The following is a 54,976-nucleotide window of genomic DNA, read 5'->3' on the forward strand; positions in this document are numbered from 1 at the left end:
CGTAATTCGCGCGCTTCCTCCTGCGCGATGACGATCGCGTATTTGGCCGCCCTGTCGAATCTTTCGAACATCAGCGGATACCGCCCTTCCGGTTGTACTTCTGGTGGACCGCCTGCCTGCTGACCTCGAGCGAGTCGGCGATGGCCTGCCAGGACCAGCCCTGTTTGCGGGCATTGGTGACCTGGATGGCTTCGAGTCGCTCGAGCAGCCGGCGCAGGGCGAGGACCGCGCGGAGTCCGACCTGCGGGTCGGGGCTACCGGCGGCGGCCGCCAGAGTCGTTGCTTCACTCATGACGTCAATTTACGTTGACACCGCGAGCGTGTCAACGAAAATTGACACGACCGGAAACCGGGACGACCCGGCGCGACTTCAGATTTGTTGTTGTTTCAAACTGGGGCGAAAACGGGATACCACCCCACCTAGTAAGGTCACCCTAAATAATGAATGGAGTACCAACGTTCGGCGAGTACATTCGCCAGCGCCGGACAACCGCGAACCTCACCCGCCCGCAACTGGCCTGGCTCGCCAACCTGTCGGTGCCCTATTTGACCAAGATCGAGGGCGGCGCCAACCCCTCCCGCCGGGTGGTCGAATCCCTCGGCGCCGCACTGGAACTGCGGGCCGTCGAATTCGAATACGCGCTCACCCTGGCCGAGGGGCCGTTCCCGCGCGGCGAACCGGATCACCCGAGCGCCACCGATCTGGAGTATCTCCACCTGCTCAACCCCAAGATCGCGGCGTACATCTCCGGGGCCATGGACATCCTCGCGGTCAATGCCGCGCACGCGCAGGCCTTCCCGCAGCTCGATCCGGGTCACAACTATGTGGAGTGGATGGTGCTGAATCCGGTGGCTCGGACAGTACTGGTCGATTGGGAGGGTGAGGCGCGGCAGACCCTCGGCATGTTCCGGATGCTGCTCGCCCGGCATGGCCCCGATCAGCACACCGCGCGAATCATCGAGAACTGCATGGCCAGTCCGGAGTTCGAGTCCATGTGGCGCGATGACGGCCTATCCAGCGAACGACGCGATCGCACCAAGGTGGTGCGCGATCCGAAAACGCTCGTCATCACCGAGTTGCGAATGAACATCTGGCGCACCTCCTCGACGCTGCAATCCTGGATGCTCGTGGTCGGCGCGGGGGTCGATCAACCCATGGCGGTCACTCGTCCAGTGCTGCGCGAAATGCCAAAAGCGTCAAGGCCTATTAACACCGATGGGACGCGAGAGTTGGCCCGAAACCGACCGAACATGAATGCTTCACTTCGCGAGCCAGCACCAACTCAACCATTGCAGCAAATTTCCAGCAATCGATTGGAGGGGTGAGCAAGCCTTCTCAGCCGACCCCTGTGCGGTGCGAAAACTAGCCGGACCAAGTACCGCCGGCGATGAATCGATCGATGATCGCGGTCGGTTCGTCCAGGCTCAGCCCTTGACCGGCAACCCACGCGTCATTGAAATAGGTTCCGGCATAACGGTCCCCGCCATCACAGAGCAGGGTGACCACACTGCCGGTGCGACCGGCCGCGATCATGTCGGCAATCAGGGCAAACGCACCCCACAGATTGGTGCCGGTGGACCCGCCGACCCGGCGGCCGAGCACCCGGCTCGCATGCCGCGCCGCCGCGATCGAACCCGCGTCCGGCACCTCGAGCATGCAATCGACGACCTGGCCGACGAAGGACGGCTCCACCCGCGGGCGGCCGATCCCCTCGATCCGGGAACCCATCCCGGTCTGATAGCCCGCGTCGGAGAGCTCATAACCGCCGTAGAAGGCGGAATTCTCCGGATCGACCACGGCCAGTTTGGTGGCGTGGCGGCGATACCGGATATAGCGGCCGATGGTCGCGCTGGTGCCGCCGGTGCCCGCGCCGACCACGATCCACTCCGGCACCGGATGCGTCTCCAGCGCCAGCTGCTGGAAGATCGATTCGGCGATGTTGTTATTGCCGCGCCAGTCCGTCGCCCGCTCGGCGTGCGTGAACTGGTCCATGTAGTGGCCGTCGCACTCGCGCGCCAAACGCGCTGCCTCGGTATAGATTTCGGGGCCTTTTTCGACCAGGTGACTGCGGCCGCCCTGCGCCTCGATGAGCGCGATCTTCTCCGGCGAGGTGGTGGCGGGCATGACCGCAACGAAATCCAGGCCGAGCAGTTTCGCGAAGTACGCCTCGCTGATGGCGGTCGAACCGGACGAGGCCTCCACCACGGTGGTGCCCTCGGTGATCCAGCCATTGCAAATGGCATAGAGGAACAGCGATCTCGCCAGCCGATGCTTGAGACTGCCGGTGATATGGGTGGATTCGTCCTTGAGGTACAGCTGCACGCCCCAGTCGGCGGGCAGCGGATAGCGCAGCAGATGGGTGTCGGCGCTGCGCTGGGCGTCCGCGTCGATCAGCCGGACCGCGTTGTCGACCCAGTCGCGGGGCGCCGAGCGATCACAGCGCTTCACTGGTCTTCGCCTCGTAGTCGCGTCATGAGTTGTTCGCGATCGCTGCGCCGCTTGGCGTCCACCTCGGCGATGTCCTTGTTCACCTGCGTCCGCAGCTTCTTGAACAGCAGCAGGGACAGCGGCATGGCGATCAGCAGCGCGAAGAGCGCGGCAACGATGAGCGGGATGTCGACCTTCACGATGGCGGCCACGCCCAGGATGATCGCGGCGATGACGACGACCAGGCCGAGCCGGGCGACGGTATAGAGGGCCAGATGTTTGGCCAGCCGGCGGCCCGCGCTCTCCGTGGGGGTTGCGTCACTCACGCTGACAGCCTAGGTGACGAGGATTCGGGCATATGCGGTGCCCTCTGCCCGAATGTCGCTGGATATTCGCTACTCCCGGGTAGACCGTGACCGCGAACACAGTACGGATATCCGTTTTGTCTATTACTTCCCCTTTACCAAATCGAGACTGTTCGAACACTCGGGGGGTGCAGTGCAACGATGTCGCTACTGATGAGGGATCTGACAAAACGGAAAGGTTTGCGAATGACTGCGTTCACCGCGGCGAGCCGCGTAATGGGTTCCGTCAACAGCCAGGACACCCTGCTCACCCCCGGCCAGGTAGCAGCAATGTTCCATGTCGATCCGAAGACCGTTACCCGGTGGGCTCATGCGGGACGGCTCGGCTCATTGCGGACTCCGGGCGGTCACCGCCGGTTCCGCGAAAGCGAAGTTCTGCAGCTTCTCCGGTCTCTCACCACCGAGGCGACCCGCGTCTAACCCCTATTTACCGTTCCCCGGTGCCGCGGGTACGGACACGGATTACCCTCGTTGGCAGGAGGTGAGCGACGTGACGTACCTGTTGGCACTGATCGCGGTAGTGGCCGTCGCGATGTTGTGCTGGAAAGCTTTCGGCCCCCAGCGACCGGCCCGCACCGGCACAGCATCGGCACCACGCAACCGCATCATCGGTCCCGATGACGATCCCGATTTTCTCTGGCGGCTCTCGCGCCAGCACCGGGACGGCGAACCCGGTTCTCCCGATCATTGACGTTACCGAGGTCCGGTCGGCATTCTCCTAGCAAACCGACCGGCCTCTTTTTCCGAGCGCATACTGGTGTCACCAACGCGACCGGAAGGTGCCCGATGGATAAGGACGAAAACCTCTCGCAGGACGCCCGCCGCAAGCAGGGCGACACCCACGCCGCCGAACGCCGCCAGCAGCGCCGCGATATCGACGACGCCCGCCTGGCCTCCGGCACCGGTCCCCCGCCCGACCCCCTGCTCGAACCGATGCAGGCCAAGGTCGCGGAGAACAATCACACCGACAACCACAAATGGGACCGCGCCCGCGCCAAGGAAGCCACCGCCGACGCGGTGAAACTGGCCAACGCCGACCTCGGCGACACCGCCCCCTGACTCCCCCGCATCCCCGCCGCCGCTACCGCCCGGCGGGGATATTCATGTGCGCATCGCCCCCGCCCTCACCAGAATCGGCGAAATGCCCGCATCCACCCTCACCACCCCACGCCTGACCCTCACCCCGGCCACCCCCGCCGACCACCCCACCCTGCTCGCCCACTGGACCACCCCCGCAGTCCGCGAATACCTCTTCGACGGCAAAACCCTCACCCCCGAAGAGATTTCACACATCATCACCACCAGCGACCACACCTTCGCCACCGTCGGCCACGGCCTCTGGCTCATCACCACCTCCGACACATTCATCGGCACCGCGGGCCTACGCCCCCTCGACGACCTCGGCCAGGAGATCTACTACAGCCTCATCCCCGGCGCGTGGGGCAACGGCTATGCCACCGAGGCGGCAATGGCGGTAATCGACTACGCCTTCGAAACCCTCTGCCTTCCAGAACTTTTCGGCGAAGTGGACGAGGCTAACACCGCCTCCGCCGGGCTCTTGGAACGCCTCGGCATGTCCTACTTCGCAACCGTTCCGGGCGAGCTCGGCCCGCTACTGCGCTACCGCCGCGTCAGTCGCGGTGAGCGGCGATGTTGAGCACGTTGCCGTCGGGGTCGCGAACGAAGAATCGGCGGATACCCCACTCCTCGGTGGTCAGCGGATGCACGATTTCGTAGCCGAGTTTCTGGGCTTCGGCGTAGGCGGCGTCGACATCGTCGGTCATTACCGAGATCACCGAATCGATGCGGGCGGTGGCGTCGCCGCTGACGAGTTGCAGGTTCGCGCCGGTGGCGGGTGAGGTGTAGCGGGCTACCCAGCCGAGATTGAACTCCTCGACGCTCAAACCGAGGAAATCGGTGTAGAAGGCCTTCGCGGCCTCGATATCTGCCACCGGCAGATTGGGGACAATGCGCTTGGCGTGCATTCACTACTCCTGGCTCGTGACGGGTTATTCGATCGTAAATCGGGGGCACGAATTCTGGGGGCAGCGGGGGTTGGGGCAAGGGTTTTGCCGGATTCTCCGGAGGCTGGGGGCGCAATAACCTTCTGACCTGCAAAGGAATTGGCCGTCGGGGCCGTGGGAGGGATTGACGTGGTTGCGCAGTTGACGGCCGAGGTGGCTGGGGCGGACACCGAGCGGGATATGGGAGTGCGGTGGCATCCGTTGGTGCGCATCGCTTTTCGGTTCGGATTCGTCTTCATCGGACTCGGGATGGCGGGGGTGTGGCTGGTTACGGCGCTGTATCGGTCGTTGGGGGTGGCGCAGGAGTCGGTGGATGGGGTGGCGAAGTGGGCGGCGTTGCATCCGCTGACCGATTGGGTGGGGGTGCACGTTTTCGGTACGCGTGTGGATTACACGCCTACCGGGAGTAGTGATACTGCGGCGCAGTGGGTTTCGATGTTCACCTGGCTGTTGGTCGCGGTGGTCGCGAGTGCGGTGTGGTCGGTGCTGGATCGGCGGCGGGCGGAGTATGCGCGGTTGTACGCGTGGTTCCGGGTGGGGTTGCGGGCGGCGCTGGTGAGTGCGCTGCTGCTGTACGGGATGGTGAAATTGCTGCCGTCGCAGATGTCGGTGATTTTGCAGCGGCTGGTGGAGCCGTTCGGGGATATGAGTCCGATGTCGGTGCTGTGGGCGCAGACTTCGCTGTCGGAGCCGTATGAGATCGCTTTGGGCGCAGCGGAAATCACGGCCGCGCTGCTGCTGGTACTGCCGGTGACGGCGGGCATGGGGGCGGTGCTGGCGTTCATCGTGACATTGCAGATCGCGCTGTTGAATCTGACTTTCGATGTGCCGGTGAAGATCTTCTCGCTACAACTGCTGGCCTTCGCGGCGGTGCTGGCCGCGCCGGAGATACTGCGCACGGTGCGCGCGCTGATCGGGCGAGCGGTGCCCGCGCGGGCACCGGAATTGCGCTTCGGAACCCGGCGCGGGAGCCGGATATTCATTGCGGCACAACTGATTTTCGGCGGCTGGCTGCTGTTCACCGCCGTGAGCGAGGGCTATGACGGGTGGCAGACCTACGGCAGCGCGCGACCGCACTCCCCGCTCTACGGGATATGGAATGTCACCGAGTACACCGTCGCCGGACAGCAGGTTCCCGCACTGGTCGACTTCCGCGAAACGACCAATCCGGGCCTGCCGAACGCCTCGGATCGATTGCGGCGGTTGATATTCGACATTCCCACCGCCATCACGGCGCAGCGCATGGATGATTCGCTACTGCCCTTCCCGGCCTCGATCGACACCGAGCGGCACACCATCACCATCCCGCAGGATGCGGTGCGAACCTTCGCCAGCCTGAATTACCAACAGCCGCAACCGAATCAGCTGGTGCTGGACGGCACGCTAGCGGGCCGCCCGATCCATATGCGCCTCGAACTGGTCCCCCTGGACCACTTCCCCGCGGTCTCCCGCGGTTTCCACTGGGTGCAGGCGACGCCCTATATGCGCTAGCCCACGCGGCTGATGGCTGAGGGTATAGGCGGCGCGCTGTTCGCGCCCCCGATAGTCGAGGTCGGTGCCGCCGCCGAGGTGCGAGGCCACACGCAGGGTGAGCCAGATGCCGACCGGCAGAACAGCAGTCGCGGGGTCGATCACGTCTTCTCCCAAGGGTTTCCGATACGGAGTGTCACAGACATATGGAATCTACAAGCGGCCCCGACCCCGACCTAGACCACCGAGACGTGATGTCCCACTCATTCCATCGGCTGCGCCCGGAATTGCTATCGATCACAAGGATTCGTTAACGAGATCACCATGGCGCCCCTGCGAGGATCCGCCGGTGCGGATCTACTCGAAAACCCCGGCAGCGGCGCTGCTGGCCGCGGGACTACTGCTCGGCGTCGCCGGTTGCGCCCCTACCCCGGCCACCCGAATCGCCACGGCGGGTGTGCAATTGGATGTCCCCGCCGCCGCAGCCCTCACGCTGCCGCGCCACGATGCCATCGGAACCACCGCCTACGGCGTGTATCTTTTGGCCAACGGCGAGTTGCGTGGCATCGATCCCCACGGCGGGTCCACGAAATGGACTGTGCGGAAGTCGGATTCGGTACCGGAAGCCGGTGGCATCACATCGATCGACGCCCGGCGCACCCTGCTGGTGAAGTGGCGGAATCAGCCGGGCATGGTCGCCTACTCCGCCGAGACGGGCACGGAACTGTGGTCAACCACAGCGGACACCTGGTCCGAAACCACACTGCGGGACGGACGTTTCGTCCGCAACGATCCGGGCACCGGAGCCGAACGGTGGACGATCGAGCTCACCGCACTCGGCTGCGCGGATCCGGCACTCGACCCACCGACCACCATCGACCCGGAGCTACTGCACCATATGGCCGCTCCGGCCGCATATGCCGAGACGGCCGTTACCACCTATCGCTGCCGTACCGCGCCCTACTCGAGCGAATGGATGGTCGGCGCACTGGATTCCGCCACCGGCGCGAAACTGTGGGATGAGCGGGTTCGCGGAAGCATGCATCTGTTCGGGCACCAACCCGGGAATCTGCTCCGCTACGGCGCTTCCGGCGCGATGAAAACCGTTGACGCGCTTACCGGCCGAGCCCTGCTGACCGACTCGTTCACCGACGACCTACAGCGGGACCTGCTGCCCGACGGTTCGGTGCTCGCGGCGAATACCTACAGGTCGACCGTCGAGAAGTTTCTGCGCGTAGAGGACGCCGACGGCGGTATCCGGTGGACCGTGCCGCTCACCGACGAGAACGAGAAAATCACGGTGTGGGACGGCCACGGAATCGGCAATACCGTGCTCGCCATGATGACCGAACTCCACGGCACCGCCGGTTGGCTATTGGCCTTCGATATGCGGACCGGCGCGCGGACGGTTGTCGCCGGACCCGGGCCGACCGCCCGGGGTGAACACCCGCTGCTGGAATTGGGCGTGCTGGATACATCGAGCCCGTCCGTTACCGCACCCTGGGGCGTTCTCATCAGCGGCGCATATGGCGATCTCATGACCATCCCCGTGAAATGACCGTTGCCGGTAGCCGAATCGAATTCGGCTACCGGCAACGAAAGTCGTTTATCCCCGAGGGATCAGGGCAGGACCTGCGGGATGACGTCGGGGGCGATGGCGCCGACGATCAGGCCGACGAGCGCGCCCTGGAAGGCCGGGCCGAGGGCGCACAGCGGGATGAGCAAGATGCCGACGATGGTGGCGGCACAGACGACCGCGCCGACCACGGCGCCGACAATCGCGCCGGCGGCGGCGCCGTTGCCCAGCGGATCATGGTTGGCCGCATTGGGATTGGTGGCGATCTCCTGCGCGGCCGCGACCGGCTGCACCTCATCCTGCACGGCGGGCTGTTCGACGACGGCCGCGGCCTCGGCGACCGGGGCGGCCTGCTGCACCGCGACCGGGGCCTGTTCGGCCGAGATCACCTGAGTCACGGCGGCGGGCTGGAGGATTCCGACCGGGGCGTCGGCGGAGGCGGTTCCCGAGCCTACGACGGCAATGCCGACGGCGAGCGGCAATGCCGCGATAAGAGCTTTACGACCGAAATTACGCATGGTGCGACGCATGATTTTCCTGATTCTCCCGACCCCGTGCGCGCTCGAATGAGATGGCGCGCAGAACGTTTCACGTTGCGAAAGGCAACGGAACAAGTTCTATCCGATCGCAGTCGGCAAATCAAGCCCGAGTACCGTTATGCGCACTCGGGCCAATTGTGTTCGGCGACACTGCGATCGGCCATCGGGGCCGAAAGGTATTAGTTCAAGCCCGCATACGAATGCAGACCGCTCACCACGATATTGATGATGAAGAGGTTGAAAAGCATTGCCACGAAACCGGCGATATTGATCCAGGCGGCTTTGGTGTCACGCCAGCCGGAAGTGGCCCGGGCGTGCAGATATGCGGCGTAGAGGACCCAGGCGATGAAGGAACAGGTTTCCTTCGGGTCCCAGCCCCAGAAGCGGCCCCAGGCGGCTTCGGCCCAAATGGCGCCGAGGATTACGCCGGTGCCGAAGATGGGGAAGCCGATGATGGTGGTGCGGTAGGCGAGGCGGTCCAGCAGCTGGGCGTCGGGCAGACGGCGCGCGAGCTGGCCCCAGAGATTGTCGGATTCGAGGCCCGCGGGCTGCCACATGCGGTACAGGAACAGCAGACTCGCCACACCCGACACCAGGAAGACACCACTGCCGATGGAGACGACGGTGACGTGGATCGGGAGCCAGTAGGACTTCAGGGCCGGAACCACGGGGGCCGCGTCCACATGCAGTTTGGTGCCCGCCAGGAACAGCAGGACCAGCACCGGCACCAGCAGGAACGCCCACATGGCGCGGTAGCGCTGATCCCGCAGCAGCACCAGACCCAGCAGCACCGCCGCGGCACAGGCCATGCTGATGAACTCGAACATATTGCCGAGCGGGAAACGGTGAGTCGCGAAGCCGCGCAACACGATCGAGACCACGTGCGCGCCGAAGCCGACGAACAGCACCGCGAAGGCCATATTGCCCAGGCGTTCCGGGAACGGGCGCTTGGCACGCTCGGTGGGCACCACGCGGCCGGGCACGTCCGGGGCCGCGGGAGCCTTGTCCGAACCGCCGCCCGCGGTGACGAGTTCCCGCGCGGTGGTGGGCACGGTGCGGGTGATGGCGAACTGCCACACCAGCATGATCCAGACCAGCGCGTAGATCACGATGGCCGATTTGAAGGCGAGATCGCTGTAGGAGGCGATGTTCTCGTCGATCGGCATTACTTGTCTCCCGTGTTCTCGGTCAGCAGCCGCTCACGCAGTCGGTCGAATTCGCCGCCCCAACCGGCCTGGTCGGTGCGGGCCAATCCACCCATTTCTACTACGGTACGTCGTACACCGTCGGTCTCGGCGCCGGGGTACACCCGCAACCAGATGCGCCGCCGCTTCACCAGCAGCGACACCAGCAGACCTGCCATCATGGTGATCGCGCTGATCAGCACCCACTGCTGCGCCGGATCATGCGATACCTGCAGGTTCACGAATTCCTTCGCGCCATCGAAGGTCACCTTGGTGCCGTCGGACAGCGTGGAGGTGTCACCGGGCTTCAAATTCACCCGCTGCTCCTTGACCAGCCGCCCCTGCTTGATCATCTCCGGATCCAGCGAGAACAGCGACTGCGCGCGACCGGTATCCAAACCCGTATCGCCCTGATAGATATCCACCGCGACCATCGGATCCCGCATCGCCGGATACATCGAGGTCAGCAGCGAACCGTGTAGCAGCGCGGTCGGCGCGAACAAACCCTGGATCGCGACCTGATGTTTACGCCGCTCATCCTCGCTCGGATACATACCGCCCGGCGGATCGATGCGCAGCACACCCGAGGACAGGAATGTGGTCGCGTCATCCGGCTTCCACTGAATGGTCTCGGTGCGGGTCTTGCCATTCGGGAACGTCACCGTGAAAGTCGGCGCGAAACCGTGGCCCTGCAAATAGACCCGGTCCCCCGCCACCCGCAACGGATGATTCACCTGAATGCTGGTGTCCCGCCAGGTCCCCGACTCCAGATCCGCACCCGACTGGTACTGGATATTCGAGGAGAACATGGCGGCCTGACCGTTCGGCAGATAGTCCGCCTTGAAGTCCTTGACCCGCACACACATCGGCGACAAACCGGTGCCGTCGTTGACATTGCCCGCGCGGAACGAATCGAATACCGCCGGGGACGTGGTGCAGAAACCCGGGCCGTCATCGGCGATGACCACCACATTGCCCTCGTACCCGAACAATTTGCCGATCGCGATCGCCGCCAGCAGACACACCAGCGCCAAATGGAAAACCAGATTGCCTGCCTCGCGGATGTAGCCCTTCTCCGCCGAGAGCGTGATCTCACCCTCGCGCGTCCCCGGCTGCACCACGGTGCGCCAGCCGCGCAATTCCTTACGCGCGCGCTCGATCACCGCGTCCGGGGTGGCGTCGTCCGAACCGTCGAAGTGATGCGGCAACCGCGACAGATTGCGCGGGGCCTTCACCGGCGGGGTACGCAACGCCCGATAGTGATCGAGTACGCGCGGCAGAATGCAGCCCACCAGCGAAACGAAAAGCAGCACATAGACGGCCGTGAACCACGCGCTGGAGAACACGTCGAACAATTGCAGGCGATCCATCCACGGACCCAGCGTCGCCCGGTCCGCGATGTACTGATCGACCTTCTGCTTGTTCAGACTGCGCTGCGGCAGCAGCGCGCCCGGAATCGCGGCCAGCGCCAGCAGGAACAGCAGCATCAGCGCGGTGCGCATACTGGTCAAACCGCGCCAGGTATTGCGCAGCACGGCGAATACCTTGCGCGGCAACGACTGTCGCGGCGGACGGGCAGGGGCGGGAGTATCGACGGTGGCAGTCATCAGATCGGCAGGGTCACATTCGAGACGAAGGCGTCGCGGATCCAGGAGATGAACTGGTCCCACGCCCCGGTCACCAGGGCGATGCCGACGGCAACCAGCAGGATGCCGCCGATCACCTGAATGGTGCGGGAATTACGGCGCAACCAGCCGACACCGCGCAACGCGGTCGCCGAACCGAACGCCAGGATTACGAAGGGCAGGCCCAAGCCGAGGCAGTAGGCCACGATGAGGGCGACACCGCGCGCGGCGGTGGTGCCCTCGGTGCCCGCGGACACCGCCATCACGCCCGACAGCGTGGGGCCCAGGCACGGCGTCCAGCCGAGCGCGAATACCGCGCCCAGCAGCGGTGCGCCGATCAGGCCGCTCAGGCGGCGCGGTTCCATCCGTGTATCGCGCTGTAGCGCCGGAATCAGGCCGATGAACGCCAGGCCCATCAGAATCGTGACACCGCCGCCGATGCGCTGCAGCAGTTCACGATTGACGTTCAAGGCTTGAATGGTGCCGAAGACGGTGGCCGAGGCCAGCACGAAAACGACGGTGAAGCCGAGTACGAACAATCCGGCCGCGCCCGCGACTCGCATACGACCGCGATTGCGTTCGGCGACCGCGGTGCGCTGTGCGGATTCCACCGTCACCGGTGGGGCCTCCGCGCCGACGACACCCGCGAGATAGGACAGATAACCCGGCACCAGCGGCACCACGCACGGCGACGCGAACGACACCAGACCCGCCAGCACGCACGCACCCAGCGCGAGCAGCAGCGGGCCGGTGGCGGCGGTCTGCTGGAACGAATCACCCACGCTGGCAAGGACTGTCACGCTCACTGCTGACCTTCCTTGGCCAGCTTGTCCACCGTCGGCTGCAGATCAGAGGCGAGCAGCGACCGCAGGAACACCGCTGCGACACGGTGATCGCGGTCCAGCACGATGGTGGTCGGGATGACGCTGGTCGGGAACTTGCCGCCCAGCGCGAGCAGGCTCCGCATCGACGGGTCATAGATCGACGGGTAGCCGACCTTGTTGTCGGTGACGAAATCCTGCGCCTTGTCCTGCTGGTTATCGCGCACGTTGATACCCAGGAAAGCGACTCCCTTGTCCCGGGTGGCCTCGTAAACCTGTTCCAGCGCAGGCGCTTCCGCGCGACACGGGCCACACCACTGACCCCACAGATTGATGACGACGACCTTGCCGGGGAAATCGTCCACCGAGGTGGTCTTCCCCGCCGTCATCAGATCCGGGCCGGACAGCTTGCCGATGGTGCCGCGCGATTCCGGCGGATCGTAGAAGATATCGGTCTTACCGCCGGGCGAGACGAAATCGAAGGTCCCGCCCTGCGCCACCGCGTCCTTGCCCGCGGTCGAGCAACCGGCGAGCACCGCCACCAGGGACAGGCTCGCCAGCAGGATCGACGCGATACGACCGGGCCGGGACGCGGACCGGCTCATGCCCCCGTCACCTTGGGATCCGAGGCGCCCGCGGGTTCGCTGTAGACGATATCGATCAACGTATCGCCCTGGTACACAAGCGAAGTCATGGATGCGAGCGAGCACTGCCGGTTACGCGGGTCATGCCAGAGCCGCTGACCCTGCAGGAAACGGCGCAGCGTCCACACCGGTAGCTGATGCGACACCAGCACGGCCTCGCGGCCCGCCGCCTCGACCCGGGCCTTGTTCACCGCGGCCAGCATGCGGTGCGCGATCTGCAGATACGGCTCACCCCAGGACGGGGTGAACGGATCGCGCATCTTCCACCAGTGCCGGGGCTTGCGCAGCGCGCCGTCACTCATCGAGACCCGCAGGCCCTCGAAGGTATTGCCCGCCTCGATCAGATTGTCATCGGTGCGAATGATCAAACCGTGATGTGCCGCAATGGGTTCGGCGGTCTCCTGCGCGCGCTGCAACGGCGACGCCACCACCAGCGCGATATCGTGATCGGCCAGCGAGCGCGCCACGGCCTGCGCCTGCGCCCGCCCCGTCACCGACAACTGGAAGCCGGGCAGCCGCCCGTACAGAATCCCCTTGGGATTGTGCACCTCACCGTGCCGCATCACGTGCACGATGGTCTCGACATCATCGGCCACATCACCGGGCAGCACGAAACCGCTTGCGGCAAGCGCGCTTTCGCCGGAATCGACCGCAGTCGACGGCTCGGTAACCGCATCATCCACATCGGCGGCGGACGGTTCATCCGCCGCGACCTCGACGACAGCGGCGAAATCGGTTGCGGCCGTATCGAGCGAGGCCGAAACCGCCTCGGCGCTCGGCTCACCGATCGACACCGCGGCGGCGAAGAAATCCACCGCGGCGGCACCGGCGTCCGCACGATCGGCGTCCTCCACGGCGGCGGCCACAGCGGCCGCCGACCGGCTGGCATCGGCGGCCGACGCGGCATTCCACTCGGCCACGATCGCCGCGAGATCAGCGGGCGACGCCTCCTGCTCCGCGCCAACACCGAACCCCGCGACCGCTGAGTCACCACGCCCGATATCGCCTGCGACAGCAGAGTTTTCGTCGATCACCTGCGCGTCCACGGCGGTCACGGTCCCGGCTGCACCCGCAGTTTCAGCAGCGCCCAGCGCCACGGTGTCGTCGACAGCGGCAATCTCGGTGTCGCCAACGGGTGCGATTTCGGCCTCGGTGGCGGCGACCACGACGGCTGGTGCTTCGGCAGTAACCGGCACCGGCTCGGTGGCCGGCTCAGGCGTGGCCGCCTTCTTCTTGCGAGGCGGCTTCTTCGATTTGGCGGCGGCCGGGCCGCCCGCGCGAGTGGCGCTCGAATCACCCTTGGCGGGAGCCGCGTTCGCGGCGACATCCACCGTGGCGGCCGCACCCTCGGACGACACGACGGGCGCGGCAGGCGCAGCGGAATCGGCTGCGAGCGTCCCGGTTTCGAGGTCCGGCGTGCCGGATTCGGCTGCGGGCGTTGCGGATTCGGCGGCCGGCGCGACAGAGATGTTCTCGCCTGTTTCGGCGAGTTCGTCTTCGGCCTGACGGATGGAGTCCAGTAGGCGGGAGGCCTCGGCGGGGGTGAGGGGGACGGGGGCCGGGGCGGGTAGACCGGTCTCGGGCTGGGAGGTCACGCGGCGGATCCTTCGGGGGTGGCGGCGGCCGCGGCACGCGCGGCGGCGGGGAGGGCGGCGGCGATGCGATCGAATGCGTCCTCGTCGAGTGCCGCGGAGACGAACCAGGCCTCGAAGGCGCTCGGGGGCGCGTACACGCCCGCCGCGAGCAGGGCATGGAAGAAGGCGGGGAAACGCCAGGTCTCGGCCGCCTTGGCGGCGGCATAGTCGGTGACCGGGGTGTCGGCGAAGAACACGCTCACCATATTGCCTGCGAATTGCACCTGATGCCGGACGCCTTCGGCCGCGAGCGCGTCACCGAGCAGCGTGCCCAGCCGCTTGGAATTGCGATCCAGCGCGGCATAAACCTCGGCATCGGCGGCGCGCAGCGTGGCCAGACCCGCCGCCACCGCGACCGGATTACCGGACAGCGTGCCCGCCTGATACACCGGGCCGAGCGGGGCCAGATGATTCATGATCTCGGCGCGACCACCGAAAGCCGCAGCGGGCAGCCCGCCGCTCATCACCTTGCCGAAGGTGTAGAGGTCGCCCGCCACACCCTCGAGCCCGTACCAACCGGCGGCGCTCACCCGGAAGCCGGTCATCACCTCATCCATGATGAGCAGCGCGCCATTGTCTTCGGTGAGCTTGCGCAGGCCCGCGTTGAAACCGGGCAGCGGCGCGACCGCGCCCATATTGCCCGCCGCGGCCTCGGTGATCACACAGGCGATCTGCCCCGGATTGGCGGCGAATGCCGCCGCCACGGCCTCGAGATCGTTGTACGGCAGCACGATGGTGTCCGCCGCCTGCGCACCGGTGACACCCGGCGAGGTCGGCAGACCCAGCGTCGCGACACCCGATCCGGCGTCGGCGAGCAGCGCGTCCACATGCCCGTGATAGCAACCGCTGAACTTGACGATCTTGGAGCGCCCGGTGAACCCGCGCGCCAGCCGGACCGCGCTCATGGTGGCCTCGGTCCCGGAGTTCACCAGCCGCACTCGCTCGACGGGTTCCACCCGCGCCGCGATGGCCTCGGCCAGCAGGATCTCCGCCTCGGTCGGCGCACCGAACGACAACCCGCCCACGGCGGCGCGTTGCACGGCCTCGACCACCTCGGGGTGCGCGTGCCCGAGAATCATCGGACCCCACGAACACACCAGGTCGATGTAGTCGTTGCCGTCGGCATCGGTCAGCGTGTAACCGCTCGCGGACTTGATGAACCGCGGCGTCCCGCCCACCGAATTGAAGGCCCGCACCGGCGAATTCACACCGCCCGGAATGACCGCCGCGGCGCGTTCGAAAAGCTGGGCTGAGACCGGCACCGACGCCTGGCTCACACGCGGAGAAGAACTCACGCCACCCAGTCTCTCAGCCGTCGCATCCCCGTCGACGACAGGGTGTAGGAGAGTGCGCTGCCCCACAGCCCAACCCGACATCCTCGCATCCCGCGCGGCCCTCCGCATCCGCAAGAAGCTCAGCTCACCCCCGTGCCACTTCCAACTGGGTGGCGGTGGGCAACACGCCGGACTGGTTCGGGGACAACATCGATCGCTGAAGAGTTGCTGATGCGTAATCTCACGATCCAGGTATCAGGCATCGAGAGAGGGCTGAACTGTATGCGGGTGGCGCGTGTCGGTGCGGGAGTACTGGTGGCAGCGGGAGTTTCGGCGGGGGTGCTGACGTGCGCCGGAACGGCGGCCGCCGGGACGCCGATCGTGCAGCCGGACCAAGGACGGGTCGGGTTCGCGCTGTCGCATGACGAGACCGCCGGGCTGGCCGGTGGACCGGTGCCCGCGGTGGTGAGCATGTTCGTACCGCTGAGCCGCATGGGTGCGGGGCTCAAGCCGGACACCAATATCTACAAGGACGAGACCGGCGGCGTGCACGCGTCGCTGCGACAGGTGGTGATGGAGGCCGCCGACCATCCCGACGGGTCGGTCGTCATCTATCTGAACGCCCCCGGATCACGTGGCGGGCGAGTGCTGGATGTTTACCAGAACTGGGGCTGAACACTTTTCGGCTCGGCCGCCAGGTGCGGCCGAGCCGAGCTGTCGCCACCGGCGGCGCGTATCAGCGCCGCTACGACAGCGGAACGCCCAGGCAGAAGGCGGCAAAGCCTGTGCTGAGCAGGCAGTTCAATTGCACCGGTAGTAGGTCTTGCCAGGAGAACGCGGGCGTAGGCATCAGCGTCATGGGTTCCATTCTCCCAGCGCAGCACACCGGAACACCGGCAATCAGTGCTCTTCGCGCACCTGCACGCGGCGTGTCGGAACCAGCGCCCGCGCCACCAGATCGATGCCGATGAGTCCGGCGATGATCACCAGCGCCGCCGATCCGGCCAGCCACGGCCCCGAATACCGGGTCGCCGAGAAGCCCGGCACATCCCCCGACGGTTTGAACCACGTGGTGTGAATCCCATTGCGCCAGCACCACACCGCCGCGGCGGCGATCAGCGCGGCGACCACGAGTTCGGCGAGCACGGCGAGCCACCGCATCACCGCGCCTCCTTCTCCTCGTCACCCTCGGCGGGTCCGGCCTCGGCGACCGCGCCTTCGGACTCGACCGCGGGTGCGGTGACTCCGTTCAGCGCCGCCACCGCCGCGGTCAATTCCGCCCGCAGCGTGTGGTGATCCCGCGCCCACGCCTGCACCAGGCTGCCGTCGCGCAGTTTCAGTCCGATGCCCTTGCGCCGCCGCGGTACCCCGGTGAGTTCGCCGAGGGCGCGCGCCGACTCCCAGTCCTCATCATCCCAGGACTCCTCGTCGATCTCCGGCAACACTTCGGCAATGTTGCGCAGCGGCAGCGTTTCGGTGCCTTCGCGCAGCGTGTCGGGTGTGAGTTCGACACTGATATGCCGTTTTCCGGCGATCACCTGCAACCAGACGAAGCCGGCCAGCAGCAGTCCGCAGAAGATCAGCCCGAACCAGTGCGCCTCGCCGCCGCGAATAACCTCCAGCGCCAGCACGATTCCACACAGCACGGGACCGTAGGCAATGGTGCGATAGCGCGCACCGGGCTCGGAGTACAGCACGTTCGCGGCGGGGTCACTCATAGGTAGAACCTAGCCGGACCGCACGAAACGGACGAACGGCGCACAGCGTGCGGGGCGCTCAGGCCAGCAGGCTGGGAATCAGCAGCACGGCGAGGGTGAGCAATCCGAACAGGAAAAGCAGACTCAACCCCAGCACGTCGCGCCGAAGGCTGTGTGGTTGCTGAATAACCACTCGCATCGTTGCCTCCGCCTCTCCGGAGCCGAACGCACCATGGCACAACGCATGACGAGCGACTTCCGGTTCCCGAACTCTCTGTGACAGCCCTCACCATACCCGGTAGTACGCCGGTAACAAACTCCGCAGTACTCACCGCGGTCCGGGCCGGAAGTACGGCTCCGATTCGATTCGGTAGCAAAGGAATACGGCCCCGCCCGCCAGCACCGCCTGCACGATCGACGCACCCCCGGCAACCACGCCCGCGATCCCGGACTGCGTGTTCACGCCGAACATCACCAGCACCGCGCCCAGGATGAGGAACAACCCGTATCCGGTGAGAATCGCTCGCGCCCAGTTCTTTCCGCGCCACAGCTGGAAAACCACGGCCGTTCCGGCACCGGTCAGCGCCAGCCACAGCAGCGTGATCAGCACCAGACCCACCAGCACCTGCACCTGCGCGGCCGCCAGCGTCACCGGCTGGCGCGAACCCTGCTCCTGCTCGAACAGCTTCTGCGCCAACTCACCTCGCTGCCCCAGCTGCGCGAGCAGAACAGCGATCGCCTGCACCACGCCGACCGCGAGCGCGGCACACCAGAGCTGAGCGGAGGTGCGCACGTCCTCGGGCACCGGGCGCGCGCCGGTCGGGGGGATCATCGGATTCACCGTGCGCAGAGCCTGTTCAGACAAGCCAGTGCGCGGCTTCGGTGGCCCAGTAGGTGAGCACCATATCCGCTCCCGCGCGCCGAATACCCAACAGCGACTCCAGAATCGCGGCCCGCCGATCGATCCAGCCGTTCTGCGCGGCCGCGGTGATCATCGCGTACTCACCGGAGATCTGATACGCCGCCACCGGCACCGTGGAACGGTCCGCCACATCGCGCAGGATATCCAGATACGACATGGCGGGCTTGACCATGACGATGTCCGCGCCCTCCATGAGATCGAGCTCCAGCTCGCGGATCGCCTCGCGCCGGTTCGCCGGATCCTGCTGATAGGTGCGGCGATCACCCTCCAGCGAGGAACCCACCGCCTCCCGGAACGGACCGTAGAACGCGGAGGCGTACTTGGCGGCATAGGCCAGGATCGCGGTATCGGTATGCCCGGCGGCGTCCAGACCCGCACGGATCGCGCCGACCTGACCGTCCATCATGCCGCTGGTGCCGAGCAGATCCGCACCGGTCTCGGCCTGCGCCACGGCCATATCCACGTAGCGGCGCAGCGTCGCGTCATTGTCGACGCCGCCGTCCTTGCCGATGACGCCGCAGTGCCCGTGATCGGTGAATTCGTCCAGACAGGTGTCGGCCATGACGACCGTGGAGCCGCCGACCTCGTGCACCAGCGCGCGCAGGCCGCGATTGAGAATGCCCTCGGGATCGCTGGCCTGCGATCCGTCCGCGTCCTTGTCCTCGGGGCGCGGCACCCCGAACAGCATGAGCCCGCCCACCCCGGCGGCGACGGCCTCGACCGCGGCCTTGCGCAGCGAATCCATCGAATGCTGGTAAACCCCCGGCATGGAGGAGATCTCGCGCGGTTCGTCCAGCCCGTCGGCGACGAACATGGGGAGCACCAATTGCCGTGGCTGCAGGGTGGTTTCGGCCACGAGGCGACGTAGAGCTGGGGTACGGCGCAACCGCCGTGGGCGGTCCATTCCGGTCATACGGCGATGATATGCCCGTCCCGTATGCCCGTCGCGAGTGGCCCGCACCGCGTCGCGAACGCCCCGGAAACCATTGTGAGCAGCAGACTTTGTCGGTGGTCGCGAGTAGAATCGAAGATGTGTTCGAAGAGATCGCGGCGGGAGATTTCGCCGGGAGCTCTGATCGCGACGGGAGGATTGGTCGTGCTTGCAGCCGTACCCAACATGTCCAGCAAGACAAACATGTCCGATGAGGCAGCGGTACCCAAGAAGGGGGACGTGATCGATCACACCTGGCGGCCGCTGTTCAAACAGCCGCTGCCCGCGGGCCGGCCGCGCTCGTGGTACATCCAGCACAATCGGCGGCTCAAGGCCATGCGCCTGGCCATCGCGCTATTGGATTCCGGCGCCTTCAGCGCCGATATAGCCACCAACGACAAGATCCGCGAAACCGCGGAAACCGTTGGCGTGCACCGGCCTTCGGATGCGACCTGCCGCATGGTGCGCCGCATGATGCAGGCTCAGCGCTGATCGAGGGGTAAGAACCGAACAGCCCCTCTCGTCGCGATGACGAGAGGGGCCGTCGGACCCGGATCACCGGAACCGGGCAGCGGTTCGCGATCCGGGGCCGTCCGCGGCTGCGAAAACCGCGCTACCCGCGTCAGACGCAGATGGCCGGGAAGCCCATCGGATCGCCGCCGTGCGCCACCGAAGATCCATTGGTGAGGCATTTGAGCAGCAGGGCCGAACCGGAGGCGGAACCGCTGCCGAAGAACGGGGAGAGCGGACCGTCGGCGACCTGTGCGGGCTCGAGCGGCAGGCCGGACGGCGCGGCCAGGGCGGCGCTCGTTCCGGCGAGCAGCAGGCCGCTCGAAAGCGCAACCGCGGCAACCGTATTCACAATCATTCGCTTCACGAAAATGCATCCTTTTTGTCTGTTTCGAACCCGATGCTGAACGTTAGCGGGAGGACGCGAATGTGAGATGCCGATACTTTCTTGGGCAGTGGATTCCACGGCCCCCGAACAGACCCGTGAACACGCCGCGCGGAAATGACCGAGCCCCGCATCGGTGGATGCGGGGCTCGGTTCACGGACCGCGAACGCTTCGGCTACTGCCGAATTCGCTAGCGGCTGCGGCGGCTCTTCTTACGCGGCGGCGGCAGCAGACCCTCGGCGCGCAGGTGCGCGGCATGCTCGGCGAGCGCCTCGACCAGCGGACCGACCTGGGCGATCTCCGGCTGCACATCCACGCGCAGGCCGAATTCGATTGCCGTCTCGGCGGTCTTGGGGCCGATGCACGCCACGATGGTGCGCGCGTGCGGCTTACCGGCGATACCGACCAGATTGCGGACGGTGGAGGACGAGGTGAATAGCACCGCGTCGAAACCACCGGTCTTGATCATCTCGCGGGTCTCCGCGGGCGGCGGAGACGCGCGCACGGTGCGGTACGCGGTGACATCGTCGATCTCCCAGCCGCGGTCGCGCAGACCCTCGGCGAGCGTCTCGGTGGCGATATCCGCGCGCGGCAGCAGCACCCGGTTCACCGGGTCGAAAACATCGTCGTAGGGCGGGAAATCGGCCAGCAGGCCCTCGGAGGACTGCTCCCCGCTGGGGATCAGCTCCGGGTTGATGCCGAACGAGCGCACCTTCTCCGCGGTGGCCTCGCCCACGCAGGCGATCTTCACACCGGAGAAAGCCCGTGCGTCCAAACCGAATTCGCCGAACTTCTCCCACACCGCGCGCACCGCGTTGGTGGAGGTGAAGACCACCCACTGGTAGCGGCCGTCGACCAGGCCCTTGACCGCGCGCTCCATCTGCGCCGGACTGCGCGGCGGCTCGACGGCGATGGTCGGCACCTCCATCGGGATCGCGCCGTGCATGACGAGCTTCTCGCTCATCTCGCCCGCCTGCTCCTTGGTGCGCGGCACGAGCACGGTCCAGCCGTACAGCGCCCGCGACTCCCACCAGGAGGTCTTGGCGCGCTTCTCGACCTCTTTGCCGACGGTGACCACGAGCGGGCCGACCATTTCCGAGGCCGCGTTGTTCAGCGTGGCCAGGGTGGCGTCGATGGTGCGCTGCTGCCGGGTGGTGCCGCGCACGGTCACCGCCACCGGGGTCTGCGGGGCCATACCGTGTTCCACCAGCGCACTGGCGGTCTCGGCCAGATGTCCGGAGGTGGCGTGCAGCACCAGCGGGCCGGGTGCGGCCGCGACGGCCGCCCAGTCCACCTCACCGCGCACATCGACCTCGGTGTGGCTGGAGCCCAATTCGATGCCCGCGTACGCGGGCACCGTGGTTCCGGCCGACAGGCCCGGCAGCACCTCGAACATCAGGTGCGAACGGGTGACGGCGTTGACCTCCTGGATCACCGAATCGGTGGTCAGCGGATCGCCGGACACCAGGCGCACCACGTCGAAACCATTGCGGGCCTCGGCGATCAGCGTCTTGGCGACCTCGGCGGCATCACCGAGCGCCGGGCGTACATCGACGGGCAGCTGCCCGTCCGGGCCCGGCTCGCCCGCGATACCGATCAGGGCGAGCACGCCCTTGTCGACATCGGGATCGGTGAATGCAAGCTCGGCCCGGGCGAGCACCTCGCGGGCACGCACGGTGAGCAGCGCAGGATCACCGGGCCCGGATCCAACGAAAAGGATCCGACCCGGGTGCTTCTTCGTCGCTCGGCTCATCGAATGTTCTCCATTGGGCTGGGATTGCTGCTGCTGTCGTCGGATTGCTCGGCCACCGGTGTGCTGTCCCCGGGGTCACTGAGCAGGTCGCGCGCCCCCAGCTCCAAGAGCTCACGCGCCAGTGCACGGCCCAGTTCCGCGGCGTCCGCGAGCGAGCCGACCACAGAGGCCCGGATGGTGTCCGAGCCATCGATCGCCGCCACACATCCGCGCAGCGACAGTTCATCCACCACCCGGCCGTCATCGTCGAGGGATTCGACGACCTCGGCCAGCGCGCCGATCGGGGCGGTGCAACCCGCCTCCAGTTCGGCCAGCAGCGCCCGCTCCGCGGTGATGGCGGCACGGGTGCCGGCATCGTCGAGGGCGGACAGGATGGTCACGAGTTCGGTGTCCTCGCTGCGGCATTCGACAGCGAGCGCGCCCTGCGCGGGAGCGGGCAGCATCTGCACCGGCTCCAGCGATTCGGTCACGACATCGAGCCGGTTGATGCGGGCCAGCCCGGCCCGGGCCACCACGACGGCATCGAGTTCACCATTGAAGACTTTGGAGATTCTGGTGTCGAGATTGCCGCGCAGCGGCACGATCTCGACACCGAGGCCCAGTGCCAGCAGCTGCGAGGCGCGGCGCGGGGCGGAGGTGCCGATCTTCGAACCGGCGGGCAACTCCCCCAGCACCAGACCGTCGCGCGCCACCAGGGCGTCGCGCGGATCCTGGCGCGGCGGAATGGCCGCGATATCGAAGCGCGGATCCTGCGCGGTCGGCAGATCCTTGTACGAGTGCACCGCGATATCGACTGTGCCCAAGGCCAATTCGTCACGCAGCGCGGCGGTGAAGACACCGACGCCGATGGTCTGCACCGGCGCGGAGGACTGATCCCCGGCGGTCTTGACGATCACCAGTTCGGCCTGCTGCCCGGCCGCGACCAGCGCGTCGCGCACATGCCCGGCCTGGGTCAGGGCCAGCAGCGAGCCCCGGGTACCGATGCGCCACGGCGCGTCCACGGTTCCACGCAATGTGTCCGGCACGGCTTCCCGCCCTGTCTGTGTGTCCTGCACCATCGCTCCGGTCATGCGGTCAGCCCCTGTTCGTCCCCCGAGTGGGCGGCGGTGAAATCATCGGCCAGCGCCCCGGCGGGGGTGGCGATCTCCATCGGAGCCGCAACCGCCTGCGCCGCACCGGGTTTGAGTTCGAACAGCTCCCGCAGCGCCTCGGCGTAGCTGTCGCCGCCGGGTGTGGAAGCCAGCTGCTTGACCCGCACCGTCGGCGCGTGCAGCAGTTTGTCGACAACGCGGCGCACCGTGCGCGCCACTTCCTCGCGATGTGCGGCGTCGAGCCCGGGTAGTCGCGAATCCAGGCGCAATAGCTCGCCCTCGACCACATCGGCGGCCATCTGCCGCAGCGCGGCCACGGTCGGGGTGACCTCGGCCATGCGCTGTCCGGCAAGGTATTTGGTGAGTTCGGCGGCGACGATCGCGCGCGCGGCGGCGGTGTCGTCGGCGGCCGCGCCTGCGGACGGATCGCGCTGCAGCGTCTCGATATCGATGACGGTCACACCGGGCAATCCGGCGACCGCGTGGTCCACATCGCGCGGCAGGCCCAGATCGCAGATGACCAGCTGCTCGCTCGCGCCCGGGGCCGAAAGCGCCAGGTGCACATCGGCGATGGTCATCACGGTGCCCACCGCGCCGGTACAGGTGACCACCACTTCGGCGGCCGCCATCGCCTCGACGAGCCGGTCCATATCCATTGCCTCGGCGGCGACGCCGTGCATGGTGGTGGCCGTATTGGCAAGGCGCTCAGCACGTTCCAGCGTCCGGTTCACCACGATGATGCGCGCGACCCCGGCCCGGGCCAGCTGCGCGACGGCGAGCCCGCCCATCGCGCCCGCGCCCAGCACCAGTGCCGTGCGACCCTCCAGCGGGCCCAGCACCAGGCGCGCCCGATCCAGCGCCACCGAGACCACCGACGCGCCCGCGCGATCGATCCCGGTCTCCGAATGCACCCGCTTGCCGACCCGCAGCGAATGCTGCGCCAGCTCGTGCAGGGTGCGCCCGGCGGCCTGCTGCGAATCCGAGGCCGCGTACGCCGCGCGGATCTGGCTGAGCACCTGCTGCTCGCCCACGACCATCGAATCCAGTCCGGAGGCCACCGCGAACAGGTGTTCGGCGGCGGCCTCGGCGTAGCGGACGTAGGCGTGCTTGGTGAGTTCGGGCAATGGCAACCCGGAATGCTTGGTGAGCAATTCGCTGATCTCGCCGAGCGCGGGGTGGAAGGCATCGACCACGGCGTAGATCTCGACGCGATTGCAGGTGGAGACGATCATGGCTTCGGAGACGTGGCTGGAGGCCAGCATCAACTCGGTCAGCTTGGGTCGATCGTGCTCGGTGATCGCGATCTTCTCGAGCACCGCCACCGGCGCGCTGCGATGTGAGATCCCGACGAGAAGCACACTCATGGCTGGACCACCGCTCCCTTGCTGGTTGCCTCCGGCGTGTAGATCACGCCCACCGAATCGCCCACCGCGGCTATCGGCTCCCGCTCGGCCTCCGCATTGCGGGCCAGCTCGAAGGAGAGCAGCTGCATCTCCACCGCGAGATCAACCCGCCGCACCTCTACGTGCGGCGGCGCGTCCAATGCGACGGGCGAAAAGCTCAGAATGCATAACACCCCGGCGGCGACCAGCAGGTCGCATACGCCCTGCGCGGCCGCGTCCGGGGTGGTGATGACCGCGATGGTCGGCTCCAGTTCGGCCATCGCACCGGTCAATTCGGCCACATCGCGCACCGGTAATCCGCACACCTGGGTGCCGATCACCGCGGGATCGTTGTCGAACAGTCCGACCATGGCGAAACCGCGCCGCCGGAAACCGCCGTAACCGACCAGCGCCCGGCCCAGATGACCCGCGCCGACCAGCACCACCCGATGGCCCTCGGAGAGCCCGAGCACGTCTTCGATGCGGTCGCGCAGCTTGATCACGTCGTACCCGACACCGCGCACGCCGTTGGGTCCGAGGAAGGAAAGATCCTTGCGCAATTTGGCGGAACCGACACCCGCCGCGACAGCCAGTTCCTCACTCGATACGATGGCAACAGCATCGTCGGCGAGTACGGCGAGCACCCGCAGATAAGTGGCGAGACGCGCCACTGTGGCCTGCGGGATGTCCTTCTGCAGAGCCCTGCCGGAGACACCACTCGGTGGCGTCTCATGCTGCTCTGTCACGTCGCTTGCGCTCCTCGTCCGGCCGGGGGTGAGTGTCCGGGTTCTTTTGTCGACCCGACGCCGGTGACCGTCAACGGGGCGGTCATAACAGACGAGGTCGAGTCAGGGGTTCGGGGTCGCTTCCGCTGAAGGCGGGGTTGCGTGCCACCACCGTAACCGCTTGTGAAGCCCTGCACAAAGTCGGTGAATTCAGTCACTTTGCGGGGGGCCTCCTGCCCCGGGATCATTCAACCCCGCGAAACGGGAACCCGCCATGCAACGCGCCGGGAATCGAACACTCGAACACCCGGTTACGGGGTGGCGTCGGGACGGTTGGGGACCGAACCGGACGACCCGCTGTTTCAGCGCGCGAGATCAGCGCGTAAGCGCGGCTCGTCCACGTCGAAATAGCTGTGCTCACGGCCGTTGAGCAGCACCACCGGCAGCCGATCGCCGTATTCCGCGCGCAGGCCCGGATCGGTGGCCGCGGCCTCGTCCACATCGACCAGCGCGATCTCGACACCGAAATCGGCGCAGATGGGCCGTAATTGCTCCAGCGCGACCGTGCACAGACCGCAGCCATTGCGGGTCAACAGGGTCACCGAATGCGTGGAAACGCTCATGCTGAACATTCAACACCCGGCATGTTGTTCGCCGTCTACGTTGTGGTCACCGGTGGGCGTTACTGTGGACTTGTTCGCGCTAACAGGCGGAGGTACTGGTGCCGGAACGATCGAAAGAGGCCGGAACGGGTTCGAAGGACTCGCGGTCGGGATTGATCGCGGGCCGATTCGGGGAATTCCCGGCCCGCTGGGGACAGGGTCTACAGGACCAGTTCACCAGAATCACCCGCAGCCCATTCGGTCCCAGCGAGGAAGAGGTCCGCGCCAATCTGGCCGGTGAGGCCAGCGCCGATGCCGCGCTCGCGCTGCACGACGCCGAGTTGGCCCTCTACGACGAGCCGCGTCCCGCGATCCCGCGCGACCTGACCGCGGCCGCGTTCTTCGATGTGGACAACACCATGGTGCAGGGCGCGTCCATCGTGCACTTCGCCCGCGGACTGGCCGCCCGCAAATACTTCAAGACCTCCGACCTGGTCGATATCGCCTGGAAACAGGTGAAATTCCGGGTCACCGGCAAAGAGAACAGCGCCGATATGAGCAGCGGCAAGGAGCGCGCGCTGGAGTTCATCGCCGGTCGCCCCACCGCCGAACTCGCCGCGCTCGGCGAGGAGATCTACGACGAGATCATCGCCGACAAGATCTGGCCCGGCACCCGCGCGCTCGCCCAGATGCACCTCGACGCCGGTCAGCAGGTGTGGCTGGTGACGGCGACACCGGTGGAATTGGCGCAGGTCATCGCCAAGCGACTAGGGCTCACCGGCGCGCTGGGCACCGTGGCCGAAAGCCACGACGGCGTGTTCACCGGCCGTCTGGTCGGCGATATCCTGCACGGCCTGGGCAAGGCGCACGCGGTGCGCACGCTCGCGATCCGCGAGGGGCTCAACCTCAAACGCTGTACGGCCTACTCGGACAGCCACAATGACGTACCCATGCTCTCGCTGGTCGGCACCGCGGTGGCGATCAACCCGGACGCGGACCTCCGCGAGGTCGCCAAGAACCGCGGCTGGGAGATTCGCGATTTCCGCACCGGGCGCAAGGCCGCGAAGGTCGGCGTGCCCACCGCACTCGCGCTCGGCGCGGCGGGCGGCGCGGCGGCAGCGGTGATCTCCCGCAAACGCGAAGCGAAGGCGAGCTAGCCCCTTCGTCATCCCGGCGTGCTTTTGGCCGGGATCCACTGAGCCAGTGTGGATCCCGGCCAAAAACGTGCCGGGATGACGGGGCTGGATTATCCGGTGAACGGATTACGGCGCTTGGTCAGATTCTTGTACAGCGTGCCCTGAATGGTTTCGCGCACCTGATCGGTGATCTCGAACATGGTCATCGGATCATCGGCATCGGACGGTTCGTATTCGCTGGTCGGAATCGGCTCACCGAATTCGATGTACCACTTCGACGGGAACGGAATCGCACCCAGCGGACCCAGATGCGGGAACGTCGGCGTCACAGGGAAATACGGGATGCCGAGCAGGCGCGCGAGCGGCTTGAGATCGGCGATCTTCGGATAGATCTCCTCCGAGCCGACGATCGAGCACGGAATGATCGGCACCCCGGTGCGCACCGCCGCCGCGACGAAACCGCCACGGCCGAAACGCTGCAACTTGTACCGGTCGCCGAACGGCTTGCCGATGCCCTTGTAGCCCTCGGGGAAAACGCCCGCGACTTCGCCCGCGCGCAAAAGCCTTTCGGCGTCCGCGGGGCAGGCCAGGGTATGCCCGGCCTTGCGCGCCATACCGCCGACCAGCGGCAATTCGAAGATCAGATCCGCGGCCAGCAGGCGCAGGGCGCGCTGCTTGGGATGCTTGTCGTGCACCGCCAGCTGCAGCATCATGCCGTCGATCGGGAAGGTGCCGGCATGGTTGGCGACGATCAGCGCGCCGCCCGCCTCCGGAATATTCTCGATCCCGCTGACTTCCACCCGGAACCACAGCTCCGCCAGCGGACGCAGCAGCGGCAGGATCACCGTCTCCAAAAGGTGTTCGTCCAAACCGAATTCGTCGACCTGGTAATCACCGGTCAAACGGCGGCGCGCGAAATCGGCGGTGCGACCGACCCCCTCGGCCACCGCCCCCCGAATCGTCTCGCTCAATGATTTGGGCTGGCGCGCTTCGGTTTCGGCGAGCCGATCGGTCAATGAGGTGACCGGTTTCAGGGCCGGTTCCCCCGGCCAGACGCGCGACGGACGATGCCGCGCCTCGATATCCACGTCGTGAAGTCGAATTACCTTCGCTACATCACTCATTGGTGTGCTCCCGTCCCGGCCCCGAGCAGGCCGAGAAGTTTGTTCTCTGCGGCGTCGATCCAGCGAGGATCGATCACGGGCCGCAACGCTGCGCCCCCTATGAAGTCGTCGAAAGCCTGCACCGTTGTCCAGCGCGGTTCGAAACCGAGTTCGCTGCGCATCCTGGTGGTGTCCAGTCCACAGCCGAAATGGAAATAGTCGATTTGTTCTGCGGTGAACTCCCGCATGACCGGACCCATCAGGGTGCGGCCGATGGTGCGAAACATGCTGTACGGCACCGGCATTTCGATACGGCCCGCCCGGCGAATCGCCTGCGACAAAGCCATCGCGCCGTCACCCGCGACATTGAAGGTGCCACCCGGAGCCTCCAGCGCCGCATGGGTGAGCGAGGCGATCGCGTCCTCCTCGTGCAGCAGTTGCATGCGCGGATCCCGGCCCAGAATGGTGGGCGTCACCGGCGAACGGAAATACTGCACACCGCGATTCGCCAACTGCGGACCCACGATCGGCGGGAAACGCAATATCGCGGTGCAGATATCGGGACGCCGCCGCGCCAAACCGCGCACGAATCCCTCCACCTCGACCATATCCCGTGCGAACCAACCGCGCGGTGGCGTACGCGCGCTCATTTCCTCGGTGAATTTCACCGGATCCTTTGCGCTGCACCCGTAAACGGCGGACGAGGAACGCACCACCACGCGCCGCACGCTGGATGCCTTGCGGCACACCGCGAACAACTGCATGGCGCCCAGCACATTCATATCCTTCATCGCCGCCCGGCCCCCACCGGCCGGCGGGCGGGACAGTGCCGCGGGATGCACCACCGTGTCCACCTGATTTCCGTCGATCACCTTGCGTATCAACGGATTTCGAATATCGGCGCGCACGAATTCGGCCCGGCCCATGCGGCGCAGCAACTCCCGGCTCGGTTGTTTGGCGTCGACCGCGATGATGCGTTCGATGGCAGGGTCGGCCGCCAGCCGGGCCACCACATTGCCGCCGAAGAACCGGCTGGCGCCGGTCACCATTACGATCTTGGGCGCCGAACCGTCCCGGGTGCCCGCACCTGTCGCACCGGATCCCACTCGCAAGCCCCCATTTCTAGTTTTCCCGCGCTCCCAGGGTAACCGCGCGACCGGGGCTCTCCGAAGGGTATTAACCAGGATCTAACGATGAGTTCTGTCACCGTAAAAAAAGCGGAAGCCCGCCACCTGAGGTGACGGGCTCCAGCTACGACGTAGCGCTTACTTGCCGAGTTTCCTGCGCTGCACGCGCGTACGACGAAGCAGCTTGCGGTGCTTCTTCTTCGACATGCGCTTACGGCGCTTCTTGATCACAGAACCCATAGGGTTGTTCCTCGCGTTCTCTCGGGTCACCCCCACCTTCGCGGGGAGCACACTTTCAACCCTGTACAAGTCCTACCCGTAACGGGCCGACATGGACCCGACGGCACCACCGGCACGTACAGGATGCCGGTTCATGTTACCGGGCCACCGACGAGCGAACGAAACGGGTGGGTGCGGAGACCGCACCGCCCGCTCGTTCCGCTCACGTCACCTCGGCCGGGGACTCACCCCGCGTCGAAGTAGGACGTCTCCAGATAGTCGTGCACCGCTTTCGCGTGCACCCGGAATGATCGGCCGACCCGCACCGCGGGCAGCTCTCCGGAGTGCACCAATCGGTACACGGTCATTTTCGATACCCGCATCAGACTCGCCACCTCGGCGACGGTGAGGAACTGCGTTCCTCCGCCGAGAATGTTTCCGCTGGCTGCGCTGACTGGGGTGTTCGCGGACCTCGCTTGGCTGTTTCCAGACATCATTGCGCCACTGACCTCCGGCACGTCCGCGCCGCCGGCTTCCCCACCGGCGGAACAGACACGCACGTGCTCCTTGAAGCTTAGCGGGACCAGTGGGATTGCTGCGACGGGTGTGAGAAATCAGCCTTTGCTGTGGCGAGTCGGGGCCCGGCAGCAAACGAGCTACTGGGAAGTAAGCCTAATCAGCACTCGCGCCGAGTTCGGCGGAACGGCGTTTCGCGGCATTGAGCGCCTCGTGGAAGGCCGAACGCACCGCGCCCCGCTCCAACTCCCGCAAACCCGCGGCGGTGGTCCCCGCGGGCGAGGTGACGGCCGCGCGCAACTCCACCGCACTCTGCTCGGACTCCTCCAGCAGCGCGGCCGAGCCGAGCATGGTCTGCACCACCAGCTGGGTCGCCACATCGCGGGTCAGACCCAGGCCCACCGAGGCGTCGATCATCGCCTCGACGATCAGGAAGAAGTACGCCGGACCCGAACCCGAGACCGCGGTCACCGCGTCCATCTGCGTCTCGGAGACCGTCACCACCTTGCCGACCGACTCCAGCACCTCGGTCACCAGCGCCAGCTGCTCCTTGCGGGCGTAGCGGCCCGGCGCGATGGCGCTCATGCCCTGGCCCACCAGCATCGGGGTATTCGCCATCACCCGCACCACCGGGAAACCGGCGGGCAGTTTGGCCTCGTACTTGATGGTCGGCACGCCCGCGGCCAGCGAGACGATCACCGGCTCGGTCACCGACTCACCCAGTTCGGCCTTGGCCAGTTCGGTGACCACGCCGTCCACATCCTGCGGCTTCACGGCGATCACGATCAGATCGGCGCCGACGGCGGCCTCGGCCACCACATCGGTAACCCGAATCCCGAAACGCTGCGCCAGCAACTCCGCGCGCGCCGGGAACGACTCGACCACCACCAGATCCTTGCTCGCCCGCCCGGATTCGAGGAGCCCGGCCAGCAGCGCCTCCCCGATCCGGCCTCCGCCGATCACCGCAACTCTTGTCATGAAATCCAAGGTTAGTGCGTGCGGTATCGCATTCGACACCTCGGGTTCGCGCAATTACAGCGGATGAATTCCGCTATCGCGATTGCGGAATCAAGGCCAATTGGCGACTTTGGGCGATGATCGCGCCGGTGGAATCGATCACGAGTTGATCCTCGTCGAACATGCGGCCGCCGACCTCGCGGGCGCTCGCGATGACGCGCAACCAGCCCGGCGCCGGACGACGGCGCAGGTAGGTGGTGAGCTGAACCGTTGGGGCCCAGCCGAAATGGCCGAGGTTCATCGGAACCGGCGGGGACATGTCGGCGGCCATGAGGGCGAAGAAGGCGGCGACATCCGGATCCCGCTCATCGCCCTCCAAGGGGCGAATCCACAGGCGCAGACGAGGTTCCGAGGTTTCACCGGAAAGGAAGCGCGCCCATTCGGTGTCGATCGCGACCGAAGAGCCTTGCGCCACATGGACAAGCTTGCCCATCGGGTTCTCGTCGTCGTAGCTCAGCGCCGAGTCGCCGGGTTCGGCGGGCATGCCCTGCGCGTGGTCGGCGGAGTAGACCGGGGCCGCGTCATCGTCGAGGTGACTGAAGGTGAAGGCAGTGTGCACGAGGGTGCGGCCATTCTGGATCAGGCTCGCGTCGATGAGGCAGATCTGGCGGCCGATCTTGCGGGTGCGGACCTCATATTCGACCTCGCCCGGATCGGGAGCGCCGAGGAAATCGGAGCTCGCGGCGATGGGGAACATCTCGGCGCGTTCGGGGGCGGTGCGGCGCAGCCATTCGGTGGCGGCCGCGGCGCTGCCCGCGACCATGGTGCCGCCGTGCAGCTTCTTGCCGATGGTCCAGATCGATTCGATGACACCGGCGTAGCGGCCGATACCCGGATCGTCCGAGGGCAACTCGGTCACCGTGCAGACGCGGCTGAACGGCGCGTCGGCGCGGGTCGCCGGTTCCAGATCGACGGTCAACTCCGTTGTCATCCGCTAGTCCTCTCCACAGTCGGTTTGTACAGCGTACAAGCGACTTACCGGCTAACTCACCGTCCCGTGGCGGGAATCACTGGCGATCAGCCGCGACTGACGCCGCTGGGCTCGGGCCGAGGCGCGAGCGTGGGTTCCGGGGCGGGCGTGACGCCGTTCAGATGCCTACGCGCGAAGACCAGCGCGCGGTTCAACATAGCCGCGCGATCCATGGTGGTGCGGGCCATCTGGGTATTGACCTCGATCACCGCCTGACCCTCGAAACCGTTGGCCAGCACCAGTTCACAGAGTTCGGCCACCGGCTGGGTGCCCTCCCCCGGGATCAGGTGCTCATCGGTGGCCGCGCCGCGGCCGTCGGCCAGGTGCAGGTGGGTCAGGCCGCGGCCCATGCGCTCGGCCAGCACCAGCGCATCCATCCCGGCGGTCGCCGTATGCGAACTGTCCAGGGTGTAGTGCCGGTAACCCGTATCGGTCGGGTCGTAGGACGGGCTGAAGGTGGTGATGGACGGGCCCGGACCGCCGCGGCGCTCCAGCCGCTTGATCGAGGTGTCGCCGCGCCCGAACAGGGTGTCCACCCGCATCGGGAACATGTTCTCCACCGCGACCGCGACCGGACTGGAGTTCTCCAGCTCGGCCACCTGGGCGGCGAAACCGTCGGCGTAGCGGCGCTGCCAGCGGAACGGCGGATGCACCACCACGGTGGCCGCGCCCAGCGCCTCGGCGGTGTGCACGCTGCGGGTGAGCTTCGCGATCGGGTCCGACCCCCAGACCCGTTGCGAGATCAGCAGACACGGCGCGTGTACCGCCAGCACCGGAATGTCGTATTTGTGCGAGAACGATTGGACGGTGGAGATGCTCTGGCTGGCCGGTTCCGCCCACACCATCAATTCCACACCGTCGTAACCGAGTTCGGCCGCGTACCGGAAGGCCGCCTCGGTGTTCTCCGGATAGACCGAGGCGCTGGAAAGTCCGATCCGGACTTCCCTTCGCCCCGCTCGATTGTCGTTCGCCCCCTGCGCGTTATGCCCCACTGCCCGCTCCCTGCTCAGTTCGTACTGAGTAGAAAGGCTAGCGGTCCCAGCGTCACAAAGACGCCTACGACGACGGCAATCACAGTGCTGAAAATGTCATCGGTGCGCCGCAGCACACGCACGAGCGCGACCAAACCGAGGATCACGATCATCGCCAGGGCCAGGGCAACCCACGGGAGCATTTCCCACATGCGCTCGAAACCCTTGAACAGCAACATGCCCGCGACCGCCGCGCCCACACTCTGTCCGCCGAGCACCAGCCATTGGCGACGGTTCTCGTCCTCGGTGGAGAGCCGCTGTCCGGCCGCCCGGGAGGGCGCGGATTTCCTTCCGGCGGTGAGCGATCCGGCGCGCGCGGTGAACTTCGAGGTGAGCGCCGAGAAACGCTCGGCCACCGAGGTCCGGGGCTCGTCGTCGTAATCGTCATCGTCGTCGTAGTCGTCATCGTCCTCGTCGAGCGGGGAGTAGACGTCGGTCAGATGATCGTCCGGATCCGGATGATCGTCATGGTGACCGCGACGGCGCGAACCGGCGGCGCGACGTTTGCCGCCGCGTCGCGAATCCTGTTCCGCGCGTTGATCTTCTCGCTCGAGGGCATTGTGCAGCAGATCACCGGCAACCGTGCCGCCGGAGACCAGCTGCTGATCCTGATCCGGGGAGGTCCAGGCCGTGGTCGGGATGGCAGCCTGATCGCGCGGATCGGGCTGCGCGGCGGGCGCGTTGTCCCCACGTCTTCGCGCGGACCACGCGGGCAGCGAACCGCGGCCGGATTCCGCCGCGGCACGACCCGCGTCGCGGCCGCCGCGACCGTTGCGGCCCGCGTCCTGACCGGCACGGCCATTGCGGCGATCATCCCGGGGCGGGGCGGCCGGTTCGTCCTCGTGCCACTGCTCCGGCTCCTGCCAGGGCTGCGGCTGCCGCTGCGGGTCCTGCTGCCAGTCGGCCTCCGGGCGGCGCGCGCCGTTCTGCCACGGCTCCGGCTGCCGGCGCGGATCCTGCTGCCACTGCTGCGGTTCCGGCTGCTGCCACTGCTGCGGCTCGGGACGGGCGGGCGGGGCGCTCTGGCGTTCGGCCTCGGCCGCGCGCTGCGCCTCGGCATGCCTGCGGGCGGAGCGGGACAGCGGCGGGGCGGCGGGGGCGGCCTGCGTCGGCGGGGGCGCGAGCGACGCGGCCGCGGGATCGAAGCCCGGGGTGCGTGGTTCGGGCGACCGGGCGTCGAATTGGCGGGCCCGGCCCGCGCTGTCGAGTGCGCCCATGGCGCTGTCGTTCCCGGCGGGGGCGCCGTCGGAGCGACCACCGCGGAAGGGGCGCACCTCGTCGGTGGTGTCGTCCTCGGGATCGAAGCGGCGGCGTCGGCCGCCTTCCTGGCGCGGTGCGGCGGCGGACGGATCTTCGAGCTCGGCCAGCGATACGTCGGCGTCGAGCGGGTCGGGCTTGCGGCGACGGCCCGAGCGGGGCTGCTCCGGGGCGGCGTGGCCGTTGGAAAGGTCGGAGCCGCCCGACCATTGGTAGCCGGACGGCTCGGGTAGTGAGGGGGATTCGGGGGCGGCCAGCGGGTCGTAGTACGAGATGGGCCCGGAGAGCGGGGAGTAGGCGGGCTCGGGATCGGCCGGGGCGGTGTACCCGGAGTAGTCCGGGAAGTCGGCCTGCGGGGTGGGCGAACTGTAGGAAAAGTCCGAGTACTCCGGAAAGTTCGAGTAGTCAGAATAATTCGAATAGTTTGAATAGTCCGATTCGCCCGAATTAGGTTGAGGCGCGGGGGCCGCGCTCTCCGGCGCTTCGTCCCCTTCATCCGATGCCGCGTGCGAGGAAGAACCATTCCGCACCACAGGCATATCGCCGGTCAGATCCGCGACCGAAATGCCGCGCCCACTCCGACGTCTGCGCCCGCCGCCCGCATTGGGCGCCGCGCCCTGCCCGTTGCGCGCCAAGAGCTCGGCTACGGACAGTTGACTTATATCCTCGGTCATCGAGACACCGTTTCGATCGTGCCCGGCTGGCCACCGTTCGGTCCGCCAGTTATCGGTTCGCTACCCAGGTCGGTATCAAGTTTTCGCAGGATCAATCCCTCACGCAGTGCCCAGGGACAGATTTCCAGCGTATCCAGTGACAATGCCCGCATACTCGCCTCCGCGACCAGCGCGCCGGCCACCAATTGCTGTGACCGATCGGAACTCACGCCTTCCAATTCTGCCCGGTCCGCGGCTGTCATTCTCGATATGAACGCAATCAGTTGCCGCAGGCCGGAACTCGTGAGGGTACGCCGCACCCGCGGACCCGCGGCAGAGGGGGCCGCACCGGTCAATCGGGCCAGCGAACGGAACGTTTTGGACGTACCCACCGCCAGATCCGGGCGACCGACCTCGAGCAGCTGCTTGGACGGCAGCACCAGCTCGGCGTCGAGCCAATCGCGCAGCACCGCCACCCGGCGCTTGCCCGGCGGATCGTGCCGCAGCCAATCCCGGGTGAGTCGCCCCGCGCCCAGCTGCAACGAGAGAGCGACATCGGGTTGCTCATCCGCGCCATTGCTCATTTCGAGCGAGCCGCCGCCGATATCCAGATTGAGGATCCGCCCGGCGCTCCAGCCGTACCAGCGGCGCACCGCCAGGAAGGTATGGGCGGCCTCCTCGGATCCCGTCAAGACCTGGAGATTGACCCCGGTCTCCGAGCGCACCCGGGCCAGTACCTCTTCCGAATTCGCCGCCTCGCGGACCGCGGATGTGGCGAACGCCATCAACTCCGCACACCCGGAAGTCTTTGCGATACTTGAGAATTCGGCCACTGTCGCGGTGAGCCTGGCGGCTCCCGCGGGCGTGATCCGACCCTGGTCGTCCAGGCTCTCCGATAGCCGCAACGTGGCCTTCGTAGAGCTCATAGGCATCGGGTGGCCACCGCGATGCGCGTCCACCACCAGCAGGTGGACGGTATTACTTCCCACATCGAGTACACCTAGCCGCACAAGAACACGGTACTGGGTGCGTCACGACTTCAGGCCAGGCGACTGAGCTGTTAGCGTTCCGCGGTGTGACGGCAGGTGCATCCGCGAGTGGCCCGACCGGGCTGCGACCAGCGGCGAAGATCGACCCGGCTCCCGAAGTAGAGCTCGACTTCCCGCGTGAGTGGATCGAGTTCGTCGACCCAGCTAATGACGAGCATTTGATCGCGGCCGATATGACCTGGCTGTTGTCGCGCTGGACGTGCGTTTTCGGCACTCCGGCATGCCAGGGCATCATCGCCGGACGCGAGGATGACGGCTGCTGTTCGCACGGCGCGTTCCTCTCCGATGAGGAGGATGGCAAGAAGCTGGCCCGGGCTGTGAAAATGCTCACACTCGAGGATTGGCAGCTGATGCCGATGGCCCAGGACGACAAGGGCAAGGTCCGCAAGAAGCTGTATCTGGAAGAGGACGACCTCGACGACGAGCCCGCGCTGCGCACCCGGCGGGTGGACGGCGCGTGCATCTTCCTCAACCGCCCCGGGTTCGACAAGGGCATCGGCTGCGCGCTGCACACCATGGCGCTGCGCGAGGGCCTGGAGCCGCTCACGGTCAAGCCCGAGGTGTGCTGGCAGCTGCCGATTCGCCGCACCCAGGACTGGGTGGACCGGCCGGACGGGGTGGAAATCCTGCGCACGGTCATCGGCGAATACGACCGGCGCGGCTGGGGTCCGGGCGGTCTGGATCTGAATTGGTACTGCACCGGATCGCCGGACGCGCATGTCGGCACCCGGCCGGTGTGGCAGGCGTACGCGCCGGAGTTGATCGAATTGCTGGGCCAGCCCGCCTACGACGAGTTGGCGCAGCACTGCCGGCGACGGCAGGGCTTGGGGATCGTGGCGGTCCATCCGGCCACGGTTATCGCCGAGCAAAAGGCCGCGGACGAGGCCGCCATCGCCGACAAGGCGGGGAAAAGCGTGCGCGAGGCCGCTGCGAAGGCGGATAAAACGGTCGGCGCGGGGACGGCCGCGAGCAAGCCCGCGACCGGGTCGAAGAAGGCCACGGCCACTAAACGGGGTTAACAGAACTCACGGGTAACTTTCTGAAAGTACCTATTTTCACTTCACTGCTCACCTACTGTGCGACGGACCCACATCCTGTGGGTCGCAGCACAGGAGAAGCACATGAGCAACACCCCGCCCAACCGGCGCGTCCTCGGCGCGGGCCTGGCCGGACTCGCCGTCGCCACGGGCGTCATCGCGGTCCTCGCGGCGCCCGACGCCCCGTCGGCCAACGCCGCGGTCAACTCGATCAGCGTGTCCAGCCTGGAGTTGAAGGTCGGCAACACCTACACCCTCAACGCCGACCTCGGCGGCGCGTCCATCGGCCTGCTCGTCTACTGGAGCGATAACGGCGCCAACCTCACCCCGGCCGGCAAGGTGCCGTGGCCGGTGGGGCACGCCAGCCTGGACTGGACGCCGAAAACCGTTGGGCAGCACGTGATCACGGCATCACAGGGCAGCAGCACCAAATCGCTCTCGGTAACCGTGACGGATGGGTCCACCCCGCCGACCACCACCGTGCCGCCGACCACCACGGTCCCCCCGACCACGGTCCCGCCCACGACCACCGTGCCGCCGACGACCGAACCGCCCACCACGACGGTCCCGCCCACGACCACGGTGCCGCCCACCACGGAACCGCCGGTGACGACCACGGCCCCGCCGACCACGACGACACCGCCCACCACGGTGCCGCCCACCACCGAGCCGCCGACCACCACGGTCCCCCCGACCACCACCACGGTCCCGCCGACGACGACGCCGCCGACCACCGAACCTCCGGTGACGACCACGGCTCCGCCGACGACCACCACCAAGCCCAATGGCGGCGGCACCGGCAGCTCGAACGGCCTGCTCCCGTTCGGTCTCTGACACCGAGCCTTTCGAAATCCCCTGGGGCGCAGATCTATCCCCAGGTATGCACAGGAGAAACCATGCGCAACAACACCTCTCGCCGCACGCTCGGCGCGGGCATCGCCGGGCTGACCGTGGCCGCGGGCGCGGCCGTCGTCGTCGCGATGTCCCCGACCGCCCAGGCCACCGTCGACACGGTCAGCATCGCCGGATCGGACTTCCGGGTGGGCAACACCTACACGCTCAACGCCGATCTGAGCGGTGCGAGCATCGGCCTGCTCGTGTACTGGAGCGATAACGGCAATGACTTCAGCGGCGCGAAGGTGCCGTGGCCGGTCGGGCACGCCTCCATCGACTGGACGCCGACCACGCCGGGTCAGCACATCCTGACGGCCTCGCAGGGCGGCAGCACGAAGTCGGTCGTGGTGAACGTGTCGAGCGGGTCGACCACCACCCCGCCGACCACTCCCCCGACCACGCCGCCGACTACGCCGCCCACAACGCCGCCGACCACCACTCCCCCGGCGACCACCACCCCGGGTGGCGGTAGCAGCGGTAGCGGTACCGGCAGCCTCGGCTCCGGCAGCGCGGGCAAGCTGCTCGGCGGATTGCTCGGCAGCTCCTAGTTCCAGACGCGGCGCGCGGGCAGTGCGGGCCGGGTAGAGGTGGGCGTGACCGGAATCTCCGGGCTTCGGCACGCCCACCGAAACCAAGCGGACGCTTGCTCGAGTATTGCGAAATAGATACATTTCACTCACCGGAAGGAGACACACATGCGCATCGCACCACCGAGGATCACCGCCCGCCGAGCGGGCGCGGGCATCACCGGCTTCGCCGCCATCGCCGCGGCGGCCGTCATCGCGGCGCCAACGGCCTGCGCGGCGGTCGACACCGTCACCGTCGAAGGCTCCAACTTCCAGGTCGACACCGAATACACCATCTCGGCGACCCTCAGCGGCGCGTCCATCGGCCTGCTCGTGTACTTCAGCGATAACGGCCAATTCATCGGCAGCCCCAAGGTGCCGTGGCCGGTCGGGCACTCCAGCATCACCTGGAAGCCGTCCACCAAGGGCCAGCACATCATCACCGTCGAACAGGGCGGCAGCACCCAATCCACGACCGTCACGGTGGCCGATAAGCCGATAGGCTCGGGCAGCTCCAGCTCCGGCAGCGGTTTCGGACCCGCCGGACCGCTCGGCAGCGGCAGCAGCGGCACCACCGGCAACGGCAAGTGAACGGAACCACCAGCATGAACAGCATGTCCCGGCGACTCGGCAGCAGCGTCGCCGGTATCGCCACCGCGGCCGCGATCGTCGTACTGGCCGCACCGCAGGCGAGCGCGACCGTGGACGCGATCACCGTGTCCGGCAGCGATCCGCACACCATCAACACCGAATACACGCTCACCGCGAACCTCAGCGGCGCGGGCATCGGCCTGCTCGTCTACTGGACCGACAACGGCAATGACCTGAGCGGCCCCAAGGTGCCGTGGCCGGTCGGCTTCTCCAGCATCACCTGGAAGCCCACCACCCCCGGACAGCATCTGCTCACCGCCTCCCAGGGCGGCAGCACCAAGACCATCGCCGTGAACGTCACCGACCCGGCCAACCCGGGCACCCCCGGCGGCGGCAACCCGAGCACCCCCGGCGGCAGCTCCGGCAGCGCGAGCAAGGGCCTCGGCGGCCTGCTCGGCGGATTGACCGGCAGCGCGGGCAGCTAGGCCCCGGAAGTGACGGCGGTTACAGCGGGCGTTCGCGGGGCGGCGTCCGCTGAACCGCGTTACAGCTGTGGCAATCGCGACAGGTGTACAGCGGGTGAACCGGCCCGGGCGGCGGCCGACATTCGAATCAGGCTGCGCGGAAAGGTGTTTCGGAGTTCTACCTGCGCCGTGACCTCGGGAAGTGAGGTGACGGAAGTGCGCGCGACATCGGCTCGCTACTGCTGATTCACCGAAACGTGTTAGACATCCTGCCCATGATCAAGAAATCGCTCACCGTCGCCGCGCTGGCCGCCGGTGTTGTTCTCACCCTCGCGCCGCACGCCGGTGCCGATAACACCGATCCCGCCAAGTTCTCGGATGTCACCGCCAACTTCGTGCCGTACAACGACCTGAACGTGCTCAGCGCCAAGGACAGCGGCAAGCTGATCATCGTCAGCCCCTACGGCACCACCCGGACCATCGCCTGCCGCGGCAACGGCCAGGACGTGGCGTACTACGACTGCAAGCAGCAGGACGACCTGGGCTGGATCAACCTCGCCCAGCAGGACATCCCAGGCCTCGGCCCGGGCTGGGTCTACACGATGCAGTCCGACCCGGCTGCCTAAGCAGCACAAGACAATTCACGCCCCGCTTCGACATCGAAGCGGGGCGTTTTGGTGGGGGGCGAGGGAGGACACCCGCACCGAGAATCGGAGCGGACGTTCCCGCACACCACAGGCCGCGCTCTCTTCGAATTTCGAAGAGAGCGCGGTCTTTTGGTTCCTAAGCTTCCAGTTTGTAGCCCAGGCCGCGGACCGTGACCAAGTGTTCCGGCTTGGCCGGGTCGGACTCGATCTTGGAGCGCAGGCGCTTGACGTGCACGTCGAGGGTTTTGGTGTCGCCGACGTAGTCGGCGCCCCAGACGCGGTCGATGAGCTGGCCGCGGGTCAGCACTCGGCCGGAGTTGCGGAGCAGGTATTCGAGCAGGTCGAATTCCTTGAGCGGCAGCGTCACCGCCTTGCCGTTCACCTGGACCGTGTGCCGGTCCACATCCATGCGGACCGGTCCGGCCTCCAGCACGCTGGTCTCGCCACCGCTGTCGGCCTCCTCGCCGACACCGCGGCGCAGCACGGCGCGGATGCGGGCGATGAGCTCGCGCGAGGAGTACGGCTTGGTGACGTAGTCGTCGGCGCCCAGTTCCAGGCCGACCACCTTGTCGATTTCGCTGTCGCGCGCGGTCACCATGATCACGGGGACACTGCCGCGGGCGCGCAACTGCTTGCACACATCGGTGCCGCTCATGCCGGGCAGCATGAGGTCGAGAAGGACGATGTCCGCCCCGGACCGGTCGAACTCGGCCAGCGCGGACGGGCCGTCACCCACAACGGTGACCTCGAACCCCTCCTTGCGCAGCAGGAATGCGAGCGGATCGGCCAGCGACTCCTCGTCCTCGACGATCAGCACACTCGTCATCGGGTTGCCTCCACACCGTTGGTTCTGGCCCGCCCGAGGGGGCGCGGGCCGGTTTCCTTCTTCGCCGCCGGAATCCCGGCGGAAAGTCTCTTGTCGCCGCCATTGAGATCGGCGGGGTGGGACGGGATACGCAGGGTGAACGTGGACCCCGTGCCCAATTTGCTCCACAGGGTGACTTCACCGCTGTGGTTGGCCGCTACGTGCTTGACGATAGCCAGCCCGAGCCCGGTACCGCCGGTGGCGCGCGAACGCGCCTTGTCGGCCCGGAAGAATCTTTCGAAGACGCGTTCCTGGTCTTCCTTGGCGATGCCGATACCGCGATCGGTGACCGCGATGTTCACGTGGCCCCCGCGCAGCGCGCGGCTCACCGAAACCTGCGATCCGCGCGGCGAATACGCGATGGCGTTCTCCACCAGGTTCGACAGCGCGGTCACCAGCAGGGTCTGATCGCCGATCACCTCGAGGCCGCTGGTGGAATCGGTGCTCACCGTGATGCCCGCAGCCTCGGCGGCGGTGCGGGAGCGCTCGATGGCCTGGTTGACGACGCTGTCCACGTCGACGGCCTCGAGTTCGGGCAGCTTCTCCGCGCCTTGCAGCCGGGACAGCGCGATGAGTTCGGTGACCATCTTGCCCATGCGGCGGGCCTCGCCGTGCAGGCGTTCGCCGAAGTGCCGCACCGATTCCGGATCGTCCGCCGATTCCAGCAATGCCTCAGCCAACAGGCTCATGGCGCTCACCGGGGTCTTGAGCTCATGGCTCACATTGGCGACGAAGTCGCGGCGGGTGGCCTCCATGCGGGCCTGTTCGGAATCGTCGTCGGCGAAGAGCACCACGAAGTTCGGGTTCTCCTGCGACAGCGGCCTGGCAACACCCCGGACTGCCAGCCGCGCACGCCCGGGCAGCGGGATTTTCGCGGTCAGCTCGAATTCGATATCGCTGCCGCCCGCGAGCACCTGCTGCACCGCGGCCCAGGCGCGTTCGTCGAGCAGCCGGTCGTGGACTATGCCCAGCTCCTCGGCCCGCGGATTCACCAGCACCACATCGCGGTACTGGTCGACCACGGCGATACCGCTCTCGGAGGCGAGCACGATCAGGTCCAGGACCTGCGACATGGTCAGGCCCGAGTCGGTGGCGGCGCGGATGCGCTCCTGCCGGGCATTGACATACGGAATGAGCAATCCACCGACTGCCAGTCCTACGACGGCCGCCAGGACTGCCAACAGCACGGCCTGTGGAACGCTCACGCTTTGAATCGTACGGTCGACTCAGCCGCCGCCAACCCCGGGTGCAGGAAGTTTCACGCAGGTCACAGGGGCTTCGACGGGAGTTGGCCCGCCGTTCACGCAATGTTTCGACTGGTCGGGGGCGGCGTTCGGCATTTTTGTGGCAAACACCGGGTAGGTCCGGTTCAGTCCTCGGGGTCGCCGTACAGGGCCGCGCGGACGGCATCGCCGTGCCGATCCGCCCACACGCCCAGCGCCAGGATCGGGGTGAGCAGATCCCGGCCCGCCGCGGTCAGCTCGTATTCCACGCGCGGCGGCGCTTCGGCGTAGCGGCGACGATCCAGCAATCCCATCCGTTCCATGCGGCGCAGGGTTTGGGTGAGCATCTTCTGGCTGATGCCACCGATCGAGCGCTGCAATTCGATCGGGCGCAGCGGGCCGTCGCGCAGGGTGTAGACGATCACGGTCAGCCAGGAGTTGCCGAAGATGTCCACCGCCAGGCGGGCGGGGCAGTCGGATTCGTAGTCGCCGTACTCCGGGAACTCCACGATCTCCGGGGTCTCCGGCGCGGCCATCTCGATCGTCACGGGTTCCAGCCTGCCAGCGTCATTGCGCACCCGCGAGTGCGTATCGGAATTCCTAACGTCGAATTCGCAACCACGACACAGGAGTTCACATGCGAATCGGAATCATCGGCGCCGGAGCCATGGCGCGGGCGCTCGGCGGCGGCTGGGCGGCGGCCGGGCACGAGCTCGTTATCGGGGCACGCGATGCGACGCGAGCGCGCGATGCCGCCGCGGAGATCATGGCCACGGCGGGAGCCGATATCGCGCCGGAAGCCGGAGCCGGGACGCGAGAATATGTCCCCACCGCGAGCCGGGTGCACGCGGCGAGCATCGAAGAGGCGGCGGAGTTCGGCACGGTCGTACTGCTGGCGCTACCGGTCGCGGCATTGAGCGAAGTGCTGGCGGCGAGCGGCGCGGCGCTGGCCGGGCGCACGCTCGTCGACTGCACCAACGCGTTCCGCCCGGACAGCGGGAAGTTCGTGCTCACCGAAGACGCTGTGGCCGAACGCATCGCGGCGACCGTCCCGGCTGCGCAGGTGGTGAAGGGCTTCAATCTCTGTGCGGCCGAGGTCTATGCCGGAACACAGCGCGAGTTCGAGGGCCGCACGCTGCTGGTCCCGCTGTGCGGTGACGATCCGGAGGCCGTCGCCCGCGTCTCCGCGCTCGCGGAGGATCTGAAGCTGCGCCCCTGCCACGCGGGTGGCCTGGCGCAGGCCAGATATCTCGAGGCCACCTCGGCGTTCGTGGTCGGACAGTGGTTCGGCGGCAATGACTCTCGCGCCATGTTCCCGCCGCTGGAGGCGACCTTCGCCGCAGTGGACGAGTAGTCCGAAAGAAAAATCCGAGTGCGCACGCCGTTGTGCACACTCGGATTTCAGGCCCGGAGGGGCGGAATCACCAACCGGTGTTACCGCGAACCGGGACATTCACGAAGCTCGGACGATTCGGGTCGAGCTGCACATGCTGCGGCTTCAGACCGGTATCGATGAGCATCGGGAGAATCGGCAGGCCCTTGGGGAAGTTGCCCGCGAAGACGTCCACCCGCAACCGGTGTCCCGGCTGCAGCAGACCCTGGGTACCGCTGAGCGCGATATCGAGGGTGGTGGCCTCGCCCGGCACCGTCGGTTCGCTCTTGTCCAGCGAGGTGAGGGCGCGCGGGTCGGTGTAGTCGCCGTTCTCCGAGCGCGCGCTGTTGGCCTCGTCGATCTGGCGCATGGACGCCATCATCTGACCGGAGGTCAGCACGGTCGACTTGCCATCGGGCGCAACGTCATTGACGGTGACGGTCCAGTAGCCGTCGGCGGCGTCCTGAACGGTGTTGAGGTGCACCGCGATCGGGCCGGAGATGGTGGTGGCCTCGGCGACCGGGGCGCTGGTGAAGGTCAGGCCGTTGAGTTCGGCGACCCGCGAATCCAGCGCGCAGCCGTCGATGATGGACAGCACGCCGGCGCTGCCCTGGGCGGCGTCGTTCGAGCACAGCGTGGTCAAACCCATTGCGACACTGAACCGGTCGGTATCGCCGTTGGCCTCGGCGGTCAGCGAACCGTCGTACAGGCTGTTCGCGGTGCCGCTGCGCTGCGCGGACAGGTACATGCGACGGTAGCGCGCGGCTTCTTCCGAGGGCGCGGAGGTGCCGAAGCCGCCCTGGGTGATCCAGCCGCCGCCCTGCTGGCGCAGCGTGACCGGGCCGTACTTGTCGATGCCGTTGTCGATTCCCTTGAGCCACTTGTCGAACCAGGCGCGCTGCAGCACGTCCAGGCGCGGCGGCAGCCCGGGGCGACCGGCTTCCGACCCCGAGGTCACGTGGTAGGTGTTGCCCATGAGCAGCTGCTTCTGCCCGGCGGGCAGCGGAATCTCGTTGTAGATCTTGGATTCCGAGTAGGTGAACAGGTCGTGCCAGCCGCCGGTGACGAAGGTCGGGATCTGGATGCGGCTCGGATCGCCGAGCCAATCCTTACGCTCGGCCGACATATCGTTGAGCATGGCCTTGACGCGCGGGTCGAGGCTGTTCATATCGGTGCTGGTGTACGCCGACATGAGCACGTCCAGATAGGTGAACGGGTCGTCGGCGCGGTCACGCAGCCACTGGAAGTCGAACTTGCCCTGCGCGATCGAGGCCAGATCCGGCACCCATTTGAGCCCGTTGATGGCGGACAGCCACAGCGGGATGAAGTTGAAGCCGAAGCCGCCGCCGGGCGCGAGCACATCGTCGACGAGGTCGCTGCCGGGCACGATCGGGAAGATGGCCTTCAACGCGGGCGGCTGCTTCTCCGCGGCCTGCACCTGGTTGATGGCGCTGTAGGACAGTCCGTTCATGCCCACACGGCCGTTGGACCAGCTCTGCTTGGATGCCCAGTCGATGGTCTCGACGGTGTCCTGCTGCTCGCGACCGCGCAGCATGTCCCATTCGCCCTGCGAGAATCCGGTGCCGCGCACGTCCACGACGACCTGCGTGTATCCGGATTTGATGAGCTGGCGGTCGACGGAGAAGTTGCGGAGTTCGCCGTTGCCCGCGGCGTTCAGCAGTTCACCGAAGCCGGAGATGGGGGTACCGGAGAGGTTGATATTCCGGAAGACATTGACCAGGGCGTCGCCCAGGCCGGGAATCGCGAAGGCGCTGTCGGCGACGTTCGACACCAGCTTGGTGTAGGGCGTCAGGTTCAGCACGGTCGGCGTGGGGGTGGCGATGGGGCGGCCCGAGGCGTCCGCCGGGTGATAGACGTTGCCCTTCAACACGGTTCCGTCGCTCATCGTGATGGGGACGTCCCATTCGATGAATACGTTCGGGTACTGCTGCTGACCGTCTTCGGTGGCGGTCCAGGCCGCTCCCGCCGCGCCACCGTCGGGACCGGCCGGAATCGGGGCCGCGTCCGCTGTGATGGCGGTCAAAGGAACGAAAAGAGTGGCTGCCGTGGCTAGCACAGTGGCCCGTAGCGCGTGCTTCATCGAACGTGATCTACCTCTCGCAAATGGTCGAACGTCCAGAGCATAACTACCGAGAAGTAAGTTGCAAACCCCGGTTACACGTACCGTTTTAAATGGGCAAAATTCCGGCAAATTTGAATTACCTTGCGGCGGAATACCCTACGGTGCCGTACTGAGAGGTGGATCACATCGTAAGTCATTCCCGCTATGAATTGCGGAAGACACGAATTGTCCGGAGAAATGAAAAACGCGCTGTAGCCATGTAATCCGGCTACAGCGCGTTCGCGTTACTTACTGTTACTTGCCACCCTGATTGGCGACGGCGGCCGCACCGGCGGCCGCGGCCTCGGGATCCAGGTACTCGCCCGGGCCCAGCGGGCGCAGGTTCTCGTCCAGCTCGTACTTGAGCGGAATGCCGGTGGGGATGTTCAGCTCGGCGATGGCGTCGTCCGAGATGCCCTCCAGGTGCTTCACCAGCGCGCGCAGCGAATTGCCGTGCGCCGCAATGAGAACCGTCTTACCGGCGGTGACATCCTGGGAGATGGTGTCCTCCCAGTACGGCACCATGCGGGCCACGACGTCCTTGAGGCATTCGGTCAGCGGCACATCGATACCGGCGTAGCGCGGATCGGCGTCCTGGCTGTATTCGGTACCGGCCTCGATCGGCGGCGGCGGGGTGTCGTAGCTGCGGCGCCACAGCATGAACTGCTCGTCGCCGTACTGGTCCTTGATCTCCGCCTTGTTCTTGCCCTGCAATGCGCCGTAATGCCGCTCGTTCAGACGCCAATCGCGCACGACCGGAATCCAATGCCGGTCACAGGCGTCGAGCGCGTTGTTCGCGGTGCTGATCGCGCGGCGCAGCAGCGAGGTGTAGACGATATCGGGCAGAATCCCGTGCTCGGCCAGCAATTCACCGGCACGCTTGCCTTCGGCGACACCCTTATCCGTCAGACGGACGTCCACCCAGCCGGTGAACAGGTTGAGGGCATTCCATTCGCTCTCGCCGTGGCGCAGCAGCACGAGGGTGTACGTCATGGGGGTCATCTTTCCACGAGCAGCGCGGCGCCAACGAGGGTGGCCTGATCGGTGAGCTCGGAGGGGACCACGCGCAGCTCACGCAGGAATTTCAGGCGTGCGTGCGCGGCGGCCGACGCGCGCAGCGGAGCCCAGAGCAGCTCACCGGATTGGGCGAAGCCGCCACCGATGACGACCAGATCGGTGTCCAGCAGTGCCGCCGCCGACGCCACCGCCGCCCCGATCGCGGTGCCCGCGCGATGCAGCGCCGCCACCGCGATCTCGTCCCCGTTGTGTGCGGCCTTCGACAGTTCGATGCCGGTGCTCCCGGTCCACCCCTGCCGGCGCGCCCAGCGCACCGAGGATTTCCCGCTGGCCACCGCCTCGACGCAGCCGAAACCGCCACAGGCGCAGGGTTCTTCGTTGCCCGGCACGATGATGTGGCCGATATGGCCGCCATTTCCGGTGCGGCCCATGACAACCCGGTCATCGGAGATGACGCCGCCGCCGATGCCGGAGGATACGGTCAGGGCCAGCACATTGGGCACCCCGCGCGCCGCGCCGAAGCGCTGTTCGGCCAGCACCAGGCAGACGCCGTCGATGGCGAAGCGAATCCTGGCGTCCGGGAACAACTCCCGGACCGCGTCCACCAGTGCGAAGCCGTCCACCCACTCGGGGATATTGAGCGGTCCGGTCACGCCGGTGCGCACATCCACCGGTCCGGCCGCGCCGATGCCGACCGCGGTCACCTCGGCGGTGCCCGCGACGGTCAGCAGCAGTTCCAGACAGGCCTCCCAGACCTTCGATTCCGGAACCTGGATGCGGCGTACGGATTCCACTCCGCCGTCCGCGCCGACAATGCCCGCCGCGAATTTCGTCGCACCGATATCCAGCGCCAATGCCACCATGGCGGGGAGACTACAGCTTGTCCTCGGCGTCGACGAGGTGTTCGAAGGCGCGCAGGTTCTTCAGCGATTCCCCGCGCGAGACCCGCCATTTCCATTCCCGGCGAATGGATTCCGCGAAGCCCAATTCGAGCAGGGTATTGAAGTCCGCGTCCACGGCCTCGAGGATCTGGCCGAACCAGGTGTCGAGTTCATCGGCGGTGACGGCGTGATTGGCCAGGCGGCCCACCAGGTAGATGTCGCCGACCTTGTCGATGGTGTACGCCACACCGTAGAGGCGGCGATTGCGGCGCAGCAGGAATTTGTAGACGCCCTCGAAATTCTCGTCCGGTTTGCGGCAGACGAACGATTCCATGCGAATGCCGTGCTTGCCGACCGTGACGCCGATGACCGTCTTGAGTTTGCGCTCACCGGGCAGCACCACCACGAAGGTGCCGTCGGCCTCACGCGAGTACTCGATCTCGCGGTCGCGCAGCGTCTGGTCGATGAGCTGCGCCGTGGCCGCCACGGGGTCCGCGGGATTCGACTGTGCCGCAGCACCGTTCGAAGGCGCGGCGGTATCGCCCGGCTGCACGGGGTCGCTCATCGGCGTACGGCTCCCATCCGGCGCCGCCAGAGCGCCAGTGATCTGGCTTGATTGGTCTCGGTATGCACGCTACCGGTGCGATTGCGGCGGTCCCGGGACTGGCCGAGGGCGGCGGCGTAGCTGTCCAGCATGCCGTCGGCGGTATGCGCCCAGGAGAAGTTCGCGGCGTGCTCGACCGCGGCCGCGCCCATCAGGTCCAGGCGGCCCGGATTTTCCAGCAGCGAGCGCAGTGCGGCGGCCCAGTCGGGGGTGCGATGGCCGGGCACCAGCAGTCCGGTGACGCCGTCGCGCACGGCGGTGCCGAGTCCGCCCACATCGGCGGCCAGCACCGGGGTGCCGCTGGCCTGCGCCTCGATGGCGACCAGGCCGAAGGATTCGTTGTAGCTGGGCACCGCGACCAGATCCGCGGCGCGATACACCTGTACCAGGCGGTGCGGCGGCTGCGGCGGCAGGAAGGTGACGCGATCGGAAATGCCGAGCGCGGCAGCCAATTCGATGAGCGCGTCCGGGCGCTCGAGTCCGCTGCCGGACGGTCCGCCGACGATCAGCACCCGCAGCGGACGCTCGGGACGCTGCGGTAGCGCGGCCTCCTCGGCCAGCACCTGCGCGGCCGCGCGAACCAGTACGTCCGGTGCCTTCAAAGGCTGAATTCGCCCGATGAACGCCACAATTCGCTCATCGTCGGGCAGGCCCAGCTCGGCGCGCGCGGTGGCGCGATCACCCGGTCGGTATCGGTTCAGGTCCGCGCCGGGCAGCACCACATCGATGTGTTCGGGATCCGCGCCGTACAGGTCGACGAGCTGCCGGGCTTCCTCGCCGGTATTGGCGACCAGCCGATCCGCCTCGGCGACGATCTGCTTCTCCCCGATCACCCGGGCGGCCGGTTCGGGCGTATCGCCCTCGGCGAGATAGAGATTCTTGACCGCGGCCAAGGTGTGCGCGGTGTGCACCATCGGCACCCGCCAGCGATCGCGCGCCAGCCAGCCCACCTGACCGGACAGCCAGTAGTGCGAATGGATCAGGTCGTAGTGCCCGGGCAGATGCCGGGCCTCCTGCCGCAGCACCTCCGCCGCGAACGGGCACAGCTGCGTGGGCAGATCATGCTTGTCGAGACCTTCGAACGGCCCGGCCACCACATTGCGAACCAGTACCCCGGGCGCGGCTTCCACCAGGGGTTCGTCATTCGAGGAGGTGGCCCGGGTGAAGATCTCCACCTGGGTGCCGCGGCGAGCCAATTCGATGGCCGTCTGCAGGACGTACACATTCATGCCGCCGGCATCGCCGGTACCCGGTTGGGCCAGTGGTGAGGTGTGCACCGATAGCACGGCAATCCGATTGGGCCGTAGGTCGGAACGTTGACTCACTACACCAGTGTGCACGCCCGCGGTAAGCGAATATACGTGGGTTACCCGACCTAGTGACCTCTCTCACACGGGAAGCCCCGGTCAGGACAGGGTTTCGACGAAGGCGGTGAGCTCTGCCACGAAGCGTTCAGGGTCCTCGATGAACAGTCCGTGCTGGGCCTGCGGCCAGTAGGAAGTGCTCGAATTCGGGGCGGTGTCGGCGATGTACCGGCCGTTCTCCACGGGCACCACCGGGTCCGCTTCACCGTGCATGACGAACACCGGGACATCGAGGTTCGCGAGCGTTTCGGTGTTGTCGACGGTGCGATAGAACAGCGCCTTGCGCACCCGGGGCAGGGTCGCGACGCTGCCGCCGAACAGACGCTGGGCGTCGCCGCCCTTATCGCGGCCGGGACCGGTATTGGCATTGCCGAAGGCGGCGAAACCGCGCATGGCGCGACCGGCGCTCTCCTCGAACACATCCGGGATGGCCTTCTGCATGGCCGGTCCGGTGGCCGCGCCGGGCACGTTCTTGCCGATACCGGCCTGCGAGCCGGTGTAGACCACGCCCGCGACGGCGGCGGTGCCGTAGGCGGTGAGGTAATCGCTGAGCACGATGCCGCCGTAGGACCAGCCGAGCAGGACCGCACCGGCGGAGATGTTCTCCGCGGCCAGCACGGCCGCGACGTCGGCGGCCCAGTTCTTCGGATCGTCGTATCCGGCTTCGGGGGCGTCGGAGTAGCCGTGCCCGCGCAGATCGAGCGCGATCACCCGGAAACGCTCGGCCAGGTCGTCGGCGGCGCGACCCCAGCAGCGCAGGGTTCCGGACCAGCCGTGCAGCAGCACCAGCGGCCGTGCGTCTTCAGGTCCGGTGACCCGGTAAACGATATTCGTGCCGTCCGCGCTGACCACTTCCCGAATTGCCATACCGGTCAGGCTAACCGGGAGGGTTTTCCGACCCTTGCCTAAGCTCATGACATGAGCATTCGTACCGCTGTTGTGACCGGGGCAAGTTCGGGAATCGGGGAGGCTACTGCCCGGGAGCTCGCGAAACAGGGGTACCACGTGTACGTCGGAGCGCGGCGGGTCGATCGGCTGGAGAAGCTGGCCGCGGAGATCGGCGGGACGGCGCTGCCGCTCGATGTCACCGACGAGGAGTCGGTGCGCGCCTTCACCGAGGCGATCGGCGAGGTGAACGTGCTGGTCAACAATGCCGGTGGCGCAAAGGGTTTGGCCTCGGTCGCCGACGCCGATCTGGATGACTGGCGCTGGATGTGGGAGACGAACGTGCTGGGCACGCTGCGGCTCACCAAGGCGCTGCTGCCCAAGCTGATCGCCTCGGGCGACGGCCTGATCGTCACCATCACCTCGGTGGCGGCGATGACGCACTACGACAACGGTTCCGGCTACACCTCCGCCAAGCACGCGCAGGCGGTGCTGCACCGGACGCTGCGCGGTGAACTGCTCGGCCAGCCGGTGCGGCTCACCGAGATCGCGCCGGGCGCGGTGGAGACCGAGTTCTCGCTGGTGCGTTTCAACGGTGACGCCGACCGCGCCGCCAAGGTGTACGAGGGCATCGATCCCCTTGTCGCGCAGGACATCGCCGAGATCATCGGCTTCGTCGCCTCGCGTCCGGCGCACGTGAACCTGGACACCATCGTGGTGAAGCCGCGCGATCAGGCCGAAGCGGGTCGTTTCGCGCGCCGCTGAAACCGCTAGGGAAGCAAGCGGATTCGCAGCGTCTCGTAGGTGGGGATGAAAACCTTTCGGCGGTAACGCCGTTCGACGATCTCCCACGGGCGGCCGTTGGCGGTCAAGGCTTCCAGCAGCGACGTCAGCTCCGAATGCACCAGTTGCAGGCCCACGCAGAGGTGGCGGCCGCCGCCGAACCACAGCTGCCGGGTCTCGGGGTTGTAATCGCGATCGATGCTGAACGGCCCGGCCGCGTTGTTGATCGACCAGGTCAGGATTTTGACGTGCTCCCCCGCGCGCAGCTGCCGCCCCGCGACCTCCACATCACCGATGACCGACCGCCCGACCAGATAGGCCGGGCTGGTGACGCGCAGGGTCTCGCGCACGGCATCGGGGGTGCGTTCGGGGCGGGCGATCAATTCCCGGTGGTCGCCGCTGTCGTGCAGTAGCGCGACCATGCGGGTCATGGCGCTGGCCAGGGTGTCGGTTCCTGCCACGGCCATGAGAATGGCCAGCCCCGAAGCGTGTTCGAGTTCCAGGCCGAGTTCGCGGCAGCGGCCGAGCGTGGTCGCGGGATCGGCGCGCTCGTAGGCATCGGGCACCGAGGTGGCGAGTTTGGTGGCGAGGGTGCGGGCGCGCGCCACGGCCACCGGATCCAGGGTGGTTGACGCCATTGTGCCCATCGCGAGGTTGACCAATTCCTCGACGTGTTCGAAGAGAATCCGGAACGGCTGATCCGGATCATCGCTCTCGTCGAGCGCCGCGCCGTCCTCGGCGAAGATGGCGGCGATATCGGCGGGCCGCATACCGACCAGATCCGAAACACTGCGCCCGACCAGCACGCGGGCGCGTTCGGCGATATCCACGGTCTTACCGTCCGCGAGATCGGCGGTGATCTGTTTCAGCGCGGGTCCGAGCACCCCGTCCACCAGGGCGTCGGTGTGCGCGGCGGTGAACAGGTCACGGACCTTGGTGCGCAGCGCGGTGTGCCCGGGCCCTTCGAACAGGTCCTCGACCCAGTCGCCGATGACCTGGGCCCACCAGTGTCCGGCCGCACCCTCGGCGACGATGCTGAAGTGGTTGCTGTCATTGAAGATCTGCCGCGCGACCAGGGGATCGGCGACGAACCAGCCGAGTTTGGGCAGTTTGCGGATGGGTTTGGCGGCGCGGCCCGCCAGCAGGACGGCGGGCAGCCAGGGCTGACCGGCGGCGAGCAGCGTCAGTTCGTGCCGGGTGGCTGCGTTGATCATGTTGCGTCCCAATGTAGTTCACTTCACACAAAGTGAATTGCGGAATTTTCATATTGGCAATACCGGCGCTGCTACCGTCGCCGCAACCGTGGGCAGTTTGGAGTGATCACATGGTGCGAGCACGAATCGAGGCGGTGGGCTCCTACCTGCCCACCCTGGAAGTATCTACCGCCGAGCTGCTGACGCAACTCGACGTCGAATCCCCCATCGACTTGGAGAAGGTCAGCGGCGTCAAACACCGCCGCCGCTGCGGCGTCGACGCCGACGGGCAGCGCGAGGACTCGTTCACCGTGGCGCTGGCCGCCGCGCGCACGGCCCTGGCCAACTCCGGATACGCGGCGAACGAACTGGATATCGTCATCTCCTGTTCCATCACCCGCATCCGCGACGACGACTTCTGGGTCGAACCGTCCTTCGCGCTGCTACTGCGCAATGAACTCGGCGCGACCGGAGCCATCCACTTCGACGTCTCCAATGCCTGCGCGGGCATGCTGACCGGGGTCCTGGTGCTGGAACGGATGATTCGCGCGGGCATCGTCAAGAACGGGCTGGTGGTGTCCGGCGAGTACATCACCCCCATCTCCGATACCGCCGTGCGCGAGATGTCCGAGAAATACGATCCGCAGTTCGCCTCGCTCACCGTCGGCGACGGCGCGGCCGCGGTCATCCTCGACAGTGCGGGCACCGCCGACGAGGGCATCGACTACATCGAACTCAATACCAGCGCCGCCTTCGCGCAGCTGTGCCTCGGCATGCCGAGCGACCGCAGTCCGGGCATCGCGCTGTACACCGACAACCGGGCCATGCACAACGAATCCCGGTACCTGCTGTGGACCACGCGGCAGCGCGATTTCCTGGCCGAACGGGACAGCGATTTCGCCGCCGAAGGCTACGACCACGTCATTCATCACCAATTCAGCGGTCCCGCAGTGGAATTGATCAACAAAATCGCCGAACGCGAATTCGACGCCGCCGTCCCACCCGGTATCGCGGTGCTGGACAGGTACGGAAACACGGCCTCCACCTCGCATTTCGTGGTATTGCACGACGCGCTGCGACAGCAGCGGCTAGCGTCCGGAATGAAAGTGCTGATGGTGCCCGCGGCCTCCGGCGTGGTAGCGGGATTTCTGTCGGTGACTCTCGGAGAACTGCGGGTGTGATGAGCATGAATATTGTTATTTCCGCCGTGGCCGTCGAAACCGGTTGCGGCAGTTCGATAGAACAGGCCGCGGCGGCCGCCAAGCGGGCCGTCGCCGAGGCGGGCAGCACACCCGAGCAGATCGACGCGCTGATCAATACCGGCGTCTACCGGGATTCGAACATGGTGGAACCGGCCATGTCCGCACTGGTACAGCAGGCCGCCGGAATCGGGCTCGAATACCACAGCGGTGATGTGCCCTGCCTGTCCTTCGATCTGATGAACGGCGCCTGCGGTGTGCTCAATGCCATCCAGGTGAGCCAGGCGCTGTTGCAGGCGCCGAACGTACGCCGGGTGCTGGTGGTCAGCGGTGACGCGCATCCCTCGAAATCCACTGCGCCACAAGAAGGTTTCCCGATCACACCGGTCGGCGCGGCGCTCCTGCTGGAAAAAGGCGAAGGCACGGCCGGATTCGGCGCACTGCACATCAGCGCGACCGACGCGACCCCCGAACCGGTCGGCTACGTGCGACTACCGGAGATGGGCAGCACCGGGCGTTCGACCATCATCGTCGACCGCACCGTCAATACGGTGGAAGATCTACTACACCATGCGATTTCGGCCGCCAGCGAAGCGCTCGAGGTGGCCGAGGCCGATCCGGCGCGCACCCTGCTGATCTGTAGCCGTCCGACCGCCGATTTCCCGGCCCTGCTCGCCGCGCGGCTGGGGCTGCCCGCCGATGCCGTCCAGGCCGCCGACATCGAGGGCGACGCGCACACCTCCGCCCTCCCCGCCGCCTACCTCGCGGCCCGGGACAGCGGGAAACTCGCCACCGCCGAGGTGGCGCTGTTCGTGGCCGCCGGGGCGGGGCCCGCCGCCGCGGCCATCGCGTATCGCCTGCCTCCGGCATAATCGACGCCGGAGGGATGATCATGAGCGAACTTTGGGTGATCGTGCCCGCATACAACGAAGAGCACGGCATATCCGCCACGCTGGACGCGCTCGCCGCCCAGCGGGACCCCAAATTCACCCTGGTCGTGGTGGACAACAACTCCACCGACGGCACCGTCGGGGTGATCGAGGCGTTCGCGGCCGCGCACCCGCAGATGCGCGTCGAGGTCATCACCGAAACCCAGAAGGGCACGGGAGCCGCCTCCGACACCGGTATGCGGTACGCCATCGCGGGCGGGGCGACCCGGCTGGCCCGCACCGATGCCGACTGCCTGCCCTATCCGGAGTGGATCGAGCGGATCAACGCCGGATTCGACTCCGGACTGCGGCTGGTCAGCGGACAGCTCATCCCCCGCACCGACGAGGGCGTGCGCTGGCGGGACCGGACCATCATCCGGATCGTGCTCGAAGTCGCGTCCGCGTTCGGCAAACTCCGGCCCGGCAATCAGGACCCGCGCTATCTGGGGCCGTACGTCATGACGCCCGGCTGCAATATGGCCATTACCAGCGAACTCTACGAGGCCGCGGGTGGCTTCCCGCGCACCGCGATCGAGGATCTGCACGAGGATCGGGCGCTGGTCAACGCGGTACGCATGATCACCACCGATTACGGGCTGCGCCGCGATGTGCGCGTGCACGCCTCGAACCGGCGGGTGCGCGCCTGGGGCGTGCGCAAAACCCTCGCCTGGTACGCCGA

Annotated in this window: 60 protein-coding genes and 2 pseudogenes (2 of these 62 only partly in view); 21 read left to right on the top strand and 41 right to left on the bottom strand. The window is 66.9% G+C overall.

The genetic code is table 11. The annotated features are described in order from the left end of the window. Together ACFVUS_RS42740 and ACFVUS_RS42745 are read right to left on the bottom strand one after the other, a co-directional pair. Positions 1–71 carry the 5' portion of a Clp protease N-terminal domain-containing protein gene (locus tag ACFVUS_RS42740; protein ID WP_387780932.1) on the bottom strand. The gene continues 514 nt to the left of window position 1, outside the view, so the window shows 71 of its 585 coding nt (coding positions 1–71); its start codon is at positions 69–71; its stop codon lies off the left edge, out of view. Next, on the bottom strand, positions 71–292 hold the full coding sequence (locus tag ACFVUS_RS42745; protein ID WP_375964325.1) for a helix-turn-helix domain-containing protein: 222 nt from the start codon (positions 290–292) through the stop codon (positions 71–73). Before ACFVUS_RS42745 ends, ACFVUS_RS42740 begins: the two co-directional genes overlap by 1 nt. A 149-nt stretch (positions 293–441) precedes the next feature. Here ACFVUS_RS42745 and ACFVUS_RS42750 point away from each other — a divergent pair, with 149 nt between their 5' ends. After that, complete coding sequence (locus tag ACFVUS_RS42750; protein WP_387780936.1) at positions 442–1,326, top strand: helix-turn-helix domain-containing protein; 885 nt, start codon at positions 442–444, stop codon at positions 1,324–1,326. A gap of 37 nt (positions 1,327–1,363) precedes the next feature. On the opposite strand, the gene ACFVUS_RS42755 is transcribed toward ACFVUS_RS42750, so the two are convergent. Further along, the gene (locus ACFVUS_RS42755; protein ID WP_387780939.1) at positions 1,364–2,449 is read right to left on the bottom strand and encodes a PLP-dependent cysteine synthase family protein; all 1,086 of its coding nucleotides are present in this window, start codon (positions 2,447–2,449) and stop codon (positions 1,364–1,366) included. Then, positions 2,446–2,754, bottom strand: a complete 309-nt coding sequence (locus tag ACFVUS_RS42760) for a DUF4229 domain-containing protein (RefSeq protein WP_387780942.1) — start codon at positions 2,752–2,754, stop codon at positions 2,446–2,448. Before ACFVUS_RS42760 ends, ACFVUS_RS42755 begins: the two co-directional genes overlap by 4 nt. A gap of 225 nt (positions 2,755–2,979) precedes the next feature. Here ACFVUS_RS42760 and ACFVUS_RS42765 point away from each other — a divergent pair, with 225 nt between their 5' ends. From ACFVUS_RS42765 to ACFVUS_RS42780, 4 genes are all read left to right on the top strand, one after another. Next, positions 2,980–3,213, top strand: coding sequence for a BldC family transcriptional regulator (locus ACFVUS_RS42765; RefSeq protein ID WP_067567119.1), 234 nt, complete (start codon positions 2,980–2,982; stop codon positions 3,211–3,213). Between the two features lie 70 nt (positions 3,214–3,283). Then, positions 3,284–3,484: a hypothetical protein gene (locus ACFVUS_RS42770; protein ID WP_309230565.1), complete on the top strand. Its 201-nt coding sequence runs from the start codon at positions 3,284–3,286 to the stop codon at positions 3,482–3,484. Positions 3,485–3,579: 95 nt separating this feature from the next. Beyond that, complete coding sequence (locus ACFVUS_RS42775; protein WP_387780947.1) at positions 3,580–3,852, top strand: hypothetical protein; 273 nt, start codon at positions 3,580–3,582, stop codon at positions 3,850–3,852. Between the two features lie 82 nt (positions 3,853–3,934). Beyond that, complete coding sequence (locus ACFVUS_RS42780; protein WP_387780950.1) at positions 3,935–4,450, top strand: GNAT family N-acetyltransferase; 516 nt, start codon at positions 3,935–3,937, stop codon at positions 4,448–4,450. Here the strand turns inward: ACFVUS_RS42780 and ACFVUS_RS42785 are convergent. Further along, the gene (locus ACFVUS_RS42785) at positions 4,425–4,778 is read right to left on the bottom strand and encodes a glyoxalase superfamily protein (protein ID WP_387780953.1); all 354 of its coding nucleotides are present in this window, start codon (positions 4,776–4,778) and stop codon (positions 4,425–4,427) included. The genes ACFVUS_RS42780 and ACFVUS_RS42785 overlap by 26 nt on opposite strands. Positions 4,779–4,946: 168 nt before the next feature. Between ACFVUS_RS42785 and ACFVUS_RS42790 the strand changes: the two genes are divergently transcribed. Together ACFVUS_RS42790 and ACFVUS_RS42795 are read left to right on the top strand one after the other, a co-directional pair. Further along, positions 4,947–6,308 (top strand): DoxX family protein, encoded by a 1,362-nt coding sequence (locus ACFVUS_RS42790; RefSeq protein WP_387780956.1) that lies wholly within the window; start codon positions 4,947–4,949, stop codon positions 6,306–6,308. Positions 6,309–6,636: 328 nt separating this feature from the next. Next, the gene (locus ACFVUS_RS42795) at positions 6,637–7,845 is read left to right on the top strand and encodes a PQQ-binding-like beta-propeller repeat protein (protein WP_387780959.1); all 1,209 of its coding nucleotides are present in this window, start codon (positions 6,637–6,639) and stop codon (positions 7,843–7,845) included. A gap of 62 nt (positions 7,846–7,907) precedes the next feature. Here the strand turns inward: ACFVUS_RS42795 and ACFVUS_RS42800 are convergent, their stop codons facing one another. The 7 genes from ACFVUS_RS42800 to hemL all read right to left on the bottom strand — a co-directional run bounded on the left by ACFVUS_RS42800 (position 7,908) and on the right by hemL (position 15,605). After that, positions 7,908–8,393 carry a hypothetical protein gene (locus ACFVUS_RS42800; RefSeq protein ID WP_387780962.1) on the bottom strand — a complete coding sequence of 162 codons (486 nt, stop codon included), beginning with the start codon at positions 8,391–8,393 and terminating at the stop codon, positions 7,908–7,910. A gap of 188 nt (positions 8,394–8,581) precedes the next feature. Next, positions 8,582–9,568, bottom strand: coding sequence for a c-type cytochrome biogenesis protein CcsB (gene ccsB, locus ACFVUS_RS42805; RefSeq protein WP_387780965.1), 987 nt, complete (start codon positions 9,566–9,568; stop codon positions 8,582–8,584). Next, entirely contained in the window at positions 9,568–11,193 is a 1,626-nt protein-coding gene (locus ACFVUS_RS42810) for a cytochrome c biogenesis protein ResB (protein WP_387780968.1), read from the bottom strand. The genes ccsB and ACFVUS_RS42810 overlap by 1 nt, the downstream gene beginning before the upstream one ends. Next, positions 11,193–12,011, bottom strand: coding sequence for a cytochrome c biogenesis CcdA family protein (locus ACFVUS_RS42815; protein WP_387781379.1), 819 nt, complete (start codon positions 12,009–12,011; stop codon positions 11,193–11,195). The genes ACFVUS_RS42810 and ACFVUS_RS42815 overlap by 1 nt, the downstream gene beginning before the upstream one ends. A 2-nt stretch (positions 12,012–12,013) precedes the next feature. After that, a complete protein-coding gene (locus ACFVUS_RS42820; RefSeq protein WP_387780971.1) occupies positions 12,014–12,637 on the bottom strand; it encodes a TlpA disulfide reductase family protein in 624 nt (207 codons plus the stop codon). Beyond that, the gene (locus ACFVUS_RS42825) at positions 12,634–13,239 is read right to left on the bottom strand and encodes a histidine phosphatase family protein (protein WP_387781382.1); all 606 of its coding nucleotides are present in this window, start codon (positions 13,237–13,239) and stop codon (positions 12,634–12,636) included. Before ACFVUS_RS42825 ends, ACFVUS_RS42820 begins: the two co-directional genes overlap by 4 nt. A 1,028-nt stretch (positions 13,240–14,267) precedes the next feature. Next, entirely contained in the window at positions 14,268–15,605 is a 1,338-nt protein-coding gene (hemL, locus tag ACFVUS_RS42830; protein WP_387780974.1) for a glutamate-1-semialdehyde 2,1-aminomutase, read from the bottom strand. Between the two features lie 261 nt (positions 15,606–15,866). Here hemL and ACFVUS_RS42835 point away from each other — a divergent pair, with 261 nt between their 5' ends. Next, positions 15,867–16,259, top strand: coding sequence for a hypothetical protein (locus ACFVUS_RS42835; protein ID WP_387780977.1), 393 nt, complete (start codon positions 15,867–15,869; stop codon positions 16,257–16,259). Positions 16,260–16,484: 225 nt separating this feature from the next. Here the strand turns inward: ACFVUS_RS42835 and ACFVUS_RS42840 are convergent, their stop codons facing one another. The 4 genes from ACFVUS_RS42840 to hemB all read right to left on the bottom strand — a co-directional run bounded on the left by ACFVUS_RS42840 (position 16,485) and on the right by hemB (position 19,116). Beyond that, complete coding sequence (locus ACFVUS_RS42840) at positions 16,485–16,745, bottom strand: hypothetical protein (protein WP_387780980.1); 261 nt, start codon at positions 16,743–16,745, stop codon at positions 16,485–16,487. Next, the gene (locus tag ACFVUS_RS42845; protein ID WP_387780983.1) at positions 16,745–17,302 is read right to left on the bottom strand and encodes a hypothetical protein; all 558 of its coding nucleotides are present in this window, start codon (positions 17,300–17,302) and stop codon (positions 16,745–16,747) included. Before ACFVUS_RS42845 ends, ACFVUS_RS42840 begins: the two co-directional genes overlap by 1 nt. A gap of 307 nt (positions 17,303–17,609) precedes the next feature. Next, on the bottom strand, positions 17,610–18,113 hold the full coding sequence (locus ACFVUS_RS42850) for a hypothetical protein (protein ID WP_387780986.1): 504 nt from the start codon (positions 18,111–18,113) through the stop codon (positions 17,610–17,612). A 25-nt stretch (positions 18,114–18,138) separates the two neighbouring features. After that, a complete protein-coding gene (gene hemB / locus ACFVUS_RS42855) occupies positions 18,139–19,116 on the bottom strand; it encodes a porphobilinogen synthase (protein ID WP_387780989.1) in 978 nt (325 codons plus the stop codon). Between the two features lie 204 nt (positions 19,117–19,320). On the opposite strand from hemB, the gene ACFVUS_RS42860 reads away from it, so the two are divergent. Continuing rightward, positions 19,321–19,626 carry a hypothetical protein gene (locus ACFVUS_RS42860; RefSeq protein ID WP_387780992.1) on the top strand — a complete coding sequence of 102 codons (306 nt, stop codon included), beginning with the start codon at positions 19,321–19,323 and terminating at the stop codon, positions 19,624–19,626. Between the two features lie 130 nt (positions 19,627–19,756). Here ACFVUS_RS42860 and ACFVUS_RS42865 read toward each other — a convergent pair whose 3' ends face one another. The 6 genes from ACFVUS_RS42865 to ACFVUS_RS42890 all read right to left on the bottom strand — a co-directional run bounded on the left by ACFVUS_RS42865 (position 19,757) and on the right by ACFVUS_RS42890 (position 25,604). Then, a complete protein-coding gene (locus tag ACFVUS_RS42865; protein WP_387780995.1) occupies positions 19,757–20,011 on the bottom strand; it encodes a hypothetical protein in 255 nt (84 codons plus the stop codon). A 209-nt stretch (positions 20,012–20,220) separates the two neighbouring features. After that, on the bottom strand, positions 20,221–21,783 hold the full coding sequence (locus tag ACFVUS_RS42870; RefSeq protein ID WP_364642936.1) for a bifunctional uroporphyrinogen-III C-methyltransferase/uroporphyrinogen-III synthase: 1,563 nt from the start codon (positions 21,781–21,783) through the stop codon (positions 20,221–20,223). After that, positions 21,780–22,853, bottom strand: a complete 1,074-nt coding sequence (gene hemC / locus ACFVUS_RS42875) for a hydroxymethylbilane synthase (RefSeq protein WP_387780999.1) — start codon at positions 22,851–22,853, stop codon at positions 21,780–21,782. The genes ACFVUS_RS42870 and hemC overlap by 4 nt, the downstream gene beginning before the upstream one ends. Then, the gene (locus tag ACFVUS_RS42880) at positions 22,850–24,238 is read right to left on the bottom strand and encodes a glutamyl-tRNA reductase (protein WP_387781002.1); all 1,389 of its coding nucleotides are present in this window, start codon (positions 24,236–24,238) and stop codon (positions 22,850–22,852) included. The genes hemC and ACFVUS_RS42880 overlap by 4 nt, the downstream gene beginning before the upstream one ends. Beyond that, on the bottom strand, positions 24,235–25,002 hold the full coding sequence (locus ACFVUS_RS42885) for a redox-sensing transcriptional repressor Rex (protein ID WP_387781005.1): 768 nt from the start codon (positions 25,000–25,002) through the stop codon (positions 24,235–24,237). Before ACFVUS_RS42885 ends, ACFVUS_RS42880 begins: the two co-directional genes overlap by 4 nt. Before the next feature lie 341 nt (positions 25,003–25,343). Further along, a complete protein-coding gene (locus ACFVUS_RS42890; RefSeq protein ID WP_387781008.1) occupies positions 25,344–25,604 on the bottom strand; it encodes a glutaredoxin family protein in 261 nt (86 codons plus the stop codon). Positions 25,605–25,702: 98 nt separating this feature from the next. Between ACFVUS_RS42890 and ACFVUS_RS42895 the strand changes: the two genes are divergently transcribed. After that, complete coding sequence (locus ACFVUS_RS42895) at positions 25,703–26,740, top strand: HAD family hydrolase (protein WP_375964267.1); 1,038 nt, start codon at positions 25,703–25,705, stop codon at positions 26,738–26,740. A gap of 89 nt (positions 26,741–26,829) precedes the next feature. On the opposite strand, the gene ACFVUS_RS42900 is transcribed toward ACFVUS_RS42895, so the two are convergent. From ACFVUS_RS42900 to ACFVUS_RS42940, 9 genes and pseudogenes are all read right to left on the bottom strand, one after another. Next, positions 26,830–27,843 carry a lysophospholipid acyltransferase family protein gene (locus tag ACFVUS_RS42900; protein ID WP_387781011.1) on the bottom strand — a complete coding sequence of 338 codons (1,014 nt, stop codon included), beginning with the start codon at positions 27,841–27,843 and terminating at the stop codon, positions 26,830–26,832. Beyond that, the gene (locus ACFVUS_RS42905; protein WP_387781385.1) at positions 27,840–28,871 is read right to left on the bottom strand and encodes an NAD-dependent epimerase/dehydratase family protein; all 1,032 of its coding nucleotides are present in this window, start codon (positions 28,869–28,871) and stop codon (positions 27,840–27,842) included. The genes ACFVUS_RS42900 and ACFVUS_RS42905 overlap by 4 nt, the downstream gene beginning before the upstream one ends. Before the next feature lie 216 nt (positions 28,872–29,087). Continuing rightward, on the bottom strand, positions 29,088–29,189 hold the full coding sequence (locus tag ACFVUS_RS42910) for a 30S ribosomal protein bS22 (RefSeq protein WP_003402602.1): 102 nt from the start codon (positions 29,187–29,189) through the stop codon (positions 29,088–29,090). Positions 29,190–29,413: 224 nt separating this feature from the next. Beyond that, positions 29,414–29,662 carry a helix-turn-helix domain-containing protein gene (locus tag ACFVUS_RS42915; RefSeq protein WP_375964263.1) on the bottom strand — a complete coding sequence of 83 codons (249 nt, stop codon included), beginning with the start codon at positions 29,660–29,662 and terminating at the stop codon, positions 29,414–29,416. A gap of 178 nt (positions 29,663–29,840) precedes the next feature. Then, on the bottom strand, positions 29,841–30,662 hold the full coding sequence (gene proC / locus ACFVUS_RS42920) for a pyrroline-5-carboxylate reductase (protein WP_387781014.1): 822 nt from the start codon (positions 30,660–30,662) through the stop codon (positions 29,841–29,843). A 73-nt stretch (positions 30,663–30,735) separates the two neighbouring features. Further along, on the bottom strand, positions 30,736–31,632 hold the full coding sequence (locus ACFVUS_RS42925) for a thioesterase family protein (RefSeq protein WP_387781017.1): 897 nt from the start codon (positions 31,630–31,632) through the stop codon (positions 30,736–30,738). Between the two features lie 86 nt (positions 31,633–31,718). Further along, positions 31,719–32,606, bottom strand: coding sequence for a sugar phosphate isomerase/epimerase family protein (locus ACFVUS_RS42930; RefSeq protein ID WP_387781387.1), 888 nt, complete (start codon positions 32,604–32,606; stop codon positions 31,719–31,721). A 71-nt stretch (positions 32,607–32,677) separates the two neighbouring features. Further along, positions 32,678–32,932: pseudogene (locus ACFVUS_RS42935) on the bottom strand (hypothetical protein); the annotation flags it as partial. A 1,697-nt stretch (positions 32,933–34,629) separates the two neighbouring features. Continuing rightward, the gene (locus ACFVUS_RS42940; RefSeq protein ID WP_364649148.1) at positions 34,630–35,622 is read right to left on the bottom strand and encodes a Ppx/GppA phosphatase family protein; all 993 of its coding nucleotides are present in this window, start codon (positions 35,620–35,622) and stop codon (positions 34,630–34,632) included. Between the two features lie 119 nt (positions 35,623–35,741). On the opposite strand from ACFVUS_RS42940, the pseudogene ACFVUS_RS42945 reads away from it, so the two are divergent. The 6 genes and pseudogenes from ACFVUS_RS42945 to ACFVUS_RS42970 all read left to right on the top strand — a co-directional run. Next, positions 35,742–36,533 (top strand): annotated as a pseudogene (locus ACFVUS_RS42945) (hypothetical protein); the annotation flags it as partial. 249 nt (positions 36,534–36,782) lie between these two features. Then, complete coding sequence (locus tag ACFVUS_RS42950; RefSeq protein WP_387781020.1) at positions 36,783–37,532, top strand: hypothetical protein; 750 nt, start codon at positions 36,783–36,785, stop codon at positions 37,530–37,532. Between the two features lie 62 nt (positions 37,533–37,594). Next, positions 37,595–38,140, top strand: a complete 546-nt coding sequence (locus ACFVUS_RS42955; RefSeq protein ID WP_387781023.1) for a hypothetical protein — start codon at positions 37,595–37,597, stop codon at positions 38,138–38,140. Positions 38,141–38,287: 147 nt separating this feature from the next. Next, positions 38,288–38,749 carry a hypothetical protein gene (locus ACFVUS_RS42960; protein ID WP_387781026.1) on the top strand — a complete coding sequence of 154 codons (462 nt, stop codon included), beginning with the start codon at positions 38,288–38,290 and terminating at the stop codon, positions 38,747–38,749. A 23-nt stretch (positions 38,750–38,772) separates the two neighbouring features. After that, the gene (locus ACFVUS_RS42965; protein WP_387781029.1) at positions 38,773–39,234 is read left to right on the top strand and encodes a hypothetical protein; all 462 of its coding nucleotides are present in this window, start codon (positions 38,773–38,775) and stop codon (positions 39,232–39,234) included. Between the two features lie 254 nt (positions 39,235–39,488). Further along, positions 39,489–39,839 carry a hypothetical protein gene (locus ACFVUS_RS42970; RefSeq protein ID WP_364649167.1) on the top strand — a complete coding sequence of 117 codons (351 nt, stop codon included), beginning with the start codon at positions 39,489–39,491 and terminating at the stop codon, positions 39,837–39,839. Between the two features lie 157 nt (positions 39,840–39,996). Here ACFVUS_RS42970 and ACFVUS_RS42975 read toward each other — a convergent pair whose 3' ends face one another. From ACFVUS_RS42975 to ACFVUS_RS42985, 3 genes are all read right to left on the bottom strand, one after another. Beyond that, positions 39,997–40,686 carry a response regulator transcription factor gene (locus tag ACFVUS_RS42975; RefSeq protein WP_364649170.1) on the bottom strand — a complete coding sequence of 230 codons (690 nt, stop codon included), beginning with the start codon at positions 40,684–40,686 and terminating at the stop codon, positions 39,997–39,999. Further along, positions 40,683–41,930, bottom strand: coding sequence for an ATP-binding protein (locus ACFVUS_RS42980; protein ID WP_364649173.1), 1,248 nt, complete (start codon positions 41,928–41,930; stop codon positions 40,683–40,685). The genes ACFVUS_RS42975 and ACFVUS_RS42980 overlap by 4 nt, the downstream gene beginning before the upstream one ends. Before the next feature lie 164 nt (positions 41,931–42,094). After that, positions 42,095–42,496, bottom strand: a complete 402-nt coding sequence (locus ACFVUS_RS42985) for a winged helix-turn-helix transcriptional regulator (protein ID WP_387781034.1) — start codon at positions 42,494–42,496, stop codon at positions 42,095–42,097. 89 nt (positions 42,497–42,585) lie between these two features. On the opposite strand from ACFVUS_RS42985, the gene ACFVUS_RS42990 reads away from it, so the two are divergent. Next, a complete protein-coding gene (locus tag ACFVUS_RS42990; RefSeq protein ID WP_387781037.1) occupies positions 42,586–43,302 on the top strand; it encodes an NADPH-dependent F420 reductase in 717 nt (238 codons plus the stop codon). A gap of 67 nt (positions 43,303–43,369) precedes the next feature. Here ACFVUS_RS42990 and ACFVUS_RS42995 read toward each other — a convergent pair whose 3' ends face one another. From ACFVUS_RS42995 to ACFVUS_RS43020, 6 genes are all read right to left on the bottom strand, one after another. Continuing rightward, a complete protein-coding gene (locus tag ACFVUS_RS42995; RefSeq protein ID WP_387781040.1) occupies positions 43,370–45,421 on the bottom strand; it encodes a CocE/NonD family hydrolase in 2,052 nt (683 codons plus the stop codon). A gap of 276 nt (positions 45,422–45,697) precedes the next feature. Further along, a complete protein-coding gene (locus ACFVUS_RS43000) occupies positions 45,698–46,435 on the bottom strand; it encodes a phosphoglyceromutase (protein WP_387781043.1) in 738 nt (245 codons plus the stop codon). A 5-nt stretch (positions 46,436–46,440) separates the two neighbouring features. Continuing rightward, positions 46,441–47,322, bottom strand: coding sequence for an ROK family protein (locus ACFVUS_RS43005; protein WP_387781046.1), 882 nt, complete (start codon positions 47,320–47,322; stop codon positions 46,441–46,443). A 10-nt stretch (positions 47,323–47,332) separates the two neighbouring features. After that, entirely contained in the window at positions 47,333–47,905 is a 573-nt protein-coding gene (locus ACFVUS_RS43010) for a YbjN domain-containing protein (protein WP_387781049.1), read from the bottom strand. Further along, a complete protein-coding gene (mshA, locus tag ACFVUS_RS43015; RefSeq protein ID WP_387781052.1) occupies positions 47,902–49,269 on the bottom strand; it encodes a D-inositol-3-phosphate glycosyltransferase in 1,368 nt (455 codons plus the stop codon). Before mshA ends, ACFVUS_RS43010 begins: the two co-directional genes overlap by 4 nt. Positions 49,270–49,350: 81 nt before the next feature. After that, complete coding sequence (locus ACFVUS_RS43020; RefSeq protein ID WP_387781055.1) at positions 49,351–50,175, bottom strand: alpha/beta fold hydrolase; 825 nt, start codon at positions 50,173–50,175, stop codon at positions 49,351–49,353. A gap of 51 nt (positions 50,176–50,226) precedes the next feature. Between ACFVUS_RS43020 and ACFVUS_RS43025 the strand changes: the two genes are divergently transcribed. Continuing rightward, positions 50,227–50,958: an SDR family NAD(P)-dependent oxidoreductase gene (locus tag ACFVUS_RS43025; RefSeq protein WP_387781058.1), complete on the top strand. Its 732-nt coding sequence runs from the start codon at positions 50,227–50,229 to the stop codon at positions 50,956–50,958. 5 nt (positions 50,959–50,963) lie between these two features. Here the strand turns inward: ACFVUS_RS43025 and ACFVUS_RS43030 are convergent, their stop codons facing one another. Beyond that, the gene (locus ACFVUS_RS43030) at positions 50,964–52,190 is read right to left on the bottom strand and encodes a cytochrome P450 (protein ID WP_387781061.1); all 1,227 of its coding nucleotides are present in this window, start codon (positions 52,188–52,190) and stop codon (positions 50,964–50,966) included. A 110-nt stretch (positions 52,191–52,300) separates the two neighbouring features. Between ACFVUS_RS43030 and ACFVUS_RS43035 the strand changes: the two genes are divergently transcribed. The 3 genes in view from ACFVUS_RS43035 to ACFVUS_RS43045 are tightly spaced (at most 20 nt apart) and all read left to right on the top strand, a layout consistent with a single transcriptional unit that may run on beyond the window. Next, positions 52,301–53,350 (top strand): 3-oxoacyl-ACP synthase III family protein, encoded by a 1,050-nt coding sequence (locus tag ACFVUS_RS43035; protein WP_387781064.1) that lies wholly within the window; start codon positions 52,301–52,303, stop codon positions 53,348–53,350. 5 nt (positions 53,351–53,355) lie between these two features. Next, positions 53,356–54,240, top strand: a complete 885-nt coding sequence (locus ACFVUS_RS43040) for a hypothetical protein (protein ID WP_387781067.1) — start codon at positions 53,356–53,358, stop codon at positions 54,238–54,240. A gap of 20 nt (positions 54,241–54,260) precedes the next feature. Continuing rightward, positions 54,261–54,976, top strand: partial view of a glycosyltransferase family 2 protein gene (locus ACFVUS_RS43045; RefSeq protein ID WP_387781070.1) — the 5' portion only. The gene runs 37 nt beyond the window's last position; 716 of the gene's 753 nt are visible here — the first part of the coding sequence; its start codon is at positions 54,261–54,263; its stop codon lies off the right edge, out of view.

Source organism: Nocardia sp. NPDC058058 (genome assembly GCF_042885355.1).
Classification (GTDB): domain Bacteria; phylum Actinomycetota; class Actinomycetes; order Mycobacteriales; family Mycobacteriaceae; genus Nocardia.

What these genes read in the sequence shown, in the direction of transcription:
- ACFVUS_RS42860 (WP_387780992.1), top strand. Translation starts at nt 19,321, where the DNA reads ATGTCCAGCAAGACAAACATGTCCGATGAGGCAGCGGTACCCAAGAAG.
- ACFVUS_RS42890 (WP_387781008.1), bottom strand. Translation starts at nt 25,604, where the DNA reads ATGAGCGTTTCCACGCATTCGGTGACCCTGTTGACCCGCAATGGCTGC.
- ACFVUS_RS42960 (WP_387781026.1), top strand. Translation starts at nt 38,288, where the DNA reads ATGCGCATCGCACCACCGAGGATCACCGCCCGCCGAGCGGGCGCGGGC.
- ACFVUS_RS42950 (WP_387781020.1), top strand. Translation starts at nt 36,783, where the DNA reads ATGAGCAACACCCCGCCCAACCGGCGCGTCCTCGGCGCGGGCCTGGCC.
- proC (WP_387781014.1), bottom strand. Translation starts at nt 30,662, where the DNA reads ATGACAAGAGTTGCGGTGATCGGCGGAGGCCGGATCGGGGAGGCGCTG.
- ACFVUS_RS42800 (WP_387780962.1), bottom strand. Translation starts at nt 8,393, where the DNA reads ATGCGTCGCACCATGCGTAATTTCGGTCGTAAAGCTCTTATCGCGGCA.
- ACFVUS_RS42880 (WP_387781002.1), bottom strand. Translation starts at nt 24,238, where the DNA reads ATGAGTGTGCTTCTCGTCGGGATCTCACATCGCAGCGCGCCGGTGGCG.
- ACFVUS_RS42965 (WP_387781029.1), top strand. Translation starts at nt 38,773, where the DNA reads ATGTCCCGGCGACTCGGCAGCAGCGTCGCCGGTATCGCCACCGCGGCC.
- hemC (WP_387780999.1), bottom strand. Translation starts at nt 22,853, where the DNA reads ATGACCGGAGCGATGGTGCAGGACACACAGACAGGGCGGGAAGCCGTG.
- ACFVUS_RS42990 (WP_387781037.1), top strand. Translation starts at nt 42,586, where the DNA reads ATGCGAATCGGAATCATCGGCGCCGGAGCCATGGCGCGGGCGCTCGGC.
- ACFVUS_RS43030 (WP_387781061.1), bottom strand. Translation starts at nt 52,190, where the DNA reads ATGATCAACGCAGCCACCCGGCACGAACTGACGCTGCTCGCCGCCGGT.
- ACFVUS_RS42915 (WP_375964263.1), bottom strand. Translation starts at nt 29,662, where the DNA reads ATGTCTGGAAACAGCCAAGCGAGGTCCGCGAACACCCCAGTCAGCGCA.
- ACFVUS_RS42870 (WP_364642936.1), bottom strand. Translation starts at nt 21,783, where the DNA reads ATGAGCCGAGCGACGAAGAAGCACCCGGGTCGGATCCTTTTCGTTGGA.
- ACFVUS_RS42850 (WP_387780986.1), bottom strand. Translation starts at nt 18,113, where the DNA reads ATGATCCCCCCGACCGGCGCGCGCCCGGTGCCCGAGGACGTGCGCACC.
- ACFVUS_RS42810 (WP_387780968.1), bottom strand. Translation starts at nt 11,193, where the DNA reads ATGACTGCCACCGTCGATACTCCCGCCCCTGCCCGTCCGCCGCGACAG.
- ACFVUS_RS42745 (WP_375964325.1), bottom strand. Translation starts at nt 292, where the DNA reads ATGAGTGAAGCAACGACTCTGGCGGCCGCCGCCGGTAGCCCCGACCCG.
- ACFVUS_RS42955 (WP_387781023.1), top strand. Translation starts at nt 37,595, where the DNA reads ATGCGCAACAACACCTCTCGCCGCACGCTCGGCGCGGGCATCGCCGGG.
- ACFVUS_RS42785 (WP_387780953.1), bottom strand. Translation starts at nt 4,778, where the DNA reads ATGCACGCCAAGCGCATTGTCCCCAATCTGCCGGTGGCAGATATCGAG.
- ACFVUS_RS42970 (WP_364649167.1), top strand. Translation starts at nt 39,489, where the DNA reads ATGATCAAGAAATCGCTCACCGTCGCCGCGCTGGCCGCCGGTGTTGTT.
- ACFVUS_RS42840 (WP_387780980.1), bottom strand. Translation starts at nt 16,745, where the DNA reads ATGCGGTGGCTCGCCGTGCTCGCCGAACTCGTGGTCGCCGCGCTGATC.
- ACFVUS_RS42975 (WP_364649170.1), bottom strand. Translation starts at nt 40,686, where the DNA reads ATGACGAGTGTGCTGATCGTCGAGGACGAGGAGTCGCTGGCCGATCCG.
- ACFVUS_RS43020 (WP_387781055.1), bottom strand. Translation starts at nt 50,175, where the DNA reads ATGGCAATTCGGGAAGTGGTCAGCGCGGACGGCACGAATATCGTTTAC.
- ACFVUS_RS42845 (WP_387780983.1), bottom strand. Translation starts at nt 17,302, where the DNA reads ATGAGTGACCCCGCCGCGAACGTGCTGTACTCCGAGCCCGGTGCGCGC.
- ccsB (WP_387780965.1), bottom strand. Translation starts at nt 9,568, where the DNA reads ATGCCGATCGACGAGAACATCGCCTCCTACAGCGATCTCGCCTTCAAA.
- ACFVUS_RS42905 (WP_387781385.1), bottom strand. Translation starts at nt 28,871, where the DNA reads ATGGTGACCGGCGCCAGCCGGTTCTTCGGCGGCAATGTGGTGGCCCGG.
- ACFVUS_RS42910 (WP_003402602.1), bottom strand. Translation starts at nt 29,189, where the DNA reads ATGGGTTCTGTGATCAAGAAGCGCCGTAAGCGCATGTCGAAGAAGAAG.
- ACFVUS_RS43025 (WP_387781058.1), top strand. Translation starts at nt 50,227, where the DNA reads ATGAGCATTCGTACCGCTGTTGTGACCGGGGCAAGTTCGGGAATCGGG.
- ACFVUS_RS42780 (WP_387780950.1), top strand. Translation starts at nt 3,935, where the DNA reads ATGCCCGCATCCACCCTCACCACCCCACGCCTGACCCTCACCCCGGCC.
- hemB (WP_387780989.1), bottom strand. Translation starts at nt 19,116, where the DNA reads ATGACCGGAATGGACCGCCCACGGCGGTTGCGCCGTACCCCAGCTCTA.
- ACFVUS_RS43035 (WP_387781064.1), top strand. Translation starts at nt 52,301, where the DNA reads ATGGTGCGAGCACGAATCGAGGCGGTGGGCTCCTACCTGCCCACCCTG.
- ACFVUS_RS42825 (WP_387781382.1), bottom strand. Translation starts at nt 13,239, where the DNA reads ATGCGGCACGGTGAGGTGCACAATCCCAAGGGGATTCTGTACGGGCGG.
- ACFVUS_RS42765 (WP_067567119.1), top strand. Translation starts at nt 2,980, where the DNA reads ATGACTGCGTTCACCGCGGCGAGCCGCGTAATGGGTTCCGTCAACAGC.
- ACFVUS_RS43040 (WP_387781067.1), top strand. Translation starts at nt 53,356, where the DNA reads ATGAATATTGTTATTTCCGCCGTGGCCGTCGAAACCGGTTGCGGCAGT.
- ACFVUS_RS42925 (WP_387781017.1), bottom strand. Translation starts at nt 31,632, where the DNA reads ATGACAACGGAGTTGACCGTCGATCTGGAACCGGCGACCCGCGCCGAC.
- ACFVUS_RS42775 (WP_387780947.1), top strand. Translation starts at nt 3,580, where the DNA reads ATGGATAAGGACGAAAACCTCTCGCAGGACGCCCGCCGCAAGCAGGGC.
- ACFVUS_RS42995 (WP_387781040.1), bottom strand. Translation starts at nt 45,421, where the DNA reads ATGAAGCACGCGCTACGGGCCACTGTGCTAGCCACGGCAGCCACTCTT.
- ACFVUS_RS42750 (WP_387780936.1), top strand. Translation starts at nt 442, where the DNA reads ATGAATGGAGTACCAACGTTCGGCGAGTACATTCGCCAGCGCCGGACA.
- ACFVUS_RS42900 (WP_387781011.1), bottom strand. Translation starts at nt 27,843, where the DNA reads ATGAGTGATGTAGCGAAGGTAATTCGACTTCACGACGTGGATATCGAG.
- ACFVUS_RS43005 (WP_387781046.1), bottom strand. Translation starts at nt 47,322, where the DNA reads ATGGTGGCATTGGCGCTGGATATCGGTGCGACGAAATTCGCGGCGGGC.
- ACFVUS_RS43010 (WP_387781049.1), bottom strand. Translation starts at nt 47,905, where the DNA reads ATGAGCGACCCCGTGCAGCCGGGCGATACCGCCGCGCCTTCGAACGGT.
- ACFVUS_RS42835 (WP_387780977.1), top strand. Translation starts at nt 15,867, where the DNA reads ATGCGGGTGGCGCGTGTCGGTGCGGGAGTACTGGTGGCAGCGGGAGTT.
- ACFVUS_RS42820 (WP_387780971.1), bottom strand. Translation starts at nt 12,637, where the DNA reads ATGAGCCGGTCCGCGTCCCGGCCCGGTCGTATCGCGTCGATCCTGCTG.
- ACFVUS_RS43000 (WP_387781043.1), bottom strand. Translation starts at nt 46,435, where the DNA reads ATGACGTACACCCTCGTGCTGCTGCGCCACGGCGAGAGCGAATGGAAT.